55 protein-coding genes, 4 tRNA genes and 1 pseudogene (2 of these 60 cut by a window edge) are annotated in these 57,143 nt (G+C 55.1%); 13 read left to right on the forward strand and 47 right to left on the reverse strand.

The genetic code is table 11. The features are described 5' to 3' along the window. Together fre and ubiD are read right to left on the reverse strand one after the other, a co-directional pair. Nucleotides 1–216, reverse strand: partial view of an NAD(P)H-flavin reductase gene (fre, locus tag NL510_RS21885; RefSeq protein ID WP_253380330.1) — the 5' end (the start) only. Its footprint begins 486 nt before the window's first position; 216 of the gene's 702 nt are visible here — the first part of the coding sequence; the start codon lies at nt 214–216; its stop codon lies beyond the left edge, outside the window. Nucleotides 217–246: 30 nt separating this feature from the next. Beyond that, complete coding sequence (gene ubiD, locus NL510_RS21890) at nt 247–1,752, reverse strand: 4-hydroxy-3-polyprenylbenzoate decarboxylase (RefSeq protein ID WP_253380332.1); 1,506 nt, start codon at nt 1,750–1,752, stop codon at nt 247–249. A gap of 169 nt (nt 1,753–1,921) precedes the next feature. Here ubiD and rfaH point away from each other — a divergent pair, with 169 nt between their 5' ends. Continuing rightward, on the forward strand, nt 1,922–2,413 hold the full coding sequence (rfaH, locus tag NL510_RS21895; RefSeq protein ID WP_253385059.1) for a transcription/translation regulatory transformer protein RfaH: 492 nt from the start codon (nt 1,922–1,924) through the stop codon (nt 2,411–2,413). On the opposite strand, the gene tatD is transcribed toward rfaH, so the two are convergent. The 9 genes from tatD to udp all read right to left on the reverse strand — a co-directional run bounded on the left by tatD (nt 2,410) and on the right by udp (nt 10,313). After that, a complete protein-coding gene (tatD, locus tag NL510_RS21900; RefSeq protein WP_253380334.1) occupies nt 2,410–3,192 on the reverse strand; it encodes a 3'-5' ssDNA/RNA exonuclease TatD in 783 nt (260 codons plus the stop codon). The two genes, rfaH and tatD, sit on opposite strands and share 4 nt — an antisense overlap. A 41-nt stretch (nt 3,193–3,233) precedes the next feature. Continuing rightward, nucleotides 3,234–4,004: a Sec-independent protein translocase subunit TatC gene (gene tatC, locus NL510_RS21905; RefSeq protein WP_253380336.1), complete on the reverse strand. Its 771-nt coding sequence runs from the start codon at nt 4,002–4,004 to the stop codon at nt 3,234–3,236. A gap of 2 nt (nt 4,005–4,006) precedes the next feature. Next, nucleotides 4,007–4,549: a Sec-independent protein translocase protein TatB gene (gene tatB / locus NL510_RS21910; RefSeq protein ID WP_253380339.1), complete on the reverse strand. Its 543-nt coding sequence runs from the start codon at nt 4,547–4,549 to the stop codon at nt 4,007–4,009. Nucleotides 4,550–4,552: 3 nt separating this feature from the next. Further along, the gene (tatA, locus tag NL510_RS21915) at nt 4,553–4,807 is read right to left on the reverse strand and encodes a Sec-independent protein translocase subunit TatA (protein WP_253380341.1); all 255 of its coding nucleotides are present in this window, start codon (nt 4,805–4,807) and stop codon (nt 4,553–4,555) included. Nucleotides 4,808–4,882: 75 nt separating this feature from the next. Further along, nucleotides 4,883–6,523 (reverse strand): ubiquinone biosynthesis regulatory protein kinase UbiB, encoded by a 1,641-nt coding sequence (gene ubiB / locus NL510_RS21920; protein ID WP_253380343.1) that lies wholly within the window; start codon nt 6,521–6,523, stop codon nt 4,883–4,885. After that, nucleotides 6,520–7,125 (reverse strand): ubiquinone biosynthesis protein UbiJ, encoded by a 606-nt coding sequence (gene ubiJ / locus NL510_RS21925; RefSeq protein WP_253380346.1) that lies wholly within the window; start codon nt 7,123–7,125, stop codon nt 6,520–6,522. The genes ubiB and ubiJ overlap by 4 nt, the downstream gene beginning before the upstream one ends. Before the next feature lie 13 nt (nt 7,126–7,138). Continuing rightward, nucleotides 7,139–7,894, reverse strand: coding sequence for a bifunctional demethylmenaquinone methyltransferase/2-methoxy-6-polyprenyl-1,4-benzoquinol methylase UbiE (gene ubiE, locus NL510_RS21930; RefSeq protein WP_253380348.1), 756 nt, complete (start codon nt 7,892–7,894; stop codon nt 7,139–7,141). 66 nt (nt 7,895–7,960) lie between these two features. After that, complete coding sequence (gene rmuC, locus NL510_RS21935) at nt 7,961–9,418, reverse strand: DNA recombination protein RmuC (protein WP_253380350.1); 1,458 nt, start codon at nt 9,416–9,418, stop codon at nt 7,961–7,963. A 133-nt stretch (nt 9,419–9,551) separates the two neighbouring features. Further along, a complete protein-coding gene (udp, locus tag NL510_RS21940; protein WP_253380352.1) occupies nt 9,552–10,313 on the reverse strand; it encodes a uridine phosphorylase in 762 nt (253 codons plus the stop codon). A 260-nt stretch (nt 10,314–10,573) separates the two neighbouring features. Here udp and NL510_RS21945 point away from each other — a divergent pair, with 260 nt between their 5' ends. Continuing rightward, entirely contained in the window at nt 10,574–11,380 is an 807-nt protein-coding gene (locus NL510_RS21945) for a dienelactone hydrolase family protein (RefSeq protein WP_253380354.1), read from the forward strand. A gap of 51 nt (nt 11,381–11,431) precedes the next feature. On the opposite strand, the gene NL510_RS21950 is transcribed toward NL510_RS21945, so the two are convergent. The 3 genes from NL510_RS21950 to metE form a co-directional block, all read right to left on the reverse strand. Continuing rightward, a complete protein-coding gene (locus tag NL510_RS21950; protein WP_253380356.1) occupies nt 11,432–11,581 on the reverse strand; it encodes a hypothetical protein in 150 nt (49 codons plus the stop codon). Nucleotides 11,582–11,634: 53 nt separating this feature from the next. Further along, nucleotides 11,635–11,886, reverse strand: a complete 252-nt coding sequence (locus tag NL510_RS21955; protein ID WP_253380358.1) for a hypothetical protein — start codon at nt 11,884–11,886, stop codon at nt 11,635–11,637. A 372-nt stretch (nt 11,887–12,258) separates the two neighbouring features. Continuing rightward, complete coding sequence (gene metE, locus NL510_RS21960; protein ID WP_253380360.1) at nt 12,259–14,523, reverse strand: 5-methyltetrahydropteroyltriglutamate--homocysteine S-methyltransferase; 2,265 nt, start codon at nt 14,521–14,523, stop codon at nt 12,259–12,261. 115 nt (nt 14,524–14,638) lie between these two features. On the opposite strand from metE, the gene metR reads away from it, so the two are divergent. Further along, nucleotides 14,639–15,592 (forward strand): HTH-type transcriptional regulator MetR, encoded by a 954-nt coding sequence (gene metR, locus NL510_RS21965; protein ID WP_253380362.1) that lies wholly within the window; start codon nt 14,639–14,641, stop codon nt 15,590–15,592. Here metR and NL510_RS21970 read toward each other — a convergent pair. The 3 genes from NL510_RS21970 to pldB form a co-directional block, all read right to left on the reverse strand. Next, nucleotides 15,480–16,379, reverse strand: a complete 900-nt coding sequence (locus NL510_RS21970) for a carboxylate/amino acid/amine transporter (RefSeq protein ID WP_253380364.1) — start codon at nt 16,377–16,379, stop codon at nt 15,480–15,482. The genes metR and NL510_RS21970 overlap by 113 nt on opposite strands. An 82-nt stretch (nt 16,380–16,461) precedes the next feature. Continuing rightward, entirely contained in the window at nt 16,462–17,262 is an 801-nt protein-coding gene (yigL, locus tag NL510_RS21975) for a sugar/pyridoxal phosphate phosphatase YigL (protein WP_253380367.1), read from the reverse strand. A gap of 25 nt (nt 17,263–17,287) precedes the next feature. Then, nucleotides 17,288–18,280: a lysophospholipase L2 gene (gene pldB / locus NL510_RS21980; RefSeq protein WP_253380369.1), complete on the reverse strand. Its 993-nt coding sequence runs from the start codon at nt 18,278–18,280 to the stop codon at nt 17,288–17,290. Nucleotides 18,281–18,389: 109 nt separating this feature from the next. On the opposite strand from pldB, the gene rhtB reads away from it, so the two are divergent. Beyond that, entirely contained in the window at nt 18,390–19,010 is a 621-nt protein-coding gene (rhtB, locus tag NL510_RS21985; RefSeq protein ID WP_253380371.1) for a homoserine/homoserine lactone efflux protein, read from the forward strand. Here rhtB and rhtC read toward each other — a convergent pair. The 3 genes from rhtC to pldA form a co-directional block, all read right to left on the reverse strand. Continuing rightward, nucleotides 19,007–19,627, reverse strand: coding sequence for a threonine export protein RhtC (rhtC, locus tag NL510_RS21990; protein WP_006179256.1), 621 nt, complete (start codon nt 19,625–19,627; stop codon nt 19,007–19,009). The two genes, rhtB and rhtC, sit on opposite strands and share 4 nt — an antisense overlap. A gap of 61 nt (nt 19,628–19,688) precedes the next feature. Further along, the gene (gene recQ / locus NL510_RS21995) at nt 19,689–21,518 is read right to left on the reverse strand and encodes an ATP-dependent DNA helicase RecQ (RefSeq protein WP_253380373.1); all 1,830 of its coding nucleotides are present in this window, start codon (nt 21,516–21,518) and stop codon (nt 19,689–19,691) included. A gap of 90 nt (nt 21,519–21,608) precedes the next feature. After that, entirely contained in the window at nt 21,609–22,478 is an 870-nt protein-coding gene (gene pldA / locus NL510_RS22000) for a phospholipase A (protein WP_253380375.1), read from the reverse strand. A gap of 157 nt (nt 22,479–22,635) precedes the next feature. Here pldA and yigI point away from each other — a divergent pair, with 157 nt between their 5' ends. Continuing rightward, nucleotides 22,636–23,103, forward strand: coding sequence for an acyl-CoA thioesterase YigI (gene yigI / locus NL510_RS22005; RefSeq protein WP_253380377.1), 468 nt, complete (start codon nt 22,636–22,638; stop codon nt 23,101–23,103). Nucleotides 23,104–23,154: 51 nt separating this feature from the next. Beyond that, nucleotides 23,155–24,051: an EamA family transporter RarD gene (gene rarD / locus NL510_RS22010; RefSeq protein ID WP_253380379.1), complete on the forward strand. Its 897-nt coding sequence runs from the start codon at nt 23,155–23,157 to the stop codon at nt 24,049–24,051. Nucleotides 24,052–24,093: 42 nt separating this feature from the next. Here rarD and corA read toward each other — a convergent pair whose 3' ends face one another. From corA to lptM, 8 genes are all read right to left on the reverse strand, one after another. Then, nucleotides 24,094–25,044: a magnesium/cobalt transporter CorA gene (corA, locus tag NL510_RS22015; protein ID WP_253380380.1), complete on the reverse strand. Its 951-nt coding sequence runs from the start codon at nt 25,042–25,044 to the stop codon at nt 24,094–24,096. A 150-nt stretch (nt 25,045–25,194) separates the two neighbouring features. Continuing rightward, on the reverse strand, nt 25,195–25,251 hold the full coding sequence (gene ysgD / locus NL510_RS22020) for a YsgD/CorL family protein (RefSeq protein ID WP_212743980.1): 57 nt from the start codon (nt 25,249–25,251) through the stop codon (nt 25,195–25,197). Between the two features lie 149 nt (nt 25,252–25,400). Beyond that, a complete protein-coding gene (uvrD, locus tag NL510_RS22025) occupies nt 25,401–27,563 on the reverse strand; it encodes a DNA helicase II (RefSeq protein WP_253380382.1) in 2,163 nt (720 codons plus the stop codon). 79 nt (nt 27,564–27,642) lie between these two features. Further along, entirely contained in the window at nt 27,643–28,359 is a 717-nt protein-coding gene (yigB, locus tag NL510_RS22030; RefSeq protein WP_253380384.1) for a 5-amino-6-(5-phospho-D-ribitylamino)uracil phosphatase YigB, read from the reverse strand. Beyond that, nucleotides 28,359–29,261, reverse strand: coding sequence for a tyrosine recombinase XerC (gene xerC / locus NL510_RS22035; RefSeq protein ID WP_253380386.1), 903 nt, complete (start codon nt 29,259–29,261; stop codon nt 28,359–28,361). The genes yigB and xerC overlap by 1 nt, the downstream gene beginning before the upstream one ends. Continuing rightward, nucleotides 29,258–29,965 carry a DUF484 domain-containing protein gene (locus NL510_RS22040; protein WP_253380388.1) on the reverse strand — a complete coding sequence of 236 codons (708 nt, stop codon included), beginning with the start codon at nt 29,963–29,965 and terminating at the stop codon, nt 29,258–29,260. Before NL510_RS22040 ends, xerC begins: the two co-directional genes overlap by 4 nt. Continuing rightward, the gene (dapF, locus tag NL510_RS22045; RefSeq protein ID WP_253385061.1) at nt 29,962–30,786 is read right to left on the reverse strand and encodes a diaminopimelate epimerase; all 825 of its coding nucleotides are present in this window, start codon (nt 30,784–30,786) and stop codon (nt 29,962–29,964) included. The genes NL510_RS22040 and dapF overlap by 4 nt, the downstream gene beginning before the upstream one ends. A 35-nt stretch (nt 30,787–30,821) precedes the next feature. Beyond that, nucleotides 30,822–31,025, reverse strand: coding sequence for an LPS translocon maturation chaperone LptM (lptM, locus tag NL510_RS22050; RefSeq protein ID WP_253380390.1), 204 nt, complete (start codon nt 31,023–31,025; stop codon nt 30,822–30,824). Between the two features lie 135 nt (nt 31,026–31,160). On the opposite strand from lptM, the gene cyaY reads away from it, so the two are divergent. Beyond that, entirely contained in the window at nt 31,161–31,481 is a 321-nt protein-coding gene (gene cyaY / locus NL510_RS22055) for an iron donor protein CyaY (protein WP_253380393.1), read from the forward strand. A gap of 40 nt (nt 31,482–31,521) precedes the next feature. On the opposite strand, the gene cyaA is transcribed toward cyaY, so the two are convergent. Continuing rightward, nucleotides 31,522–34,065 carry a class I adenylate cyclase gene (cyaA, locus tag NL510_RS22060; RefSeq protein WP_253380396.1) on the reverse strand — a complete coding sequence of 848 codons (2,544 nt, stop codon included), beginning with the start codon at nt 34,063–34,065 and terminating at the stop codon, nt 31,522–31,524. A gap of 361 nt (nt 34,066–34,426) precedes the next feature. Between cyaA and hemC the strand changes: the two genes are divergently transcribed. The 4 genes from hemC to hemY are packed head-to-tail and all read left to right on the forward strand — an operon-like array spanning nt 34,427 to nt 38,506. Continuing rightward, complete coding sequence (gene hemC, locus NL510_RS22065) at nt 34,427–35,368, forward strand: hydroxymethylbilane synthase (protein ID WP_253380398.1); 942 nt, start codon at nt 34,427–34,429, stop codon at nt 35,366–35,368. Continuing rightward, nucleotides 35,365–36,105 carry a uroporphyrinogen-III synthase gene (hemD, locus tag NL510_RS22070; RefSeq protein ID WP_253380400.1) on the forward strand — a complete coding sequence of 247 codons (741 nt, stop codon included), beginning with the start codon at nt 35,365–35,367 and terminating at the stop codon, nt 36,103–36,105. Before hemC ends, hemD begins: the two co-directional genes overlap by 4 nt. Before the next feature lie 20 nt (nt 36,106–36,125). Then, nucleotides 36,126–37,307, forward strand: coding sequence for a uroporphyrinogen-III C-methyltransferase (hemX, locus tag NL510_RS22075; RefSeq protein WP_253380402.1), 1,182 nt, complete (start codon nt 36,126–36,128; stop codon nt 37,305–37,307). Nucleotides 37,308–37,309: 2 nt separating this feature from the next. After that, on the forward strand, nt 37,310–38,506 hold the full coding sequence (gene hemY / locus NL510_RS22080) for a protoheme IX biogenesis protein HemY (RefSeq protein ID WP_253385063.1): 1,197 nt from the start codon (nt 37,310–37,312) through the stop codon (nt 38,504–38,506). A gap of 571 nt (nt 38,507–39,077) precedes the next feature. On the opposite strand, the gene NL510_RS22085 is transcribed toward hemY, so the two are convergent. The 18 genes and pseudogenes from NL510_RS22085 to trxA form a co-directional block, all read right to left on the reverse strand. Further along, nucleotides 39,078–39,154, reverse strand: a tRNA-Pro gene (locus tag NL510_RS22085). A gap of 47 nt (nt 39,155–39,201) precedes the next feature. Continuing rightward, nucleotides 39,202–39,287, reverse strand: a tRNA-Leu gene (locus tag NL510_RS22090). Nucleotides 39,288–39,309: 22 nt separating this feature from the next. Next, a tRNA-His gene (locus NL510_RS22095) sits at nt 39,310–39,385 on the reverse strand. A 67-nt stretch (nt 39,386–39,452) separates the two neighbouring features. After that, nucleotides 39,453–39,529, reverse strand: a tRNA-Arg gene (locus NL510_RS22100). Nucleotides 39,530–39,634: 105 nt separating this feature from the next. Further along, on the reverse strand, nt 39,635–41,017 hold the full coding sequence (gene thrP, locus NL510_RS22105; protein ID WP_253380404.1) for a bifunctional threonine/serine APC transporter ThrP: 1,383 nt from the start codon (nt 41,015–41,017) through the stop codon (nt 39,635–39,637). 196 nt (nt 41,018–41,213) lie between these two features. Beyond that, complete coding sequence (gene wecG, locus NL510_RS22110) at nt 41,214–41,954, reverse strand: lipopolysaccharide N-acetylmannosaminouronosyltransferase (protein WP_253380406.1); 741 nt, start codon at nt 41,952–41,954, stop codon at nt 41,214–41,216. 12 nt (nt 41,955–41,966) lie between these two features. Then, nucleotides 41,967–43,316, reverse strand: a complete 1,350-nt coding sequence (gene wzyE, locus NL510_RS22115) for an ECA oligosaccharide polymerase (protein WP_253380408.1) — start codon at nt 43,314–43,316, stop codon at nt 41,967–41,969. Continuing rightward, on the reverse strand, nt 43,313–44,392 hold the full coding sequence (locus tag NL510_RS22120) for a TDP-N-acetylfucosamine:lipid II N-acetylfucosaminyltransferase (RefSeq protein WP_253380410.1): 1,080 nt from the start codon (nt 44,390–44,392) through the stop codon (nt 43,313–43,315). The genes wzyE and NL510_RS22120 overlap by 4 nt, the downstream gene beginning before the upstream one ends. After that, complete coding sequence (gene wzxE / locus NL510_RS22125) at nt 44,389–45,639, reverse strand: lipid III flippase WzxE (RefSeq protein WP_253380412.1); 1,251 nt, start codon at nt 45,637–45,639, stop codon at nt 44,389–44,391. Before wzxE ends, NL510_RS22120 begins: the two co-directional genes overlap by 4 nt. Nucleotide 45,640: 1 nt before the next feature. Continuing rightward, nucleotides 45,641–46,771 carry a dTDP-4-amino-4,6-dideoxygalactose transaminase gene (rffA, locus tag NL510_RS22130; protein WP_253380414.1) on the reverse strand — a complete coding sequence of 377 codons (1,131 nt, stop codon included), beginning with the start codon at nt 46,769–46,771 and terminating at the stop codon, nt 45,641–45,643. A 4-nt stretch (nt 46,772–46,775) separates the two neighbouring features. Beyond that, nucleotides 46,776–47,453 (reverse strand): dTDP-4-amino-4,6-dideoxy-D-galactose acyltransferase, encoded by a 678-nt coding sequence (gene rffC, locus NL510_RS22135; RefSeq protein ID WP_253380416.1) that lies wholly within the window; start codon nt 47,451–47,453, stop codon nt 46,776–46,778. Then, on the reverse strand, nt 47,450–48,712 hold the full coding sequence (gene wecC / locus NL510_RS22140) for a UDP-N-acetyl-D-mannosamine dehydrogenase (protein WP_253380418.1): 1,263 nt from the start codon (nt 48,710–48,712) through the stop codon (nt 47,450–47,452). Before wecC ends, rffC begins: the two co-directional genes overlap by 4 nt. Next, nucleotides 48,709–49,839, reverse strand: a complete 1,131-nt coding sequence (gene wecB / locus NL510_RS22145) for a non-hydrolyzing UDP-N-acetylglucosamine 2-epimerase (protein ID WP_253380420.1) — start codon at nt 49,837–49,839, stop codon at nt 48,709–48,711. Before wecB ends, wecC begins: the two co-directional genes overlap by 4 nt. A 57-nt stretch (nt 49,840–49,896) precedes the next feature. After that, the gene (gene wzzE / locus NL510_RS22150) at nt 49,897–50,943 is read right to left on the reverse strand and encodes an ECA polysaccharide chain length modulation protein (RefSeq protein ID WP_253380422.1); all 1,047 of its coding nucleotides are present in this window, start codon (nt 50,941–50,943) and stop codon (nt 49,897–49,899) included. Between the two features lie 12 nt (nt 50,944–50,955). Continuing rightward, nucleotides 50,956–52,059 (reverse strand): UDP-N-acetylglucosamine--undecaprenyl-phosphate N-acetylglucosaminephosphotransferase, encoded by a 1,104-nt coding sequence (gene wecA, locus NL510_RS22155; protein ID WP_253380424.1) that lies wholly within the window; start codon nt 52,057–52,059, stop codon nt 50,956–50,958. Between the two features lie 240 nt (nt 52,060–52,299). Then, complete coding sequence (gene rho / locus NL510_RS22160) at nt 52,300–53,559, reverse strand: transcription termination factor Rho (protein WP_001054528.1); 1,260 nt, start codon at nt 53,557–53,559, stop codon at nt 52,300–52,302. A gap of 88 nt (nt 53,560–53,647) precedes the next feature. After that, a pseudogene (locus NL510_RS22165) lies at nt 53,648–53,744 on the reverse strand (rho operon leader peptide). A 156-nt stretch (nt 53,745–53,900) separates the two neighbouring features. Further along, nucleotides 53,901–54,230: a thioredoxin TrxA gene (trxA, locus tag NL510_RS22170; RefSeq protein WP_095283908.1), complete on the reverse strand. Its 330-nt coding sequence runs from the start codon at nt 54,228–54,230 to the stop codon at nt 53,901–53,903. Between the two features lie 143 nt (nt 54,231–54,373). Here trxA and rhlB point away from each other — a divergent pair, with 143 nt between their 5' ends. Further along, entirely contained in the window at nt 54,374–55,642 is a 1,269-nt protein-coding gene (rhlB, locus tag NL510_RS22175; protein WP_253380427.1) for an ATP-dependent RNA helicase RhlB, read from the forward strand. Nucleotides 55,643–55,648: 6 nt separating this feature from the next. Beyond that, on the forward strand, nt 55,649–57,143 hold the 5' portion of the coding sequence (gene gppA, locus NL510_RS22180) for a guanosine-5'-triphosphate,3'-diphosphate diphosphatase (protein ID WP_253380429.1). The gene runs 8 nt beyond the window's last position; the window shows 1,495 of its 1,503 coding nt (coding positions 1–1,495); it begins with the start codon at nt 55,649–55,651; the stop codon falls past the right edge of the window.

Genomic DNA, 57,143 nt, shown 5'->3' on the forward strand with positions numbered 1-57,143 from the left:
CAGATTAAGCTCTGACGCACCGATATGAAGCTCAATAAATTCCTGCTCTGCGGGCGTAGAGGCCATAGAGAAAGGACGCTTATCACGCTCATCCATCACGACCATCAGATACTGACCCGCGCGGAAAGAGAATGCCGCTTCTGGCACTAAACGGACGCGATATACGGTGTCGGTAATGGCATCTACCGAGGTCACTTTACAGCTTAAGGTTGTCATTCGCTCTCTCTGTCGGGAAGTCTATAGGGCTTAACGGTCAGGTTCAGGGTTACCGTTATTCATTATGGCCAGCTCGTCCCAGATCGCGTCAATACGCGCGGTCACGGCAGGATCTTTTTTGATCGGTCGACCCCATTCACGGTCGGTTTCGCCAGGCCATTTATTGGTGGCATCCAGTCCCATTTTCGAGCCAAGCCCTGAAACCGGCGAGGCAAAATCAAGATAATCTATCGGCGTATTTTCCACTATCACGGTATCACGCGCAGGATCCATACGGGTGGTGATAGCCCAGATAACGTCATTCCAGTCGCGGGCATTGACGTCATCATCGCAGACAATAACAAATTTGGTATACATAAACTGGCGCAGGAAAGACCATACGCCCATCATCACGCGTTTCGCGTGACCGGCATACTGTTTCTTCATCGTGACCACCGCCAGGCGGTATGAACACCCTTCCGGCGGCAGATAGAAATCAACAATTTCCGGGAACTGCTTTTGCAAAATAGGGACGAACACTTCGTTCAGCGCCACCCCCAGCACCGCTGGCTCATCAGGCGGACGTCCAGTATAGGTGGAGTGATAAATCGCATCCTCACGCTGGGTAATGTGCGTAACGGTAAACACCGGGAAGTTATCGACTTCGTTGTAATAGCCCGTGTGATCGCCGTATGGCCCTTCCGGCGCCGTCTCGCCCTGTTCAATGTACCCTTCCAGCACAATCTCGGCGCTGGCAGGAACGTCCAGATCGTTGGAAATGCACTTAACAACTTCCGTTTTGGTCCCGCGCAGCAGTCCTGCAAATGCGTATTCGGACAGCGTATCTGGCACCGGCGTTACCGCGCCTAAAATGGTAGCAGGATCGGCGCCCAGCGCCACGGAAACCGGGAAACGTTCACCAGGATGTTCAGCACACCATTCCTGAAAATCAAGCGCGCCACCGCGATGGGATAGCCAGCGCATAATGAGTTTATTTTTACCAATGAGTTGCTGGCGGTAAATACCCAAATTTTGGCGCTCTTTGTGCGGGCCGCGTGTGACGGTAAGCCCCCAGGTAATAAGCGGTGCAGCATCTTCAGGCCAGCACTGCATAATGGGAATTTTTGTCAGATCCACGACATCACCTTCCAGCACTTTTTGCTGGCATGGCGCACCGCGCAGGCGTTTAGTTGGCATGTTCAATACCTGCTTAAACTGCGGCAGCTTGTCGAACAGGTCGCGGAAACCTTTTGGCGGCTCCGGCTCCTTTAAAAAGGCTAACAGTTTGCCCACCTCACGCAACGCTATAACGTCCTCCTGCCCCATCCCCATCGCCACGCGGCGCGGTGTGCCAAACAAATTGCACAGCACGGGCATGGAGTAGCCTTTAGGGTTTTCGAACAGCAGAGCCGGGCCACCGGCACGCAGGGTGCGGTCAGCGATCTCTGTCATTTCCAGATAAGGATCAACAGGGTGCGTAATACGTTTGAGCTCGCCCTGCTTTTCCAGCAGCGCAAGGAAGTCGCGTAGATCGTGGTATTTCATGCTGTTAGTCATGGCCTCTCTGTAAGCGCGTTATTATACGGCGTAAGCCTGCGTGATGCTGTAATTTTGTTAAATTAGCGTGAACTTCTACAACGTAGTCCCTTTTCGGCCAGTGTAATCACCTTAGCGATCCCGCCAGGGTTTTGATATGCTTGCGCCCAGAACAGAGGGAAGAATGATTATGCAGGCCTGGTATTTACTGTATTGCAAACGCGGGCAACTTCAGCGCGCGCAGGAACATCTTGAACGTCAGGCTGTTAACTGCCTGACGCCGGTTATCACGCTTGAAAAAATGCAGCGCGGGAAGCGCACAACCGTCAGTGAACCTCTGTTCCCAAACTACCTGTTCGTTGAATTCGATCCGGAAGTGATTCATACCACCACCATCAGCGCCACGCGGGGCGTCAGCCACTTCGTGCGCTTTGGTACCAGCCCGGCCACGGTGCCTTCCACAGTCATTCATCAGCTTTCGGTCTATCAGCAGCCTGAAGATATCACCGACCCGGAAACACCTTACTCAGGTGACAGCGTGGTGATCACTGAAGGCGCTTTCGAAGGCTTGCAGGCGATTTTCACCGAGCCAGACGGCGAAGCGCGTTCCATGTTACTGCTTACTTTATTGAACAAACAGGTGCTACAGAGCGTTAAGAACACCGACTTCCGCAAAGTTTAAAACTCTATGCCAAACAGGCTGCGCACGTTGTCATCGGTTTGCGCTGTTAGCCAGTGCGGATCCTCTGCGCGCCAGTGCGCCACACGCGCAACGATATGCCCCAGATAAGCCGGTTCATTGCGCCGCGAGGCTGGTTTCGGTTTCATATCTCTCGGCAACAGATACGGCGCATCGGTTTCGACGAGCAGACGATCGGCAGGGATCACCGGTAACAGCTCGCGAAGCGCCAGCCCGCGACGCTCATCGCAAACCCAGCCGGTGATACCCAGATAAAGCCCCCGGCCCAGGCAATCCAGCGCTTGCTGTCGCGACCCGGTAAAGCAGTGCAACACTGCACCAGGCAATTTCTCCAGCCAGGGTTCCAGAAGCGCGAGAAAACGCTCGTGGGCGTCGCGACAGTGCATAAACACCGGCATCCCGAGTTCCGCGGCAACAGCCAGCTGCGCGGTAAACGCCTTTTCCTGCTCTTCAGGCGTGGAGAAATTACGGTTGAAATCAAGGCCGCACTCACCGATGGCTACCACTTCAGGTGTTTTCGCCAGACGATGCAATACCTCAGCGCTCTCCTGCGTCCACTGACTACTGTCATGGGGATGCACGCCCGCGGTTGACCAGCAGCTACCGTAGCGGCTTGCTAATCGCTGCGCCTGTTCGCTTTCGTGGAGATTGGTCCCTGTCAGCAAAAGCCCCTTTACTCCGGCGCAAAAGGCACGTGCCACAACCTCATCGCGGTCTTTCGCGAACTGCGCGCTGGTCAGATTAAGCCCAATATCAAACATGCTATTCCCCATATGACAACCGCCCTGACGGGCGGTTGATTTCATTCTTCAGTGCGCTTTTCAGGTTCGTCTTCTTCGTCATCCTGCGAACGCCGTTTTCCGACATAGAAACGCGAGAAGAACACGCCGACTTCAAAGAGACAGTACATGGGTATTGCCAACAGCGTTTGTGAGAACACATCCGGCGGCGTCAACAGCATGCCGACCACAAAGGCCCCCACCAGGATATATGGACGCTTCTTACGCAGGTCGTCAGGAGTTGTTACGCCCATCCAGCACAGCAATACAATCGCTACCGGGACTTCAAACGCCACGCCAAAGGCCATAAACAGCGCCATTACGAAGCTGAGATAGCTGGCGATATCCGTAGATACCTGAACCCCTTCCGGCGCGGTATGCGTCAGGAACCCAAAGGCCAGCGGGAAGACAACGAAGTAGGCAAATGCCATGCCGATATAGAACAGCAGCGAACTGGACACCAGCAGAGGGATCACCAGCTTTCGTTCATGCTTATACAGCGCTGGCGCCACGAAAGCCCAGACCTGATAAAGGATGACTGGCGCAGAGGCAATCAACGAGACCCAAAAGGTCAGCTTGATAGGGGTAAAGAACGGCGAGGCAACGTCCGTTGCGATCATCGTTGCCCCCAGCGGCATCTGCTTAATCAGCGGCGCGGAGACCACCTGGTAGATATCGTTGGCGAAATAGACCAGACATATGAAAATGAGGAAAACTGCAATAATGCAGTTTAACAGGCGCTTACGCAGCTCAATAAGGTGCGCAATGAGCGGTTGAGTATCATCTACTGCCATGTTTACGCTTTATCACTCGACGAGGGGGATGATTCGGAAACGGGCGCGACGGGTTTTGCCTGAGCCGCGTTGATAACCGGCTCTTCCGGCTGCGCCTGTTTTTTCACTTCTGTTTCCTGCGGCGTCTGTTCTGGCGCAACCGCCTGGTGTTCGGCGCTGGCTGGCGTTATGCCCTCGCGCTGCGCCTCGCTGCCCTTCACCACCGGATTATGAATGGTATTAGCTTCATCGCTCGCCTTTTCAGGATCGTTGACGCTGTAAGAACGCTTCATGGATTCTGCCGCTTCACGCAGTTCGTCCATCGAGGCTTTCAGCTCCGGCGTCAGGTTATCCAGACTCGCCTTCTCAACCTTTTTCAGGCTGTCCTGAAACTCCTGCAGCTTAAGCTCTTGCGCCAGCTCGTTCTGTACGGTGGAAGCAAGCGACCGAAGCGCACGCACCCAACCCGCAACCGTTTTAACCGCAACGGGTAAACGCTGCGGCCCCAGTACGATCAGGCCAATCACAAAGACTACTACCAGCTCGCCAAACCCAATATCGAACACGAATTACACCTGCTCTTTGTCGTGGCGTTTAGCGTCTTCCTTTTTAGCATCATCTTGCTTGTCGGTGATGGATTTCGCAGTAAAGTCAGCATCCTGGCTGGTTTTATCTTGCTTATTTTCATCATCACCCATGGCTTTCTTAAAGCCTTTGATTGATGCGCCCAGGTCGGAACCGATAGAACCGAGTTTCTTCGTACCGAACAGCAGTACAACGATGACGGCAATGATCAACAATTGCCAGATACTGATACCACCCATACAAGCACCCCAGTGATAGATGATTAATTAGTCAGGCCGCATTATACGTATGCAACCTCGCGATAGCGACGCTAATCAGCGTGTTTTTCTCCAGCCGGCAAACCAGACCACAACGCCTGCCGCCATAAGCCAGGCGGGCATCAGCTCCCAGTCCGGACGATTAATCAGCAGCAGCGTGCCGCTCAGCAATAGCGTCGCGCCAATTCCGAAGAGATAACGCGACTGGCCCTGTCGCACACGGTTGGACTGAAGCTCGTAAGCGATTTTATCCATGCTGTGCTGAAGATTCTTGCTTTGACGCAAACTGTCATAAACCAGTTCAGGGATTTCCGGCATTTTTTCAACCCAAAACGGAGCTTTCTCTTTGAGAGAACGCACCAGCGCCGGAATACCGACCTGATCCTTGATCCAGGATTCAAGAAAAGGCTTCGCTGTTTTCCATAAGTCTAACTGAGGATAGAGCTGGCGGCCTACGCCTTCAACGTAAAGTAATGTTTTCTGCAGTAAAACTAACTGCGGCTGTACTTCCATATTAAAGCGACGTGCCGTGTTAAACAGATTCAGCAAAACATGGCCGAAGGAGATCTCCGACAGCGGTTTTTCAAAAATCGGCTCGCAGACGGTACGGATCGCAAACTCAAACTCTTCAACGTTGGTATCAGGCGGAACCCAACCGGAATCCACGTGCAGCTCCGCGACCTTACGATAGTCGCGGTTAAAGAAGGCAATGAAGTTCTCGGCCAGATAGCGCTTATCTTCTTTGTTTAGCGAGCCAACAATACCGCAGTCAATACCGATGTACTTCGGATCTTCAGGGTGCTCGTAGCTGACGAAGATGTTGCCCGGGTGCATATCCGCATGGAAAAAGCTGTCGCGGAAAACCTGGGTAAAGAAGACCTGTACGCCACGCTCAGCCAGCAGCTTCATATTGGTGCCCTGCTTTTCAAGCGCAACCACATCCGAAACAGGAATGCCGTAAATACGTTCCATCACCATCATATTCTGACTGCAGTAATCGGAATAGACTTCGGGAACATACAGCATGGGGCTGTCTTCAAAGTTACGCCGCAGTTGAATGGCATTGGCCGACTCACGCAGCAGGTTCAGCTCATCAATCAGCGTTTTTTCATATTCACGTACCACTTCCAGCGGACGCAGACGACGCCCGTCAGGCAGCAGACGCGGAACCCAGCGAGCCAGACGATAAATAAGCCGCATGTCCGCTTTGATTATCGGCAGGATATCCGGGCGAATCACCTTGATCACCACCTCTTTACCGTTTTCCTTCAGGCGTGCCGTGTGCACCTGAGCGATCGAGGCTGATGCCAGTGGCTGGATATCGAAATCGTCAAACCAGGTGTCGACGGGTATGTTGCCCATCGCTTCTTCAATTTGTTGCTTTGCCCTCGCCCCTTCAAAAGGGGCAACGCGATCCTGCAGCAGCGCCAGCTGATCGGCAATTTGCGGCGGGAACAGATCGCGGCGGGTAGAGAGCATCTGGCCAAATTTGATCCAGACCGGGCCAAGCTCCTGCAGCGCCAAACGCAAACGTTCGCCCAGCAGCCGATCCTGATGGCGATTTGGCATCCAGAACAACATCCGCCGCCCGATGCGAAGCGGCAGCGTGATGCGCATTTTGGGGATAAGCTCGTCGAGCCCGTAGCTCAAAAAGGTGCGAACGATAAAATAGAGGCGCCGAATTTCACCAGGCGTCATTTGCCCTCCAGTTTTTCAAGCCGTTTGGTCAAGGTTTCGACCGCCCGTTCTACGGCGGAAGTCTCTTCCGCAAACCATGCGACTTCCAGTGCCCCGGGGGCGATGCGCCACTCTTCAGTCAGCACTTCTGCCGCATAGCGCTGCTGGCGCTGCAGACTTTTGCGCAGAAAAGCCGTCCCGCCATGAATCGCTTTACCCATCCCTTCGGCGGCAATATCGCCAATGAAGGGCGCAAGCAATTCTGCCGGGTCAAACTCCGCCAGATCGCTAAGCGCAACGACGTTTTGCACGACCTGAATATCGCCTTCGACTTCCAGCTCACCGCTACGGATAAGCGCCGTAAGCTGCTGACGGTCACGCAGTTTTGGCAGCACGCTCATGCGCGTGATGACCGAACAGTCGGCCTCGCCTTCCCACTCCCCCAATACGTCAAGCTGACGTTCGCCGAAGACCAGCACAAGCGGCGTCGAAAACTCTTTTAAAACGATGCGCAAGACCTTTGCGTTCAACCGCTGACGTGCAGCTTTTAGCGCCGGAGCGCGATACAGAAAGGCATTTAATACTTTCTCAATGCCTGCGGTGACTAAGGGCTTAAAGGGCACGGTACACCTCCACTCAGAACTTGTAACCGCGGTGCAGCGCGACGACACCCGCCGTCATGTTGAAGTACTCAACGTTCTCCAGACCCGCGTCCTGCATCATCGCTTTTAACGTGTCTTGATCCGGGTGCATACGAATTGATTCCGCCAGGTAGCGATAACTTTCAGCATCATTGGCTACCAGCTCGCCAATGCGCGGCAGAATGTGGAATGAGTACGCATCGTAGGCTTTGCTCAGCGGCTCAATAATGGGTTTGGAGAATTCGAGCACCAGAAGACGTCCGCCCGGCTTCAGCACGCGATACATAGAGCGCAGCGCTTTGTCTTTATCGGTGACGTTGCGCAGGCCAAACGAAATGGTGATGCAGTCAAAGGTGTTGTCGGGAAACGGCAAGGCTTCAGCGTTGGCCTGCACATATTCCACATTGCCCACCACGCCGATGTTACGCAGCTTTTCGCGTCCCATTTTCAGCATTGAGTCGTTGATATCTCCCAGCACCACGCGACCGGTTTCACCCACCAGACGGGCGAATTTCGCTGTCAGATCGCCTGTCCCGCCCGCCAGGTCCAGCACCGTTTGTCCACGACGCACGCCGCTACAGTCGATGGTGAAGCGCTTCCACAAGCGATGAATACCGAACGACATCAGATCATTCATTACATCGTACTTCGCCGCCACAGAATGAAATACGTGAGCCACCATGTCAGCTTTCTGCGCTTTGGCGACAGTCTGAAAGCCAAAGTGCGTTGTATCTTGTGAATCGTCAGCCATCTCAGAGCCTGCTAATCAGTAAAATGTAGGTGAAGTGTAACAGATTGGGCGCGTTTGCCCTATGATTCAACCACCGCGAAAGCAACGCGCCGGCTGTTCATTTGAGGATAATCCAGCCGCTAACTCGTTGTCTTCACAGGGACTATTTTGTTCAGTATGGCCTGCCCGCAGGCGAAATTCTTCATCCTGCGCGGTAGCCTGCTCAACCAGTTCCGGATTAATCTCGCGTTTAACCTCCACGCCCAGACTGCGAAATGCTTCAGCCTGAGCCAACAGGTTGCCTCGCCCGGAGGAGAGTTTTTTCATTGCCTGACGGTAGTTATCCTGCGCCCGGTCCAGGCTTTGCCCGACCGAGGACATATCGTCAACAAACAGACGCATTTTGTCGTACAGCTTACTGGCGCGATCGGCAATCTGTTGGGCGTTGCGGCTCTGGTGTTCATAACGCCACAGGTTGGCAATAGTGCGTAAAGCTACCAGCAGCGTGGTGGGGCTGACCAGCATAATGTTATTTTTCAGGGCCTCGGTAATGAGTTCAGGCTGCCTGTCGAGCGCTAAAAGAAATGCCGGCTCTACCGGAATGAACATCAGTACGTAGTCCAGCGAACGCAGCCCCGGCAGTTGATGGTAGTCTTTTCTGCCCAGCAGGCGAATGTGATTACGCACGGAAGCAATGTGCTCCTGCAACGCCGACTCGCGGATGTACTCCTCTTCCGCATTGAAATAGCGCTCGTAGGCCACCAGCGTCATTTTGGCGTCTATCACCACATCTTTCCCCTGCGGCAGGCGCACGATCACATCCGGCTGCATGCGCGAGCGAGCGTCATTTTCGATACTGACCTGGGTTTCGTATTCATGCCCCTCGCGCAGACCAGAGGCCTCAAGCACGCGGGTCAGCACTACTTCGCCCCAGTTGCCCTGCGCTTTATTATCCCCTTTCAGCGCGCGCGTCAGGTTGACCGCCTCCTGCGCCATCTGCGCATTCAACTGCTGCAGATTACGAATTTCGTGCGCCAGGGTGTGTCGTTCACGGGCTTCCTGGCCAAAGCTGTCTTGTACCTGGCGGCGAAAGCCGTCCAGTTGCTCACGCAGGGGGGTCAGCAGGCCATTCAGGCTTTGACGGTTTTGTTCGTCAACCCGACGGTTGCTGTGCTCAAAAATACGGTTAGCGAGGTTTTCAAACTGCTCGCTGAGGCGCTGTTCACTGTTGATCATCTGGCGGATTTTGTCTTCCGCATGCAGTTGGGTGGATTCTAAACGGGTGGTAACTTCGCGGAGATCGGCCTCCAGCGAGGTGTTAATATCACGCAGGTTTCGCAGTTCGTTATTGAGCAGCTCGCACTCGTCTCGCCAGTGCGTACTTTGGGCAAGCTGTTGTTTAACCGCACTTAACTCCGCAACGATCTCTTCACGTTCTGCCAGCCGATCGGCTTTTTGATGCACGTGCTGGTAGCTGGATATCAACCAGCCTATCCCCACGCCCATCATCGCAATCACCGCATAAACCAGGATTGAGGTGTCCATAATGTCCCCTGCATCAACGAATTACCCGCAAGATAGAATTGTGCTGTATAAACGTCCAGTTTGAAAGGGTTTTCCTGCGAGGGGCTATGCAAAAAAAGGCCGAACGGGTCGGCCTTGTCATTTAATGGGGGGATTAGATCAGGCGGCGAGCCGCTTCGACCACGATTTTTACCGCATGACTTTCAGTTTGTTTCATGGTCTCGGCGTTCGGGATCTCCTGCTGGGTACGGTTAACGATAACACCCGCCACCATACCGGCACGCAGACCCTGGCTTGCGCACATGGTCAACAGCGTTGCAGATTCCATCTCATAGTTCATCACGCCCATTGACTGCCACTCTTCCATGGAGCCTTTAAAACGGCTTACCACACGGCCAGAGAAGGTGTCGTAACGCTCCTGGCCTGGGTAGAAGGTATCTGATGACGCAGTCACGCCCACGTGAGTGGTTGCGCCCACCGATTTTGCGGCGTCAACCAGCGCAGTGGTACAGTCAAAATCTGCCACTGCCGGGAATTCCATGGGTGCAAAGTGCAGGCTTGCGCCGTCCAGGCGTACGGACGCCGTCGTGACCAGCACGTCACCCACGTTGATATGCGGCTGGATAGCGCCAGTGGTGCCAATACGCAGGAAGGTACGAATGCCCAACTGCGCCAGCTCTTCTACAGCAATCGAGGTCGACGGGCCACCGATACCGGTTGAGCACACGATCACCGCTTTGCCATCCAGCTCTGCGCGCCAGGTGGTAAATTCACGATGGGCTGCCAGCTTAACCGGCTTATTCATCAGCGCGGCGATCTTTTCCACACGCTCAGGATCGCCAGGGACGATAGCGAGCGTAGCCCCTTGTAAATCGTTTTTGGTGAGGCCGAGATGAAAAACATCAGACTTAGACATAGGTGACTCCTCTGTGGGTCGGTTAGTCAGAAGAAGTAAAACGGTACTTTACAGAAGCGATGCGCATAATTTCGTGATGCACTTCACCGCGAATGAAAATGATTGCAGTTAATTTCTATAAAAACGTGATTAACATCACATTAACGGCGTCATATCAACCTGTACTGCCCAAAAGATAGACCGTCCAGGGCAATGTAGGTTGTTAACCTTGCGTCTATATTTACCTTTGCGCTAATTAATTCATTGGTACGGAGAATGCCATGACTGAAAAAATCGGTTTTGCACCTGCTGCAGCCCTGCATGCTTCAACCATCGTCTCAACCCCTGATGAGGCTATTACTGCGGGCGAGACCTCCATTCCCTCTCAGGGGGATAATATGCCTGCTTACCACGCGCGGCCAAAATCCGCCGACAGCCCGCTGCCGATCGTGATTGTGGTGCAGGAGATTTTCGGCGTTCATGAACATATTCGCGATCTCTGTCGCCGCCTGGCGCTGGAAGGTTATCTGGCCGTTGCGCCGGAGCTTTATTTCCGTCAGGGCGATCCAAATGACTTTAGCGATATTCCCACCCTGTTCAGCAACCTGGTCACGAAAGTTCCGGACGCCCAGGTGCTGGCCGATCTGGACCACGTTGCCAGCTGGGCTGGACGCAACGGCGGCGATCCGCACCGTTTGCTGATTACCGGCTTCTGCTGGGGCGGGCGCATTAGCTGGCTGTATGCCGCGCATAACCCACAGTTGAAAGCTGCAGTAGCCTGGTATGGCAAACTTGAGGGTGAAAAAACGCTGAATTCACCTAAGCAACCCGTTGATATCGCAACGGATTTAATGGCGCCTGTGTTAGGGCTGTATGGCGGCCAGGACAGCAGTATTCCGCTTGATACGGTCGAGACCATGCGCCATGCGCTGCGGGCTGCAAACGCGAAAGGCGAGATCGTCGTTTACCCTGATGCCGGACATGCGTTTAATGCGGATTATCGTCCGAGCTATCACGAGGAATCGGCCAAAGATGGCTGGCAGAGGATGCTGGCGTGGTTTAGTCAGTACGGCGGGAAAAAAGCGTAATTGCAAAAAGCCCGGTGCAGGCAATGCCTTACCGGGCTTATGACATGAGATTTATGTTCGTACAATGAACGGTGTTTTAAGCTGAACCGCCAGGAGATAAACCATATCATGCAATAGATCAGCAAGCTCCTGACTAATTTTTATCATCAAAGTATTACCGGACAGTGCCAGCGTTAATGCCTGTGCAAAATCCAGCAGCATGCTGGCGTCTTGCCAGCAATCCGGCACATTTGACAGAGGTACGGGCTCTGCAATCAGTTGATCATGAGATAATTGGGCAAATCTTCAGCACAGCGCTGGTGTAGCAATGGTAAAGCATGAGTTAAGCGACCATATAACGCAAGCCTGTAATGTTCTTCCTGATATTCGACTATGCCGCAAACGAACATCGCACAATGATCGAGCACGGTGAAAAGATCGGCTGAACCAGATAATGGTGAAGCGAGTACTTCTTCAACTTGCTGTGGATAATTCTCAAAATGAGAAAGGATTGGGATCGTAGCCATAAGGCAGCCTCCATACGTTTTAGCTGGAGTCATCGCCTGAGTTTCCACGCCCGGTTACGGGATTAACCGCAACAACACGACGATATGCTTTCATTTATCATTAGAAAAGCTATTTCAGGTGCTGGACTTGAGTTGTTATATTTTTTGCGTGCTTGCACGTAAAATAGAGCTGATACATCGTTAATGATAATGTTATTTCTACAGAGTAGTTTTGGATATTATCTCTGAATTTACTGAATTAATTTAGAATTCTTTTTTATCAAAAATAGAAGCGAACCGTATCTCGTAACAACCCTACCGAAAATCAAAATTAATAATGAGAAATAGTCTGTTCCCTCTCTCCCCATTTGAGGAGAGAGAGTGGTTTAGGCGTTAATTAGCCTGACGCAGATTGTGCGCCGCCTTCACCATATTCGCCAGCGCAGCGCGGGTTTCCGGCCAGCCGCGGGTTTTGAGGCCACAGTCCGGGTTTACCCACAGACGCTCAGCCGGAATGCGCTGGGCCGCTTTCTTCAGCAGGGCTTCAATCCACTCCACGTCCGGGACATTCGGGGAGTGAATGTCGTACACCCCTGGTCCAATTTCATTCGGGTAATCGAACTCCTCGAACGACTCCAGCAGCTCCATGTCTGAACGGGAGGTCTCGATGGTGATCACGTCGGCATCCAGCGCGGCGATGGAATCCATGATGTCGTTAAATTCGCAGTAACACATGTGCGTGTGGATCTGCGTGTCGTCCTTCGCCACTGCCGCGTTGATGCGGAAAGCCTCCACGCCCCACTGCAGATACGCCTCCCAGTCGCGGCGACGCAGCGGCAGTCCTTCCCGCAGTGCCGGTTCGTCAATCTGGATAATGCCAATACCCGCCGCTTCGAGATCCGCTACTTCATCACGCAGGGCCAGCGCAATTTGCTTCGCAATGGTTTCCCGGGTCACGTCTTCACGCGGGAAGGACCAGCAGAGAATGGTCACCGGGCCGGTGAGCATGCCTTTTACCGGTTTGTCGGTCAGGGACTGGGCGTATTTAGCCCACTCGACGGTGATGGCCTGCGGGCGGCTGACGTCGCCGATCACCACCGGCGGCTTCACGCAGCGGGAGCCGTAGCTCTGCACCCAGCCGTTTTGGGTAAATACGAACCCGTCCAGGTGCTCGCCAAAATATTCCACCATGTCATTACGCTCGGCTTCTCCGTGCACCAGCACGTCCAGACCTAAGCGCTCCTGCTCAACAATCGCCTGCTTGATATGTTCAGCAATGCCGGTACGGTAGTGGTTCGCATCCAGCTTTCCTTTTTTGAAATCCAGACGCAGGCCGCGAATTTCAGTGGTTTGCGGGAATGAACCAATCGTCGTGGTCGGCCATGCTGGCAGGTTGAAGCGGGCACGCTGCGCTTTGGCGCGGACGTGATAGCCATTCTGGCGCTGGCTGTCCCGCGCGGTGATGGCCGCCAGACGTTTTTCCACCGCCGGGTTGTGAACCCGGGTCGAGTGGCGACGCGCCTGGATCGGCGCGCTCCATTCGGCGATCGCTGCCGTATCGCCGCTGTTCAGCGCGTCGCGCAGCAGCGCCAGTTCTTCACATTTTTGCAGGGCAAAGGCAAACCAGCTTTTCACTTCTGCATCAAGACGGGTTTCAACGCGCAAATCAATTGGGCTGTGCAGCAGGGAGCATGACGATGCCACCCACAGTTCACGTTTGCCGACGATATCCTGAATTTGCGCATATTTTTCAGTAAGATCGGCCCGCCAGACGTTACGCCCGTTGACCACCCCGACTGAAAGCAGCCAATCGGCAGGCAGGCGTTTGTGCAGTTCCGCCACATCATCATTACCGTGAACCAGATCAACGTGCAGACCCTGTACCGGCAGCTTGCTGATGGTGTCGAGGTTCGGCGTAATACCTTCGAAATAGGTGGTCAGCAGCAGTTTCACCTGGCCGGTGAGCGCGTCGTAAGCCGGTTTGAAGGCATCAAGCCACGCTTGCGGCAACGCCAGCACCAGCGCCGGTTCGTCGATTTGCACCCACTGAATGCCGCGTTTGCCTAGCTCAATCAGCACTTGTTTGTACACCGGCAGGATCTCGTTGAGCAGGCTGAGTCGGTCAAACTGCTCGCCTTTCACTTTACCCAGCCACAGGTAGGTTACCGGCCCCAGCAGCACAGGTTTAACCGCGTGACCGAGCGCCAGCGCTTCGTCCACTTCATCCAGCAACTGGGTCCACGCCAGCGTGAACTGTTGGCCTTTTACGAACTCCGGCACCATATAGTGATAGTTGGTGTTAAACCACTTGGTCATTTCCGCCGCTGCCGCTGGTTCACCCGTTGGTGCACGGCCACGGCCAATGCGGAACAGGGTATCGATATCGACCGACCCATCTTTGTTCTGATGACGAGCCGGCACGTTGCCAAGCAGCAGGCTGGTGGTCAGAACATGGTCGTACCAGGCGAAATCGCCCACCGGCAGCAGGTCAATGCCCGCCTGTTTTTGCTGATCCCAGTGACGCGCCCGAAGCTCGCGGCCCACCGCCAACAGCTCTTCGCGGCTGGCGTTACCCGCCCAGTAGCTTTCTTGCGCTTTTTTCAGCTCGCGACGCAGGCCAACGCGAGGGAAACCGAGTGTGTGATTGCGAATGGTCATGCTATGCCCCTTATGAAATTCTTTATTTAGACGTCCAGATGTTTACACATCTATAATTGACAGGTACTGTGTATTCCTCAAGCGCAAAATGTTCATGGCGAAGTGAAGGACATTCATGATCGAGATTAAACACCTGAAAACGCTACAAGCGTTGCACAACAGCGGCTCTCTTGCAGCGGCAGCCGCCGCGCTGCACCAGACGCAATCCGCCCTTTCCCACCAGTTCAGCGATCTGGAGCAACGCCTTGGCTTTCGTCTTTTTGTCCGCAAGAGCCAGCCGCTGCGCTTTACCCCGCAGGGTGAAATTCTCCTGCAGTTAGCCAACCAGGTGTTGCCGCAAATTGCCAGCGCGCTGCAATCCTGCAACGAGCCGCAGCAGACTAAATTGCGTATCGCTATTGAGTGCCATAGTTGTATTCAGTGGCTGACCCCCGCGCTTGAGATCTTCAGAGAGAAATGGCCCCAGGTGGAGATGGACTTTAAATCCGGCGTGACGTTTGACCCACAGCCGTCACTTCAGCAGGGCGAGCTGGATTTGGTGATGACCTCGGACATACTGCCGCGCAGCGGCCTGCACTATTCCCCGATGTTTGATTTCGAAGTGCGCCTGGTGCTGGCCCCGGATCACCCGCTGGCCACCAAAACGCGCATTACGCCGGAAGACCTGGCCGCAGAAACGCTGCTGATTTATCCGGTGCAGCGCAGTCGTCTGGATATCTGGCGTCATTTTCTGCAGCCTGCGGGTATCAGCCCGCAGCTCAAGAGCGTCGATAATACTCTGCTGCTGATTCAGATGGTGGCGGCCAGAATGGGCATCGCGGCGCTGCCGCACTGGGTAGTGGAGAGTGTTGAACGCCAGGGTCTGGTGGTGAGCAAAACCCTGGGCGATGGGCTATGGAGCCGGCTGTACTCCGCCGTGCGCGACGGCGAGCAGCGTCAGCCGGTAACGGAAGCCTTTATTCGCTCAGCGCGGAACCACGCCTGCGACCACCTTCCGTTTGTGCGGAGCGCGGAGCGACCCAACGGCGATGTACCCACAGCGAAGCCAGGATCACCGTTCCCCCAATAAGGAAACTCGGCCAGTGCGGTTGTTCCTGCCAGATGGCGAGGTTCACCAACAATCCCGCCGGCACATGAACGTTATTCATAATCCCGAGCGTACCGGCGTCTACCTGCGTAGCGCCATAGTTCCACATAAAATATCCCAGCCCTGAGGCGACCACGCCAAGCCAAACCAGAACGCTCCACTGCACGGCGGTGGTCGGCAGTTTTTGCGGGTTCCCGAGCATACACCATGCCGCCACGGCAACAATCGCCGCCCCCATATAGAACCAGGCGAAGGCGTTGTGTTGCGGCATCGGGCGGGTTTCCATCAGGCGTTTGTATCCCACCATGCCGATGGCGAAGCTGATATTGGCAAGCTGAACAAACATCAGGCCAGTCCAGAAGTGATCGCTTACTTTGTCGTAGCGAATAATCGCCGCCCCTATCACCGCCAGCGCGGCGCTCAACAGATATCCCCAACGCAAACGCCGCTTGCTGAGCAGGTCGTAAATCAGGGTGATATAGAGCGGCGTTAATACGGTAAAGAGCAGGAATTCCGATACGGACAAGTAAACGTAAGCGCGGAAGCTGAACAGATACATGATGCCGAGCTGCATCGCGCCCACCAGCATGTACAGCAGAAGGGTTTTTAGCGTTTGCCCGCGAGAACGCAAGAACGGCAGGAACACCAGCGCCGCCAGTCCCACGCGCATCAACACCGAGAAGTAGCTGTCGACCGAACCGGCAAGGTATTCGCCAATCAGGCTAAAGGAGAAGGCCCACAGAATAGTGGTGATAATGAGTAGCGCCACAATGCTTGTCTCTCAGAAAGAAGGACGGGCATTGTAGCGAACTCTTGAGTTGACAACTGAGCGATAAATAACCGAATGAAGATTATTCTAGGAACAGCTTGCGCAGGTATTCAGGCACGGCGTTGTCGCCGTTGGTGCCAATCACCTCCAGCTTCGGGTGCAGGTCTTTCAGGCGCTGGTGCGCGTTCGCCATGATGCACCCTTTGCCTGCCATCGAGAGCATTTCCGCATCGTTCATGCCGTCGCCAAAGGCGATACAGTCTTTTAGTTCAAAGCCCAGGCGCTTCGCAACAGCCTCCAGAGCATGGCCTTTCGATACGCCACCGGCCATCACTTCCAGACAGGTCAGCGTAGAAAAGCTCACGTTCACACGGTCACCCCAGCGGGCGTTGATTGCCTGCTCCAGCGGCAGCAGCGCTTCGTGGCTGTCGCAGGTGAAGAACACTTTGCTGATGCCTTCTGGATCCAGCAGGCCCAGCTCGTACAGGGAGTAGTTAAATACCGCTTCCTTGAAGAAACGCATTTCGTCCGGGCGATGGCGGTTCATAAACCACTCATCGTCCCGGTAGATGTTAGTGATGATATCCGGGCTTTTGTGAACAACGCCGAACAGATCGCTGGCTATATCGCGATCCAGATTGTGGGTGAAGATCAGGTTGCCATCGGTGTCGTGTACGCGCGCACCGTTGGAGGTAATCATATAGGCTTTGATCTCCAGGTTATCGCGGATCTGCCCCACGTCCACGTGGTGGCGGCCAGTGGCGAACACAAAGTTCACACCACGGGCAGTCAGAAGCTTTAAGGTCTCTTTCGCGTAAGGCGAGAGAGTGTGGTCGGGAGAGAGCAGTGTGCCATCTAAGTCAGATGCGACAACCTGGTACATAGGGAAATTTAACCTCAATAGAAAATCAGTTATGCCTGTTGAAAAATTCAACAATGGCGTTAAGCGCGACTGAGCGCATGGCGTCCTTTTCAAAAAGGATCTCATGGTACGCGCCGCTGATGACCAGCGGTTTACCCCCTTCGCAGGGGTGCCCGGCGGCAGCGCGCAGTTCACAAAAACGGTCATGCATGCGGTTATCAACCACACGTTCTTCTTCCGCCTGAATCAGGAGGGTCGGCGTATCATCTTCACCGACCCCAGCCAGCACCTGCTCACCAGCGAGAATACCTTCCCGCACCCAATGCCAGGTGGGGCCACCAACGCGCAGACGCGGCTCATCGGCGTAAAAACGCAGGTTACGGCGGTAACGCTGCCGGCTGTGGGTTAACACGTTGAGCGCGAAAGGCAACGCACGCCAGCGCCCTGTGCCAATGGCGTACCCTTCACGAATGCGCTGATGGCCCTCAGCCCAGTCAAGAAGATGGCGCACCACCCAGTCAGGGAAACGTATCACAATCCCGTACATCGGCGCGGTCAGCGCAATGGCATCGCACTGGTGTTCGTGACGCTGCAAAAACAGCGTAGAAATCGCGCCGCCCATTGAGTGGGCAAGAATATAGCGCTTGCGCCACGGGCCAGGCTCAACTTCCTGCTGCCAGAACGCGGCCAGATCGTCGACGTAATCGCTGAAGTTATCCACGTGTCCGCGATGGGTATCCGATAACATCCGCCCCGAAAGCCCTTGCCCGCGATGGTCAATAATCAGAACATCAAAGCCCAGATGCACCAGGTCATAGGCCAGCTCGGCGTACTTGATATAGCTTTCAATCCGCCCGGGGCAGATAACGATAACGCGATCGTTTTTTTCATCGCGAAAACGCACGAAGCGTACCGGTATGTCACCGACGCCCGTAAACTCATCTTCCTCACGCTGCCGCCAGAAATCGGTCAGCGGCCCCATGGAGAAAGCAGCAAAAGCGTTTTCTCGTGTTTGCCAGTCCTTTTTCTGTTGAAACATCGGGTTTCCACCCCCGTAATCCAGGGAAAATCGTTTTTTTCGTTAACGGTCACAAAATGAAGCAACAATAGGGTATTGTGGCATAAAAACAGACGATTCGGGGATTCAAATGACCTTCGAGTGGTGGTTCGCTTATCTGCTCACGTCCATCATCCTCAGCCTTTCACCAGGCTCGGGTGCCATCAATACCATGACCACCTCCATTAACCATGGTTACCGCGGGGCCGTGGCGTCTATCGCCGGGTTGCAGACCGGGCTGGGCATGCACATTGTGCTGGTTGGGATCGGTCTTGGGACGTTGTTCTCCCGCTCGGTACTGGCCTTTGAGGTGCTAAAATGGGCCGGTGCGGCATACCTGATTTGGCTTGGCATTCAGCAGTGGCGCGCGGCGGGCTCCCTTAATCTGAATACCCTGGCCCGGACGCAAACGCGCGGTCATCTTTTTAAACGTGCGGTATTCGTTAATCTGACCAACCCCAAAAGCATTGTTTTTCTGGCAGCCCTGTTCCCGCAGTTTATCGTGCCGCATCAGCCCCAGGTGATGCAGTACGTGGTGCTGGGCGCGACCACCATTATTGTCGATATCATTGTGATGATTGGTTACGCGACGCTGGCGCAGCGAATTGCGGCGTGGATCAAAGGGCCTAAACAGATGAAGGCCCTGAACAAAGTCTTTGGTTCGCTGTTTATGCTGGTTGGCGCGCTGCTTGCGTCAGCGCGTCATGCCTAGCGAGAAATGATGAGATGAATGCCGAAGCCGGCGAACAGCGCGCCGGCAAAGCCGTCGATCCACTTCGCGATGCGCTGGTAGCCGCGACGCATCGCCGGTAAGGCAAACAGGCTTGCCACAACGGTAAACCAGGCGAACGTCTCAACAACGATCAGCAGGAAGATCCCCCAGCGCGCGCCCGCGCCGACGTTATCCCCTACAAACAGCGAGAACACGGAGCCGAAGTAGATAATCGCTTTCGGGTTCGCCAGGTTGGTCAGCAGCCCTTTCACAAAGCTACGGCCGCCCGTTGCCAGCTCAACCTTTGGCTCTTCCGGCTTTTTCTCTTCTTTCTTCAGCGCCCCGCGCAGCATCTGGTAGCCCATCCAGCACAGGTACAGACCGCCGCCGACCATGATGATGTTATGCAGCCACGCCATTTTCGCCAGGATCAGGTTCAGACCGAGCAGCGCAACCGCCGCCCAGACCATGACGCCCATGGTAATACCGAGCACACCCATCATTGCCTCTTTGCGGGAGCGGCTGACGGCCGTTTGTGACACGAAGAAAAAGTCAGGGCCGGGGCTCATCAGCGCAACGATGTGCACTAACGCCACGGTGAGAAATAGCATTAACATAATTAACTCGCGGGAAAATCGTTCAGTGTGTCACCATCCTGGCACTTTTTCGCCCGTCTGACTACTCCTCATCATCACCGTCGGCATGCGCACGAATAAGCGCCATAAACTCTTTGCCAAAACGCTCAAGCTTGCGCGTGCCAACGCCGTTGACGCTGAGCATCTCGCTGGCGCTGAGCGGCATTTGCTCGGCCATCTCGATAAGCGTCGCGTCGTTGAACACCACGTATGGCGGGATGTTCTCTTCATCCGCAATGGCTTTACGCAGCTTACGCAGCTTGGCGAACAGCTTGCGATCGTAGTTACCGCCGTAGGATTTCTGCATCACGCGCGGCTTCAGGGCGACGACGCGCGGAACGGCGAGCTTCAGTTCAACCTCGCCACGCAGGACCGGTCGCGCCGCCTCGGTAAGCTGAAGCGCAGAGTGCTGGGCAATATTTTGCGTGGCAAAGCCGAGATGGATCAGCTGGCGGATGATACTGACCCAGTGCTCGTGGCTCTGGTCTTTCCCGATGCCATAAACCGGCAGCTTGTCGTGACCCATATCGCGGATACGCTGGTTATTGGCGCCGCGCAGCACTTCTACCACGTAGCCCATCCCGAAGCGCTGGTTCACGCGTCCGATGGTCGAGAGCGCTTTACGCGCGTCCATCAGGCCATCGTACTGCTTCGGCGGATCAAGGCAGATATCGCAGTTGCCGCACGGTGCCTGACGCCCTTCACCAAAGTAGTTGAGCAGCACCAGACGGCGGCAGGTTTGCGCTTCGGCGAAGGCCCCCATCGCGTTGAGCTTATGGCGTTCAATATCCTGCAACTGCCCCTGCGGTTTCTCCTCGAGACAGCGGCGCAGCCACGCCATATCCGCCGGATCGTAAAACAGCATCGCTTCCGCAGGCAGGCCGTCACGCCCGGCGCGACCGGTTTCCTGATAGTAGGATTCAATATTGCGCGGGATGTCGAAATGCACCACGAAGCGCACGTTGGGTTTGTTGATCCCCATCCCGAACGCCACCGTTGCGACCACGATTTGCAGGTCGTCGCGCTGGAATTTCTCCTGCACGTCGGCGCGGATATGGTTCTCTAACCCGGCGTGATAGGCTGCGGCGCTAAAGCCACGGTTTTGCAGACGCGCGGCGGTGTCTTCTACCTTTGCGCGGCTGTTGCAGTAAATGATCCCGGACTTGCCTCGCTGCTCCTGCACGTAGCGTAAGAGCTGGTCCAGCGGCTTGAACTTTTCCATCAGCATGTAGCGGATGTTGGGGCGATCGAAGCTGCTGACCTGAATAAACGGATCGTTTAGCCCCAGCAGACGAACAATATCAAGACGCGTTGTATCATCCGCCGTGGCGGTAAGCGCCATAAACGGCAGCTCGGGGAAGCGCTGGCGCAGTTGGCCGAGTGCGGCATATTCCGGGCGAAAATCGTGTCCCCACTGGGAGATACAGTGCGCTTCATCTACTGCCAGTAGCACCGGTTTCCAGTGCGCGAGTTGCTCGAGAAAGTTATCCAGCATCAGACGTTCCGGGGCGATGTAAAGCAGCCTGACCTGCCCGGTTCGGCAACCGGCCATCACCTCTTGCTGCTGCTCGCGGGTCTGCGTGGAGTTGATACAGGCCGCCGCAACGCCATTGGCAAGCAGTTGGTCGACCTGGTCTTTCATCAGCGAAATAAGAGGCGATACGACGACCGTCAGGCCGTTAAGCACCAGCGCCGGAACCTGATAGCAGAGCGATTTCCCGCCGCCGGTCGGCATCACTACCAGGCAATCACGCCCTTCCAGCACCGTTTCAATGATGGTTTCCTGGCCAGGACGGAACTGCTGATAGCCAAAGGTTTCCTGCAAAACCTGTTTAGCCAGCGATTCCTGATTCAATACTTCCGCCTGCGCCACATTAACCCCATATGCCAGAAATAAAACAGGCGCTATTTTCAGCGCCTGAGAGAGAAACTTCAACGTTTAACGTAAAAACATTCGAGCTGCCTAAAAAATATCGTTCAGCATCACGCCCACACCGACGCGGGTCTGATTAAAGTTGTAGTCGATAAGCGACTCGCCGTAGCCGCTGTAGACCTGCGTATAGAGGCGCACGTGTTTCGTCACCGGGTAGCTTAAACCCAGCTCCGCACCGCCGTAGCCCGTGTTCCAGTTATACTGGCCTTTGGCGCTTAGCACCGCCTCACCCAGTTGATAACCAAGTTTGAGCTGATAGTAGCCCATATATTTGGTGATATCCGGGTTGTCATCGGTACTGCCCATCACGTACCACGGCTTCACTTCCACCATAAAATTGCCGTTTTGCGCCATTAAACGGGTATAGGCACGGTTCCAGCTGCGCGACGTTGGGTCGGAACGGCCGTTAGAATCATGGTTAACACCGACTTCAACGTCACGCAGCGTCCATCCGGCAAATTCATAATCGGTTGCGAAACCGAGGAACAGCTGCGGCTCATAATTGGTTTCACGGAAGGGGGACGATTCTCCGCTGTTGGAGAGCTGCCACCAGGATTTCTGCGTGTAAGAAGCGCCGAGCACTGAGTTTGGCCCCAGAATGCCGCGCCAGAACGGGAACGCCAGGCTGAGCTGGAACTTGACCTCATCTTTTCGGGCATTATCGGACCAGGTATAGGAGCTTATCGCCTCTTTGTTGAGATCGCTGGTCTGGGTGTAGATAACGTAGTTGGTATCATACGGATAAAGCGTGAACGGATTATCATGCTCCTGAAGCAGGTTTGCGATAATGCTGCCACGAACGGCAGGTTTATCATGCACCTCTTTAACCGTCGCTTCCTGCGCATATGCCGTGAGGGGCAGCGCAGCTACCGCCAGTAAGCAACCCAGATACGTCCGCATCAGTGGTATTCTCCTGAAATCGTCACATTTGATGAATAGTTTCGGGCATTCTACAGACTTCTAAGATAACTTCCCGCCTCCTCGTTTCTGAAAGTGGAATTCTCTGATGACGAGGCATAAAATCAACATTTTGTTAACAACAAGGATGCCATTTCTCATGTCTGCCACGCTTACTGCTGAAGATGCGTTGAAACTCGTGGGCGAGATTTTTGTTTATCACATGCCGTTTAACCGCGCACTGGGGCTGGAGCTGGAGCGCTACGAGAACGCCTTTGCTCAACTCAGCTTTACCCATCAACCGATGATGGTAGGTAATTGGGCGCAAAATATTTTGCACGGCGGCGTGATTGCCTCCGCGCTGGACGTGGCGGCCGGGCTGGTCTGCGTGGGGAGCACCCTGACGCGCCATGACGCTATTAATGAAGATGAGCTACGTCAGCGCCTGTCGCGGATGGGCACCATCGATTTACGCGTCGACTACCTGCGCCCGGGACGCGGTAATCGCTTTACCTGCACCAGCAGTCTGCTGCGCGCGGGCAATAAAGTCGCGGTGGCCCGCGTTGAATTACATAACGAAGAACAGATTTATATCGCCAGCGCAACTGCCACTTATATGGTGGGTTGATGCGGCAAAATCGGGTAAAGTTATTTCACTTTTTTGTAACGGATTATCCCGATGGATGCTAAACAGACGCGGCAGGGCGTTTTACTCGCCCTTGCCGCTTATTTCATTTGGGGGATCGCCCCCGCGTACTTCAAGCTCATCGCCTATGTGCCCGCTGACGAGATCCTGACTCACCGCGTTATCTGGTCCTTCTTCTTTATGATCGCCCTGATGAGCATCAGCCGTCAGTGGTCTGGCGTCAAAACTCTGCTGAGAACCCCAAAAAAGGTGTTCCTGCTGGCGCTCTCTGCGGTGCTGATTGGCGGTAACTGGCTGCTGTTTATCTGGGCGGTGAATAACCATCATATGCTTGAAGCCAGTCTCGGCTACTTTATTAACCCGCTGGTCAATATCGTGCTGGGGATGATTTTCCTCGGTGAACGCTTCCGCCGTATGCAGTGGGTGGCGGTGATCCTCGCCTTCTGCGGCGTGCTGGTGCAGCTGTGGACCTTCGGTTCACTGCCGGTCATCGCGCTGGGGCTGGCGTTCAGCTTTGCCTTCTACGGCCTGGTGCGTAAAAAAATCGCCGTCGAAGCGCAAACCGGGATGCTGTTCGAAACCCTGTGGCTGCTGCCAGTAGCCGCGATTTACCTTTTCGGCATTGCCGATAGCGCCACCAGCCATATGGGCAGCAACCCGTGGTCGCTGAATCTGATGCTGATGGCGGCGGGTGTCGTGACCACCATTCCGCTGCTGTGCTTCACCGGGGCGGCGACGCGCCTGCGTCTCTCCACGCTGGGCTTTTTCCAGTACATAGGCCCCACGCTGATGTTCCTGCTGGCAGTGGTGTTTTACGGCGAAGTGCCGGGTGCGGATAAAATGGTGACCTTTGCGTTTATTTGGGTAGCGCTGGCGATATTTGTCGCTGACGCGATTTATACCCAGCGCAGAGTGCGCAAAGGGGGATAGGAGAATAACGGGCGGGTAAGCACAGCGCTACCCGCCTGATTGTTACAGCCAGTTCTTACGCTTAAAGTACAGATATGGCGCCAGCCCGGCGAGGATCATAAAGATAATTGCTCCGGGGTAACCAAAGCTCCAGCGCAGTTCCGGCATAAACTCAAAGTTCATCCCGTAGCTTGATGCCACCAGCGTCGGGGGCAGGAACACCACGGAGACCACCGAGAAGATCTTGATGATGCGGTTTTGCTCGATATTGATAAAGCCCATCGCCGCCTGCATCAGGAAGTTGACCTTCTGGAACAGAGATTCGTTGTGCGGCAGCAGAGATTCGATATCGCGCAGGATCTCACGTGCCTGCTCCAGCTGGCCGCCCGGCAGACGGGCTTTACGCACCAGGAAGTTCAGCGCACGCTGGGTGTCCATCAGACACAAACGCACCTTCCAGCCGATATCTTCCAGCTCCGCCAGCGTGGAGAGCGCTTCATCGTATTCATCGCCCTGATGGCCTTCCATGATCACACGGCTCAGCTTTTCCAGATCGCTGTAGATGTTTTCAATTTCATCCGCCAGCTGTTCAATTTTGGTTTCGAACAGATCGAGCAGCAGTTCATAGGCGTTGCCGTCGACCATCGCCTGGCTGCGGGCGCGCATACGATAGAGGCGAAACGCTGGTAATTCGCGCTCGCGCAGGGTGAACAAGCGACCATCGCGAATGGTAAACGCCACGGTGGAGTTCCCCGCGTGATCTTCGGCATCTTCAAAGAAGAAGAAGGAGTGAATATGCAGGCCGTCTTCATCTTCAAAAAAACGTGCAGATGCTTCGATATCTTCCAGCTCTGGACGCGTTGCCAGGCTTTGCCCCAGTTCAGATTGCACGCGAAGACGTTCATCGTCGTCCGGCTCGACCAGATCCACCCATACGGCCTCAATGAGGGGCTGTGACTCTTCGGCTTCAAGCCGAGTCAGTCGGTTTTTTTCGAGTAGAAATGCGCTCAACATGACCGGGACTCCCAATGCAAAAAATATCGGACAGTTCGGTTGGCACACAGAAACAACTTGGGTTTCAGACCATTAAACAGCCTGACTCAGCGCGACGGGAAGAATACAGTCGCTGACAACCACTAAGGCCATCAGCACGAGGAGATAGCCTTAGGAGTTGTTCCTGGATGACAGGGAATTGAGCCAGTATCTACTGGGTGTGTCCAAGGCGAATGTCCTCTTAGCGTAATCGTGCGCGCATGTTACGCCAGCAGTAACAGTGGCGTCAACACGCAACGGAACGCTGAAGGGCATTAATTGACCTTCAGCATATAAGGCTAACAGATTATTGCAAAATAATGATATTTTTCTGAATGTTACACCGTTTCAAGCTTCGCATAGGCGGCCACCAGCCATTTGATCCCCTGTCCCTGGAACGCCACCTGGAGACGGCTGTGCTCGCCGCTGCCTTCCAGATTCACAATGGTGCCCTCGCCAAATTTCGAATGACGCACGCGCTGGCCCAGCTTGAACCCGGTGTCATTTTCCGCGACAGGCGTGCCCATGCGCTGGTGGCTAACCGGACGGCTAATACTTGCGCGCAGGCGTACCTCTTCCACACAGGCTTCCGGCAGTTCACCGATAAAGCGCGAAGGACGGTGATACACCTCTTTGCCGTACAGACGGCGGGTTTCCGCGTAGGTTAGCGTCAGTTTTTGCATCGCACGCGTCACCCCCACGTAGGCCAGGCGACGTTCCTCTTCCAGACGCCCGCCTTCATCCAGCGACATCTGGCTCGGGAACATGCCTTCTTCCATACCGACGATAAATACCTGTGGGAACTCCAGCCCCTTGGCGGAGTGCAGGGTCATTAGCTGAACCGCATCCTGCCAGGTATCCGCCTGCCCTTCACCCGCTTCCAGCGCGGCGTGAGAGAGAAATGCCTGCAGCGGCATCAGATCTTCGTCTTCTTCGTTATAGCTGAACTGGCGCGTGGCCGTCACCAGTTCCTCTAAGTTCTCAATTCGGGTCTGGCCTTTTTCGCCTTTTTCCTGTTCGTACATGTTCCGTAGGCCGGAGTCTTTGATCACCCGGTCGGTCTGTACGTGCAGCGGCATATCGGCCGTTTCCTGGGCCAGCGCATCAATCAGTTCGATGAAGCGCTGCAGCGCACTGGCGGCTCGTCCGGCGAGCGCTTTCTCCTGCAACAGTTCGCGGCAGGCCTGCCAGAGCGTGAGCTGGCGTTCGCGGGACGCCTGACGCACCACGTCCAGCGTACGGTCGCCGATGCCGCGAGTTGGCGTGTTGACCACGCGCTCAAACGCCGCGTCGTCATTACGGTTAGCAATCAGACGCAGATACGAAAGCGCATCTTTGATTTCCTGACGTTCGAAGAAGCGCATGCCGCCGTAAATACGGTAGGGCATACTTACCTGCAGTAACGCCTCTTCAAGCACGCGCGACTGGGCGTTGCTACGATAGAGAATGGCACACTGCTCCAGCGCGCCGCCGTTGTCCTGCCAGGTTTTGATGCGATTAACCACGAAGCGCGCTTCGTCCAGCTCGTTAAAGGCACAGTAAAGCGAGATCGGCTCACCGTCGACGCCGTCGGTCCACAGCTTTTTACCCAGGCGCCCGTTGTTGTTTTCAATCAGGGCATTGGCCGCGCTCAGAATGTTATTAGTTGAACGGTAGTTCTGCTCCAGACGGATGGTCTCTGCGCCCGGGAAGTCGGTGAGGAAACGCTGGATGTTTTCAACCTGCGCGCCACGCCAGCCGTAAATCGACTGATCGTCATCGCCTACGATCATCACCTTACCGGTATCACCGGCCAGCATGCGGATCCACGCGTACTGGATGTTGTTGGTATCCTGAAATTCGTCCACCAGAATATTGGTGAAGCGTTCACGGTAGTGCTGCAGGATGTGCGGCTTGTTGAGCCACAGCTCGTGAGCGCGCAATAGCAGCTCGGCGAAATCGACCAGCCCGGCGCGATCGCAGGCTTCCTGATAGGCTTTGTAGACATTCTGCCAGGTCTGTTCAACCGGGTTGCCGAAGCTTTGAATATGATGCGGACGCAGCCCTTCATCCTTCTGACCGTTGATGTACCACATCGCCTGACGTGGCGGCCACTGTTTCTCGTCGAGGTTCATGGCTTTGATCAGGCGCTTAAGCAGACGCAGCTGGTCTTCACTGTCCAGGATCTGGAAATCCTGCGGCAGGCTGGCGTCCATATGGTGCGCACGCAGCAAGCGGTGTGCCAGGCCGTGGAAGGTGCCGACCCACATGCCGCCCTGGCTGGTGCCCATCAGCTGTGCGATACGGTGGCGCATCTCTGCCGCTGCTTTATTGGTGAACGTCACCGCCATAATGGAGTAAGGCGAGCAATGTTCAACACACTGCAGCCAGGCGATACGGTGAACCAGCACGCGCGTCTTACCACTGCCCGCCCCAGCCAGCACCAGCATGTTGGTGCGCGAGGCGGCAACCGCGTCACGCTGTTTGTCATTAAGGCTGTCGAGCAGGTAAGAAACGTCCATTGGCACCATCACGTCATGTCGGGCAGGCGAATGTATTCCTTCGCCAAAGCCCTGTTAATTTATACAGAACAATTGGTGATTATATCAGCGTCGTGAGGGATGCCAACCGTGAAATTTCCACGTGCGGCAGGAGACGGCTGTCCTGCGTTGTCATCAGGTCAGCATTTTCCGGCTTGATCCAGCAGGCCTGCATGCCGCAGCGGATCGCGCCAGCCACGTCCGTGGTGAGGTCGTCACCCACGTGCAGAATTTTGCCGAGCGGCAGGCTCAGCTTTTCCGCCGCCAGGTGATACATATCGTTGAACGGCTTCGAGCGTCCGTGCGGGCCCGCACGCAATACAAACTCAAAGTAATCGCCCAGCCCGAACAGCTCGGGCTGGGCATTGCCGTTGGTGATCGCCACCAGCGGCCACTTTTTCGCAAGCTGTGCCAGCGTGTCGTGCGTCTCCTGCGGCACATCAATACGGCTACGCCATTTGGCGAAGTTTTCCATTGACGCTTGCGCGCCTCTGGCCGCATCACGCACATTCATGCCGGCATTTAACATTGCCAGCTCAACGGCGCGACGGCGCCATTCGGTCACGTCGTGATAAATTTCCGGTTCGGTCTCCCGCAGAGACTGTCGCAGCTGCTGGAAGTCCTTGTTTTGCATTTTTTGTAATGCCGGGTGGTAATTTTGCACAAACGCCAGCGACTCCTGCTCAGTACGCAGGATCACCTGACGGTTGTCATAAAGGGTGTCATCGAGGTCAAAAGTGAGTGCTGAGATCTCACCGAGTGGGCGGTAAAAACGCATTATTTCCCCCGTTTAGCGCGTGGATGCGCCGCGTCATACACCGAGGCCAGGTGCTGGAAGTCTAAGTGGGTGTAGATTTGCGTGGTCGACAGATTCGCGTGGCCGAGAAGTTCCTGCACGCCGCGCAGATCGCCGCTTGATTCAAGCATGTGGGTGGCAAAGGAGTGGCGCAGCTTATGCGGATGAACGTGGCTGTTCAGCCCCTGCTTAATGCCCCACTCCGCAAAGCGCTTCTGCACGTTACGCGCCGAGATCCGCTTGCCGAGTTTCGATAAAAACAGCGCATCTTCGTCAGCACCAAACAAGCCACGTAGATCCAGCCAGTGCTCAATCCAGGAGACCGCATTGCGGCCAACAGGCAGGCGGCGCTCTTTGCTACCTTTGCCCATCACCCATACTTCGCCGGATTCCAGATCGAGGTGTTTAAGATCGAGATTCACCAGCTCGGAAAGACGCAGGCCGGCACCGTACATCACCTCTAACATCGCGCGGTCGCGCACAGCCAGCGGATCGTTAAGATCGATATCCAGTAGACGGTTGACATCGTCGACATCGATATTTTTAGGCAGATGGCGCGGGGATTTTGGCGTCGCGACCCCTTTTGCCGGGTTCGCGTTTAAATCGCCCTGGCTGACCAGCCAGTCGAGGAAACTGCGTAACGCAGAGAGTCTTAGCGCCACGCTGGCAGGGCCTAACCCTTTCCTGCGGCTGCGCACAACGAACCCGCGAACCGTCGCAGCGTCGCACTGCTGCCAGCTTTTCAGGCCGATCTCCCCGGCAATCTGCAGGATGGCGTCAAGCTGACGCTGATAGTTGAGCAGCGTAATGGGGCTGAGCTGACGCTCCACGCCCAGATAACGCAGAAAACGCGTGACGTCAGTAGCGAGCAATACGTCCATCATACGCGCTCAATCCAGCGCTCCAGCAGCTCGGGCAGCATCAAGGCAATTTCCTGCAGCAGTTGCGTGCCTTGCCCCTGCTCGTAGTGATGCGCGTCGCGGCTGGTAAATAACATCACGCCCAGATCGCCATCGCGCCCCATCAGCGACATGGCTACCGAGCCAATAGCTTTGGCCTCCGGCAACACCACCAGCAGCTCAGGTCCGTTCAGCGGCCCCAGATAGTGATGTGCCTGCCCGAGACGCTGAATGCGTAGCGGTTCAAACGCCTGACGGTTCAGTGCCAGATGGGTAAAGCCGGACGGTGCGCCAATTCGCCAGCGCTCAGGGAAGAGACGCAGGGTAGCGCCGGCCAGCCCCAGTTCACGCGCCCAGCGGTGAAATCGGCTCAGGAACTCGTCAAGGCTATGCGCCGAGGCCAGACGCGCCTGCAAATGCAGCAGACGATAAAACAGGCTTTCGTTATTATTCGCCTGCTCCATCAGCAGCGTCATGTTCTCTTCGAGCTGATTAATGTGGTTGCGCGAACGTGCCATCTGCCATTCGACTAACGACACGGTTCCACGCACCGGATGCGGCACGCGCATCTGTTCGACGACGCATGCATTGCGAATAAAAAACGCAGGATTGCGCAGCAAATAATCAACAACAGCTCTGTCGTCCAGCTCCGTCAGCGTTTCCTGCAGTTCTTCCCCTGGCTGTTTCATAGATGGATAAACCCGTCATAGACATGTGCCGCCGGGCCAGTCATATACAGTGGATGACCCGGTCCTTTCCAGGCGATATCAAGGCGACCGCCTGGCAATTCCACGCGAACCTCTTCTGCCAGTAACCCCTGGGAGATGCCAACCGCGACGGCAGCACAGGCACCGCTTCCGCAAGCCTGGGTTTCGCCCGCGCCGCGCTCGAATACGCGTAAACGAATATGCTCACGTTTCACCACCTGCATAAAACCGATATTTGCCCGCTCCGGGAAGCGCTCATGGCTTTCCAGTACCGGGCCGAGGCTTTCTACCGCAGCGGTTTCAACATCATCAACCTGAATAACGCAGTGCGGATTGCCCATCGAAACGACGCCGCACAATACTGTCTGCTCGGCTGCACGCATAATATAAGTCTTTTCCGCTTTGTTTGCGCGAAACGGTACGACGGAGGGCTCGAAGTTCGGCTCGCCCATGTTAACACGCACCAGCTCGTCATCGGTGACGCTGAGCACCATGCGGCCATTGGCGGTGCTGACGCGGATATCACGCTTGCTGGTTAGCCCTTTCAGGCGGACAAAGCGGGCAAAACAGCGCGCGCCGTTGCCGCACTGGGAGACTTCACTGCCGTCCGCATTAAAAATACGATAGTGGAAATCAAGGTCAGGATCGTAGGGCGGTTCAACCACCAGCAGTTGATCAAACCCCACGCCCAGATGCCGGTCCGCCAGACGACGGATCAGTTCCGGGGAGAAAAAGACATTCTGCGTTACCGCGTCGACGACCATAAAATCGTTGCCAAGGCCATGCATTTTAGAGAACTGCATCATTTGCTCCATTGCGCGGGTACAGAACGTAATCGTCAGTTATTGATCTGAGTCGGGCCACCATTGTTGCCGCGATCGTTCCTGTCTGGCGTGGTGGACTCGATGCCGCTTTTTACAGGTCTCGTCGGTGGTGGTGCGGTTTTATCCGCAGGCGGGAAGTACAGCGGCCCTTTCAGCCCACAGCCGGTCAGGCTAAACAGCGTGACGAGAACGGCAAGCGTTCGGAAAACATTTTTCATTATAAAGTTGCCCGTAAGTTCAAATCTGTTTCTATCATCGCAGGAGAAGACACAAAAGCAAGAGTTTGCCGCTTTCCTGCAACGGGAATTATTTAGCGTTATACTGCGGCCATCACGAAAAACAGGAACAAAACCATGAACGACAGTGAATTTCATCGCCTTGCCGACACCCTGTGGATGACCATCGAAGAACGCCTCGACGACTGGGATGGCGACAGCGACATCGATTGTGAAATCAACGGCGGTATCCTGACCTTAAGCTTTGAAAACGGCAGCAAAGTTATTATTAACCGCCAGGAGCCGCTTCACCAGGTCTGGCTGGCAGCCAAACAGGGCGGATACCATTTCTCCTGGCAAGAGGGAGAGTGGGTGTGTGACCGTAGCGGCGTGCCGTTCTGGGATCTGCTGGAGCAGGCCGCGACCGCGCAGGCGGGTGAGACCGTCAGTTTCAGGTAATTTTTTGCCGGGTGGCGCAGCGCTTTCCCGGCAGGCGGGTTCATGAGAAGTACTGTTGCAGCAGCGGAGCAGTGTCCTGGTTGGCGGGCATCGCCGGCGCAACTGCCTGCGTGCGGAACGGGATCACCTGCGTACGGCCATCTACGGTCACAATCTGGTAGAACTGCGGCAGGTTGAAGTTGATAAAGCTTGAGCCATAGGTAAAGCGGTCGTGCGAAGAGGAGTAGAAGCGGCTAACGTCCCGCACCAGCTCCTCTTTACTGCCTTCACAGTGGTGATAGACCTCGGCGCGGTTGGTCTCATCCAGGATATAAATATTAAAACCAGCATCGTCGCCCGACTGTTCGAAGAAGAACTGAATAATCCCCTCACTGGCAAAGCCATCGACCACCTGCGGCAATTTGACGTGGTTGGTTTCCACCTGCACCGACAAGCCATGCAGCTTGTTGTGCGAGATAGCGCCGTAAAACTCTATCGCATTTTCCAGTTTCTGCACTGACACATTCAGGCGTTCAAAGAACAGCCCCCAGGTCTGGCCGGAAACGCGCAGCGCTTTAAAGCGCCCGGTTTCCTGGCGGGTGCTGGAGAGACGCAGTTCGATGCATTCAGAAACCAGCTGCTGCACGCGAGTACGAATCAAACCGCGCAGATGCTGGCTATAGCAGAACACCTCTACGCTGTCCGGCGGCGCGGCATCCTGATGCATCTTACCGAGAATGGTTTTCAGCGCTTCGATCATCGCCTGCTCGCCGTTAAAGTGCAGGGTACGCACTTCATTCCACGAGTTGCGGTACAGCAAGTCTACGCTGCCCACCAGGCAGTTTTGCTGCTCGCCGAAGCTGAAGACATCCAGTTTGCGGAAATCAAAGTGAACCACCTGATTGCGGAAGGCCGCCGTCGGGTCGTACTCCAGATTGACGATAATCGCCAGGTGGCGAATTTCACACGGGCTGTAAAGTGCTTTTGGCGTCGGCGCGGGCAGACGCAGCGGGAAGTGGTGCGACACATCCGCCACCATCTCCTGCAGTTTGGCTAAATCGACCACCTCGTTACCCTTGATAAACAACCGGGTGCGCGAGGTCAGCAGGCCGTTAAACCAGGCCCAGGCCACCAGCTTGTTCAAATAACGGTTATATTCCAGCGGCTGATGGCTGACGATGGAATCCATGCTTGGCGCACGGTTGTACAGATACCACCCGGTACGGTTTGCGCGGCCCGGCGGCACATAGATAAAGGTCAGGTTCGGTTCTGACAGGTCTGGTGAAATCTGCGGGTTCACCAGCGTGACTTTACCCGGCAGCGCTTCGAAAGCGGCGTACAGTTTACGGGTCAATACCCCGATGTCCTGCGGGCTGGCGGAAACGCTGAGGTTGTTGCGCCGCGCAAAGCGGATCAAATTACGATAGCTTTGCATCATCGCATCAAGCAGTTCATTGTGCGCTTCACGCACCTGATCGATTTTCCAGTTGGCGCGGTTGTCGAGCATGGACAGGCGTTCTTCTTCCCATCCCCACTCTTTCACTAATTGACTGACCACTTCACGACGCCAGCCAACGCATGCGCGCTCGCGGCTGAGCTTTTCACACACTTTGAGATAGAAACATCGACGCACAAGGTCAAGACGCGTGGTGTCATCAATGGCTTTCAGGTATTCGGTGACGCGTTCCAGCATCATGCAGTAGGCATCAAGCCCAAAGGAGACGATCTCCCCATCGTGCAGACGCTGCTTGATATCTTTTGCCAGTAGTCGCGGGGCGGGATATTCCCAGGAATAGGCTTCGAGCAGCAGGGTTTTCAGCACCGCTTTGTAAGGGGAATCAATACTTTTATAAAGCTGCCAGAGGCTCGCGCCAAAGTACTCTTCTGCCGACAGCGAGCTCAGGCCGCCGAGATCCAGCCATTCGTTTGGCGTCAGAACGCCCTGCGAATAGAGCGACATCACGTAATCATCGTAATGCTCTTCTTCGTCGCACGGCACCATATTCCATAGAATACGCTTCCCGGCCAGGCGCACGGCGCTACGGTAAAACTCATCCAGCAGTAAGATGTGCTGGGTCGAACCGCAGTCTTCGCCCCCCAGACTGCCGCTTTCATTATGGCGGAAACGGTTTTCATCAATCAGGAAGAAGCTCACTTCCACGCCGAGCGACGCCGCCCAGCTTTCGAGCAGGCTGCATTTACGCTGCAGAAGCTGGCGCTCGTCGTTATCAAGCCAGGATTGATGGCAGACCCAGATATCCAGGTCAGAAGAACAGCTTTGTCCTACCGATGACGTGCTTCCCATAGAGTAAACGCCGGTAATCGGCAGCTCGCCTTTTGGAGAGACCTGCGGCGGCATACCGCGGTAGAGTTCAAGCTCGTTGAGATAGTGCTGTTGGGTTTCATCAGGCGTGAAGAGGCAAATGCCCTGGGGAACGTTACCATCAAGGTAACCTGGCATCAGCGGATGGTGATAATGCAGTAATGTCGGCAGCAGACTGTAAACCTGTTGGAAAGCAGGTCCCATTGCAGCAAGCGCGCGATCCACACGCAATTGATTTATGGCATCCAGTCTCTGTTTCAGAGTCTCAATATAGAGGTACAAGACATATCGCCTGATGTTCCCGGGCGTCACACCTTATTCAAAAATCGAATAACCGTGGGCCCGCAGTATTCAAAAAGATAACCGTTACCCTTTTTCGCCCTTATCTGTATGGTCGTACAGACGAAAAAATGGTCTAAAACGTGATCAATTTAACACCTTGCCGATTGACCGTAAAGAAAGTTGCGCTACATACAAAGTGTAGCAGCAATCTGTACGCATAAATTCCTGAATACGGTAGTGGCTGACGAGTACGCCACCTCTCCCTCTTTATTTTATCATCTGTGCAACATCAACCGTAAAACTGCCATCCGGGAGTCAACAATGTTAGGATGGTTAGTGATTGATAATGACGGTAACAAGCATGTTAGACAATGTTTTGAGAATTGCCACACGCCAAAGCCCCCTCGCGCTCTGGCAGGCACATTATGTTAAGCAGTGCCTCGAAGCCTGCCACACAGGATTACGCGTCGAGCTGGTGCCAATGGTGACGCGCGGCGACGTGATTCTTGATACACCGCTGGCGAAAGTCGGCGGAAAAGGCCTGTTTGTTAAAGAGCTGGAATTGGCATTGCTTGAGAACCGCGCCGATATCGCCGTACATTCCATGAAAGACGTGCCCGTAGCGTTCCCACACGGGTTGGGGCTGGTGACCATCTGCGAGCGCGAAGACCCGCGTGATGCGTTCGTCTCCAATCAATATGACTCGCTGGAGGCCTTGCCGGCAGGTAGCGTGGTTGGCACGTCCAGTTTACGCCGTCAATGTCAGTTGGCTGAACGTCGTCCGGACCTGGTTATCCGCTCCTTGCGCGGTAACGTCGGCACGCGCCTCGGCAAGCTGGATAACGGTGATTACGATGCGATTATTCTCGCCGTGGCGGGGCTGAAGCGTCTGGGGTTGGCGTCGCGTATTCGCGTCGCGTTGCCGCCAGAACTCTCGCTCCCCGCCGTGGGTCAGGGTGCCGTTGGCATTGAGTGCCGTCTGGAAGATACGCGTACCCGACACCTTCTTGCGCCGCTGAATCATGACCTGACCGCCATCCGCGTTAAAGCCGAGCGGGCAATGAATACCCGCCTCGAAGGCGGCTGTCAGGTGCCAATTGGCAGCTATGCTGAATTAAGCAACGGTGAACTGTGGTTGCGTGCGCTGGTTGGCGCGCCGGACGGTTCACAGATGGTACGCGGCGAGCGTCGCGGCCATCCGCAAGACGCAGAAGCGCTTGGCGTATCGCTGGCAGAAGAGTTGCTCAATAACGGTGCCCGTGAAATCCTGGCCGACGTCTATAATGGAGAACCCCCTGCATGAGTATTCTTGTCACCCGCCCTTCTCCCGCAGGAGAGCATTTAGTGAGCCGTCTGCGCGCACTGGGGCAGGTGGCCTGGAGTTTTCCGCTGATTGAATTCTCCCCGGGTCGCGAGCTGCCTACGCTCGCCAACGCGTTGAATACTTTGCATGACGGCGATCTGCTGTTTGCGCTGTCGCAACATGCCGTGGAATTCGCCCATGCGCAGTTGCAACAGCAAGGGCATCGCTGGCCAACCACCCCCCGCTATTTTGCCATTGGCCGCACGACCGCGCTGGCCCTGCATACCAACAGTGGAATAGACGTTCGCTATCCGTTAGATCGGGAAATCAGCGAAGTCTTGCTACAATTACCTGAATTACAAAATGTTGCGGGAAAACACGCCCTGATTTTACGCGGGAATAGCGGACGCGAGCTGCTGGGGGAAACGCTGCGGGAACGCGGTGCTAGCGTCACGTTCTGCGAATGCTATCAGCGTTGCGCAAAAAAGTATGATGGCGCGCAAGAGGCGATGCGCTGGCATACGCGCGGCATCAACACGCTGGTGGTGACCAGCGGTGAAATGCTGCAGCAGCTTTGGACGCTCATTCCGCACTGGTATCGTGAAAACTGGTTACTCCGCTGCCGGCTTCTGGTCGTCAGCGAGCGTCTGGCGAACCATGCCCGGGAGCTGGGCTGGCAAGATATTCGGATCGCCGATAACGCCGACAACGATGCGCTGCTGCGCGCATTACAATAACTCTCAAATGGGAAGCCATAATGACGGAACACGAAAAACCCTCCGCCGTGGTTGAAGAGACCAGGGAGACTGTGGAGGTTACGCCACAGTCAGAAACGACTGAGAAAACTGTTGAGAAAAAAAACGGCAGCAGTAAAACCAGCCTTGCGCTGAGCGCGATTGCCATCGCCATTGCGCTGGCGGCAGGCGTGGGCCTGTACGGCTTAGTGAAGCAGCAAGGTGCGAACCAAACGACTGCCCGCGATGCGCTGGTTAACCAGTTGACCGCGCTACAAAAAGCGCAGGAGACGCAGAAAACCGAGCTGGAAGGCATTATTAAACAACAGGCTGCCGCACTTGCAGATGCGAACAGCAAGCAGGAAGAGCTGGCCAAACAGCTGGACGAAGTGCAGGAAAAGGTTGCCACCATTTCCGGTACCGATGCCAAAACCTGGCTGCTCTCACAGGCCGATTTCCTGGTCAAACTGGCCGGGCGTAAGCTGTGGACCGATCAGGATGTCACCACGGCCGCCGCGCTGCTGAAAAGCGCCGATGCAAGCCTGGCGGACATGAATGACCCAAGCCTTATCGCCGCACGCCGCGCGATCACGGAAGATATCGCCAGCCTCTCCGCCGTTTCACAGGTGGATTATGACGGCATTATCCTCAAGGTGAACCAGCTCTCCAACCAGATCGATAACCTGCAGCTAGCGGATAATAACGATGATGATTCCCCCATGGATTCCGACGGTACAGAGCTGTCCAGTTCACTGAGTGAATGGCGGGTAAACCTGCAAAAAAGCTGGCAGAACTTTATGGACAACTTCATCACTATTCGCCGCCGTGATGAGACCGCCGTACCGCTGTTAGCACCGAACCAGGATATCTATCTGCGCGAAAATATTCGCTCCCGCCTGCTGGTTGCGGCGCAGGCTATTCCGCGTCATCAGGAAGAGACCTATAAACAGGCGCTGGATAACGTCTCGACGTGGGTTCGCGCTTACTACAATACCGATGATGCCACCACCACGGCATTCCTCGAAGACATCGATAAGCTTAGCCAGCAAAACATTACCATGAACGTGCCGGATAAGCTGGAAAGCCAGCCGATTCTGGAGAAGTTGATGCAGACGCGCGTGCGTAACCTGTTGGCACAACCGGGCATGCCGGCAGAACCGGCAGCCGAAGCGCCAGCGCCTGAAAATGCGCCACAAGGAGAGTAATGATGCTGAAAGTCCTCTTACTCTTTATCCTGCTGATCGCCGGGATCGTCCTCGGACCAATGCTGGCGGGCCATCAGGGGTACGTTCTGATCCAGACCGATAACTACAACATCGAAACCAGCGTAACGGGGCTGGCGATCGTGCTGATCCTCAGTGTCGTGGTGTTGTTTGCTATCGAGTGGATCCTGCGCCGCATCTTCCGCACCGGAGCACATACCCGCGGCTGGTTTGTTGGCCGTAAGCGCCGTCGCGCCCGTAAGCAGACCGAGCAGGCGCTGCTTAAGCTCGCCGAGGGTGACTATCAGCAGGTTGAAAAGCTGCTGTCAAAGAATGCCGACCATGCCGAACAGCCAGTGGTGAACTACCTGTTGGCGGCTGAAGCCGCGCAGCAGCGTGGCGATGAAGCCCGCGCCAATCAGCATCTTGAACGTGCGTCTGAACTGGCTTCAAATGACCAGATCCCGGTAGAAATTACACGCGTTCGTCTGCAGCTGGCACGTAATGAGAACCACGCCGCGCGTCATGGAATAGACCGTCTACTGGAAATCACCCCGCGCCATCCTGAAGTGCTACGCCTTGCCGAGCAGGCCTATATTCGCACCGGTGCCTGGGGCTCGCTGCTGGATATCATTCCTTCCATGGCGAAAGCGGAAGTGGGTGATGATGAGCATCGTGATGAGCTTCAGCGTCTGGCGTGGATTGGGCTGATGGACCAGGCGCGCGCCGATCTGGGCAGCGATGGTCTGAAAACCTGGTGGAAGAATCAGAGCCGTAAAACGCGTCAGCAGGTTCCCCTGCAGGTGGCAATGGCGGAACATCTGATTGAATGTGACGATCATGACACCGCACAGGAGATCCTCCTCGACGGACTGAAACGCCAGTACGACGATCGTCTGGTAATGGTGATCCCGCGTCTGAAAACCAATAACCCGGAGCAAATTGAAAAAATGCTCCGCCAGCAGATCAAATCCGTCGGCGATCGGCCCCTGCTCTGGAGCACGCTGGGCCAGTCGCTGATGAAGCACGGCGAGTGGCAGGAGGCGGGTCTCGCCTTCCGTGTGGCGCTAAAACATCGCCCGGATGCGTTTGATTACGCGTGGCTTGCCGATACGCTGGATAAGCTGCACAAGCCGGAAGAGGCGGCAGCCATGCGCCGGGACGGCCTGTTATTGACGTTGCAAAATAATGCCCCTCAGTAGTGAACAAAATGCCTGATGGTGGTTCGCTATCAGGCATAAGCCCTTCTTTTGCCAGACTTTCCGCAAGCCAAAAAAAACGCCTGCTATAACAGCAGGCGTTAAAACAGGTCTGTAAGACAACATAATGGTGCTTCACTCAACGTTGTGTCCATGGTGTTTGATGAGGCCGAAGCGACATCTGTCGGTGGACGATAAGCACCCTAAATGGCTCTGCGTCATTCCTGAGTTTATGAGGCCCTAAGGCGAACATAAGAGGTGGAATGAGCATCTACAGATCTATTATTGCACATAACATGCCAAAGTGGCATACAGAACCTGTCGAGCGCGCAACATTTTAAGATTAAAGGAATTTATGCGGGTCGCCTCACTTCTGCACCACAAAAAAAGCGGGCTCCTGCAGACAATGTGTCGCCAGGAAGAGACAGCAACAGGCCTGCGGGATAATCGTCAGGCTTTTCAATAGATTGTATGTCGCTGAATCACGACAGAATGAAAGGGCGTTGTGCGAATATGACGACAAACGTGAAACGCGGCAGAAAATAAAAAACCCCGCCGAAGCGGGGTGGAAAATTGGTCGGCGAGAGAGGATTCGAACCTCCGACCCACTGGTCCCAAACCAGTTGCGCTACCAAGCTGCGCTACTCGCCGATGTACTGCTTTTTTTGAATTTTTAGTTCAATTCATTTAAAAAGTCGTGGTGCGAGGGGGGGGACTCGAACCCCCACATCCTAAGGACACTAACACCTGAAGCTAGCGCGTCTACCAATTCCGCCACCTTCGCAATTCACAACTCTTTCAAATAATGGGGTGGCTAATGGGATTCGAACCCACGACAACTGGAATCACAATCCAGGGCTCTACCAACTGAGCTATAGCCACCACTGTATTTTTAAATTACGCGGTACTGACTACTTCTCAGACCACCGCAGCTCCAGCACCGGGTTAATGGTGCGCCCGACAGGATTCGAACCTGAGACCTCTGCCTCCGGAGGGCAGCGCTCTATCCAGCTGAGCTACGGGCGCTTAGCGCCGTTGCGGGGCTGGATATTACGTACCTCCGCCCCCGCTGTCTAGTGCTTTTTTGAAAAATATGCGCGTTTGGTTATGCTTTGCACACTTTGTCGCTTATTACTCCACTTTCACGCGAGTAGTACGGCGGCCGAGGGCAAAAAGTTTATATGCCACCGTCACCGCAGCAAGGAAGATCATCCCGACAAACAGCGACATGCGGGTGTCTTCATTTAAGTACATCCCGATTAAGACGCAAATCAGGAACGCCATGGTCATATAGTTCGCGTACGGGAACATTATCGAGCGGAACGGATGGCTGGCAATTGCCTGCTTGTGCGCCTGGCGGAACCGCAGCTGGCTTATCAGGATAACAAACCACGGAATCATCCCCGGCAACACGCTGGCGCTATAGACGTATACAAACACCCGCTGCGGATTAGGGATGATGTAGTTCAGGCAAGAGCCGACCAGCAAAATCGCAATCGACACCGCCACGCCTGCAACCGGCACGCCCGCTCGGGAGACTTTCCCCATTGCCGCCGGCAGCTGGTTGTTTTTAGAAAGGGCATATAGCATACGCCCACAGCTGTACATGCCGCTGTTACAGCCAGACAGCGCTGCCGTCAGCACTACAAAGTTGATGATGCCAGCCGCCGCCGTGATGCCAATCTTCGCGAAGGTGAGTACAAATGGGCTGCCAGTGGTGCCGATTTCGTTCCACGGGAAGAGGGTGACGATAACGAAAATCGCCCCCACGTAGAAAATCAGGATCCGCCACAGCACCTTGCCAACGGCGCTACGCAGGGTAACCTGCGGATTTTTCGCTTCACCGGCGGTGATCCCAATAAGCTCTACCCCCTGGTAGGAGGCGACCACGATACAGAGCGCCGTCAGGAAGCCTTTCCAGCCGCCCGCGAAGAAGCCACCGTGTTCAGTGAGGTTACCAAAGCCAAGGGATTGTCCGCCGTTGCCAAAGCCAAAGAAGATCACCCCCAGCCCGACCACAATCATGACGATGATTGTGGTGACTTTGATCATCGCGAACCAGAATTCGATCTCGCCGTAGAGGCGCACGGCAGCAAGGTTTGCCAGCGCTACTAGCCCCACAGCAATGAGCGCGGGTATCCACTGCACCATGTCCGGGAACCAGAACTGCACGTAGACCCCTATCGCGGTGATTTCTGAGATGCCAACCGCCATCCACATAAACCAGTACGACCAGGCCGTGAGGTAGCCAAAAAACGGGCTCATGTAGCGATGCGCGTAAACTGCGAATGAACCGGCTACGGGTTCCAGGAAAAGCATCTCGCCCATAGAACGCATGATGAAGAAGACGAACAGCCCGGCGATAATATACGCCAGCAGAACGGAAGGCCCTGCCCATTGGAGCGTACTGGCGGAGCCCATAAACAGGCCCACACCAATAGTGCCGCCAAGCGCGATCAATTCAATATGTCGAGCTTCCAGCCCACGCTGAAGCTCCGGTTTTTTCTCTGCCATAAATCCTCTGTTGTGTTTACTGTTTCCCGGCTTTGTACCAGGTATAGTTTTTAGGGGTACTGAAATACGGAGCGAATGGTTTCTTAAAATCGGCCAAATGGCAAACGATGCATTAAAAAAATGAATGCATTGCACAGAATCGCAGCAGTTTTGCAGGAGAGTTGCAGCGCGAACAGCATGTCGCGCTACATTTTGATTACAGCTTGCCGGTGTAGTGCCAGGAGAGGTAACGCAGCAGTCGAATCTGCCGTTTGATGCGCGTCGGTTGCGATAACAGACGGTATAACCACTCCAGCCCCAGGTTTTGCCACACTTTAGGGGCACGTTTAACGTGGCCGGTAAAGACGTCGTAGGTGCCGCCAACGCCCATATACAGGGCACTCGGGCACACCAGACGACAATCTTGCATCAGGATCTCCTGACGCGGCGACCCCATCGCCACGGTGACGATTTTCGCCCCGCTGTCGCGCACGCGTTCAAAAAGCGCCTGCCGATCGTCCGCGTTGAAGTACCCATCCTGGCTGCCGACAATTTTAACATTCCATTGCCGCTGGAGTTTTTGCACCGTCTGCGCCAGCACTTCCGGCTTACCGCCGATCAGGAATACCGGCGTGCCTTCCTGGCCTGCACGCGCCATCAGCTGTTCCCAGAGATCGGCTCCCGCCACGCGCGAAACATTTGCGCCAGGATACTTTTTGCGCACAGAACGCACCACGCTGATACCGTCCGCGTATTTAAACTCGGCCGCGTCAATCAGGCTTTTTACTTCAGCGTTCTCTTCAATTGCCAGCATCTTCTCGGCGTTAATAGCCACCAGCGTACCGGATGTTATCTGACCGTCCGCAAAGAGAAAATCCAGCGCATGGTGCATATCACGCCAGCCAATAAGCTCGAGGCCACGCAGCGCATAGCGCGGTGCAGAAGTTATATCAGTCATTACGATCCTTACTCAGACTTGCGACAGCGTTGTGCGGTGAGACGCACGCTTGTGTACCAGCCCTGCGCTATCAAACAGCCAGTACAACAGCCTGGCGAGCAGCAGGCAGATGCCAAATACGACCATAAAAAACACCACCCGCGAGACGAACGAATCCAGCCCCTCGCGCGCCAGTACGATCATATTGAAAATGGCGCCAAAACAGAAACTGTGCAAAATCGCGGCCTTGTAGCGGTTCGTCTCTTCATTGCCACGCACGTAGAGCCAGTCAAACCATTTGATAATCAGCCCGACAGCCACCGCCCCGGGAAGGATAAACCAGGTGCCCCCCATGACCACCAGCGAGCCAATCAGCGTAGGAGATATCGCCAGGCCGGAATGGTTATTCAGGACTTCCCACGTAAAGTAGTTTGCCGTATTGAGTACAACCCCCGGGCGGTCTGGCCACAGCCACGTTGGGATAAAGACATAGAAGTCACGCGCAATCGGGGCCAGGCCCTGGAAATCGATTTTGTCGTAGTTTTGCAGCAGCAAGGCCAGGTTTTCCCACGGCGAGAAGGTATCGCGCGTGAGGTACAGAAAGGTGTAAAACGCTTCGTCGCCAGCCACGTTAAGCCCGTAGCGCTTCAGCGCCAGCCAGAACATGCCCACGATGCCAAACACCCCGGCAGCAGCCAACATCCACAGGGAGATCCACCCGCGGATGATACCAATGAACAAGAAGATGGCGAAGGCGATGATGATGTTAGCCCGCGTGCCGCCCACGATCATGTAGGTCAGAACACCGAAGGCGACGGTGCTGACCAGGAAAAACAGCCACGCCTTGCTATCCTGACGCAGGAAAAAGATCACCAGCATCGCCGGAATAAAGAAGTAGAAGAAGCGCTTGAGCGCCACGCCGGAGACCTCGGCAGAAAAGATCTGGCTGTAGGAGTGCAGCTTAAAGAGCAAAAAGCCATTGTGCATAAAGAAGATGCCCACACTCACCAGCGCGATGGTCATCAGCATCACCCACGTCAGGTGCGCCTCCACGCGATTGATGGTGAACATTGGCCGCCGTGGCGCACTGGCTTTCACTGCGCGCAGCCGCGTTTTATAGGTGATGTAGTACACCGCATAGAAGCAGGTTGCCGACAACAGGGCCTGAAGCAAAATTTCAGGAGGCGCAACCGCCACATCAAAGCGAAAGACCAGAATGCTGGTCAGCGGGAAGCCGAAGAAAAAGGTCAAAAGAAACAGTAACGAGAAGAAGACGTTAAAGTTGAAACGCACGCGGCGGAATTCAAACCAGGTGAGCGTGGCGATGAGTAATGTGCTCAGAAGCCAGACCACCAACAAGCCGCTGAATTGCAACTGGCTCATGCTTTGTCTCCTGAGGCGATGCGCAGCGCACGGCGCCACGACGTAAGGTAGTTTGGGCTGAAGAAGTCGATGGTGCTTTTGTCCACCAGCGCAAGCTGTCGCTGCGCTTCGCGTACCACATTGAGGCTTAGTGTATCCGAGGTAAACAATACCGGAACATGTTGTTCGGCCATATCCTGCCAGAACGGGTTGTCGCGGTTGAGCACGCACGGGATCCCCGCCTGAATAAGCAGGCACAGCGTACCAATCCCCTGCTGACGGGCAAAGATGAAATAGCCGAGATCGCAGGTGCGAAGCAGCGCCAGGTAGTCATCAAATTCCAGCTTATCGCGCAGAATATGCAAATTTTCCGCACTAAAGAGCGCAAGCCCCTGCCGCTGAACCTCATCGATATACGCATCATTGTTGGCCGGATAGCCCATCGGCACAACCACGTTCACCGTATCGCCAAACTGCTGATGCACTGCCCGCAGCGCCGCAACATGCTCGTTACTGCGATCGCCGGAATTACCGACCAGAATCGTCAGTTCGCCCTCACGCGGCGTATCGTCAGCCATGCTGTTGAGCGCGGGGTTCATCCGGGTGGGGAAGTAGAGTAGCTCACCGCGAACATCAGGGTGCAGCCTGGCAAAGTGATTGAGATCGCCGCGCGTGGCAAACACGCGGCCCACACGCCCTTGCGCCATGCGGCGAAGCGGGTAGAAGAGACGGAATTTCCAGTTGCAGGACACTTCATAGAGATCGGCCCCCCAGATATGCCAACTGCACTGGGAAGATTTGATGCCGCCGCACAGAAGCGACATCCACAGTCCAGTATTGAACTGCCCATGGAAGAAGAAGCGCTGTTCACGATCCGCTTTAGCTTTCGTGATAACCGCTTTCGCCAGTGCCGCTTTATCTGCCCAGAAGGTCATGTTAAGCGCCGGGTACGCCGCGCTCAGGCCATTGTCCTGGCCTGCAACCATAAACTCGCACGCATCAGGGTTGTCCGATGCCAGCGCATCATTGAAAAACCGCAAAACGGTCTGGTTATGGTGTGGGATATCCGACCCCAGGATGTGAATCAGTGCAGTCATGCGCGTTTACGCCAAAGTAAAAATACGCCGCAGCAGGCAGCGAAATAAACGATATAGGTTGCCATATAAGCCTGCGCCGCGCCCAGAGCGCCATGTGAAGGGATCAGCCAGTGTGAGAACGCCGTCAGCAGCGTAAACTGGCTGATTTCCGCGAGGATATACAAGCGCAGCGAGGCTTTCGCAATCACCAGATAGCCAAAAACGTAAGCGCCTACTTTCAGCACATCACCCACCAGTTGCCAGGCAAACAGATCGCGCATGGCGGTAAACTTTGCCGAGAAGAGCAACCAGATGGCGACATCGCGCAATAGCCAGACGGTAAAACTGGCGGCCGCGACGGCAGGAAGTACAAAACGCAGAGAGCGGAAGATCTCCCGGGTAATCTCTTTTTTAACGGTCAGGCGCGATAAGGTTGGCAGCAAATAAACGCTAAAGGAAGCCGTAATAAACTGAAGGTATGCGTCTGAAATACTGCTTACCCCCTGCCAGATCCCCACTTCATCCCAGCTGTAGTGCGCTGCCAGCAGGTTTCGCATCATCACATAGGCCACCGGGAGGGTCACTGACGTAATGAGCGCCATCAGGGTGAATTTCCCTAACTGGCTGGCCAGCACCTTGTCCAACAGGGGTTTCAGGTAGCTTAACGGGATAACGCCCCTGCGCATCAGCATAAACGCCGCAGGCACAACAACTAACGCTGGCACCAGCGCCAGCCCCAGCAGCGCGCCTTCGTAGCCGCCCAGACGGTAGCAAACATAATAGGCGATGACGCCAATGATGCTGCCGACGATCAGCGCAAGGGCGTTCCCGGCAGCATCACGAAAACCTTTCATCAGCGCCAGCAGGAGGTTAGCCCAGGCTATCCCCATCTGAACCAGCGCAACCAGACGCACCAGCCCCTGATAGTGCGAATGCCCAAACAGACCCTGGCTGATGGGCGCCGCCGCCAGCAAAAACACGACAGCCAGCAGCGTCGAGAAGCCCAACACCATCGCCGAAGAGGTGCCTACCACCCGGCGGAGTTGAGCGGCATCGTCATGGTGCTGAGCCACGTATTTGGTGACGCCATTGAAGATGCCAGCCCCGGCCAACACCCCGAGCACGGTGACCAACTGGCGGAAATTGCCCGCCAGCCCGACGCCCGACGGGCCGAAAGAGACCGCCAGCAGCTTGACGACCAGCAATCCGGCGCCAATTTTGACGAGCGTGGACGCGGCGGTCCACACCGATGCTTTTGCCAGAGACATATCAGCCGAAATAGCTCAGTAGCGTAGTAATCACCGTGCGCTGGTTAACCGGCGTGAGGTTGTAGAACAATGGCAAACGAAGCAAACGCTCACTTTCTTTGGTGGTGTAGCGGTCTTCACCCGCAAACACGCCAAACGCCTCGCCAGCCGGGCTTGAGTGCAGCGGAATGTAATGGAACACCGCCATGATCTCAGCTTCTTTCAGCCAGGCAATCAGCTTAGTGCGATCGTCGTTATCGCGCAGTTTGATGTAGAACATGTGGGCATTGTGGACACAATCTGCCGGCAGGGTTGGCAGCACAATGCGCCCGGCCTGTGCCAGCGGCTCCAGCGCGTCATAGTAAGTTTGCCACAGGGACAGACGCTGGAGATTGATACGCTCCGCCGCCTCCAGCTGCGCCCACAGGTACGCGGCCTGCAAATCCGCCATCAGATAGCTTGAGCCGATATCGCGCCAGGTGTATTTGTCTACCTGCCCGCGGAAAAACTGGCTGCGGTTGGTGCCTTTTTCGCGGATCACTTCCGCACGATCCACCAGCGCGCGATCGTTAATCAACGTCGCACCACCTTCACCGCCCGCAGTGTAGTTTTTGGTTTCATGGAAGCTAAAGCAGCCAATATGGCCGATGGTGCCCAGCGCCCGGCCTTTGTAGGTGGACATCACGCCCTGGGCGGCATCTTCCACCACAAACAGATCATGCTTTTTAGCGATCGCCATTATGGTGTCCATTTCACAGGCCACGCCCGCGTAGTGAACCGGAACAATCGCCCGCGTTTTCTCAGTGATCGCCGCTTCAATCAGCGTTTCATCGATATTCATGGTATCCGGACGGATATCCACAAAGACGATTTTCGCCCCGCGCAGGACAAACGCATTCGCCGTGGAGACGAAGGTGTAGCTAGGCATGATCACTTCATCGCCAGGCTGGATGTCCAGCAACAGCGCGGCCATTTCCAGCGACGCCGTACAGGATGGCGTCAACAGCACTTTGGCGCTGCAAAAACGCTGCTCCATCCACTGCTGGCAGCGACGGGTAAAACCGCCGTCACCGCAAAGTTTGCCGCTGCCCATAGCAGACTGCATATAGTCAAGTTCGGTGCCCACAACGGGGGGCGCGTTAAATGGAATCATCTTGTCACCTGTATAGCCAGTAGGCGGTGCTTTCAATGTTGGCACCACTCGCAATGTAACGTTTAAGCGCGGCGGTGTTGCCCATTTGGGTCCCCACCCGCAGAGTTGAAAGCTGTTGCTGCTGCGCCCAGTACAGCGCCGCCTGCATAAGTTTCTCGCCCATGCCGCGCCCGGCGAGCAGGCCGATGCGGGCCTCGCGACCGGTAAGCTGACGAAGCGAGACAAATCCCTGAATCTGGCCGTCTGGCGCGCGGAACACCAGGCAGACGTGGTCGAACGTCCCTTGAACCGCATTCTCTACCCACCGGGCATAGAAGCGTCCGCTATCTTCCGGCGCGTACCAGGGCGCACGAAAGCGGCTTTGCGCAAACGCCCGGGCAGCAAGCTGACGCAGAGCCGGGATATCCTGCTCCGTTGCGATCTCTGCGCCTGGCGCAACATGGCGGGTCAGCGTAATGGCGAGATCAATTTCCCCTTCAACCAGTTGAAACCCGCGCTGCTGAACCGCCTCAAGCAGGTCGGTGCGGCTCGCTGAAACCTTCGCCTGCACGCGCGACCAGGCCGAAAAGTCTGCCTCCGCAAGCGCTGGCGCGTCTTCATTCAGACGCACAATTGCTGAGGGACGCGCAAAGAAACGGCTTTCCCACGCCAGGGGCTCGAGCACCCCGTTAAGCTCATTCAACGCCATACGCCTTTGGTATCAATAAGATAACGTTGCTGAACGCTATCGCCCGGCGTCGCTTTGAACTCATTGTGATCCACCAGCAGTACCAGAACATCCGCCGTTGCCAGGGCATCATCCAGGGCGGTAAGCGTGCAGTGTCCCGCCAGCTTTGCCGGTAGCTCATGAATATTTGGCTCAACCACCAGCGTTTCGCCCTGGTGCCAGCCAGCGATTGTTGCGGCAATTTCCATCGCCGGACTTTCGCGGAGATCGTCAATATTCGGTTTAAAGGCCAGCCCGAAGCAGGCGATTTTCAGCTCGCTGGCGCGTTTACCGCTCTCGGCCAGGCAATCCGCAACCGTGGCTTTAACCTGGTTGAGCACCCAGCGCGGTTTGCTGTCGTTGACCTCCCGGGCGGTACGGATCAGCCGCGCCTGATCGGGGTTTTGCGCCACTATAAACCATGGGTCGACGGCGATACAGTGGCCACCTACGCCCGGGCCGGGCTGGAGAATGTTGACGCGCGGGTGACGATTGGCGAGGCTAATTAGCTCCCAGACGTTAATCTGCTGGTCGGCGCAGATAAGCGACAGCTCGTTCGCAAAAGCGATGTTGACGTCGCGGAAGCTGTTTTCGGTCAGTTTGCACATTTCTGCGGTGCGGGAGTTGGTCACCACACATTCGCCTTCAAGGAAAATCTTATAAAGCGCGCTGGCACGTTCGGAGCAGAGCGGGGTCATGCCGCCAATCACGCGGTCATTTTTGATTAGCTCGACCATAACCTGACCTGGCAGCACGCGCTCCGGGCAATAGGCGATATTGATATCAGCCTGCTCACCCGCCTGCTGTGGGAAGCTTAAGTCCGGACGGGCCTCGGCCAGCCACTGTGCCATCTGTTCGGTTGACCCTACCGGAGAAGTCGACTCGAGGATCACCAGCGCCCCTTTCTTAAGGACTGGCGCGATGGATTTCGCCGCCGCTTCGACGTAGACCATATCGGGCTCGTGCTCGCCCTTAAAGGGCGTCGGGACCGCGATCAGATACGCATCGGCCTCGACCGGCGTCGTGCTGGCGCGCAGGTACCCTCCCTCAACCGCCTCTTTCACCACGCGGTCCAGATCGGGCTCGACGATATGAATTTCACCACAGTTAATGGTGTCCACCGCGCATGCGTTGATGTCGACACCCACAACCTGCTGCTGACGAGAGGCAAAAGCCGCCGCAGTAGGCAACCCAATGTAGCCAAGACCAATGACAGAGATGGTAGTAAAACTCATAGCGAGACCCGATTGTGTTTAAGTGCATGCAAAATTCGACCGCAAGCCTGCCCATCACCGTACGGGTTATGGGCCAGGCTCATCGCCCGATACGCTTCATCGTCGTGCAAAAGGCGAGTCACTTCTTCAACAATACGCTGCGTGTCCGTTCCCACCAGGCGTACCGTGCCCGCCTTAACGGCTTCCGGGCGTTCCGTAGCGTCACGCATGACCAGCACCGGCTTGCCAAGGGAGGGGGCCTCCTCCTGAATACCGCCTGAATCGGTGAGGATCAGCCAGGCATGGTTCATCAGCCAGACAAACGGCATGTAGTCCTGCGGTTCAATCAGGAAGACGTTATCCACATGGCCCAGAATACGGTTAACCGGTTCGCTAACATTAGGATTGAGGTGTACCGGGTAGACAACCTGCACCTCTTCGTTCTGAGCGGCTATCTCAGCCAGCGCATGACAGATTTGCTCGAAACCGCGACCAAAGCTTTCGCGGCGGTGTCCCGTCACCAGGATGGTCTTTTTGCCGTTATTCAAAAACGGATAACGTGCGGTAAGCTGGCTTTGCAGAGTGTCATTCGATACCACACGATCGCGCACCCAAATCAGCGCATCAATGACCGTATTACCCGTGACAAAGATCTTCGCCTCGCTGATATTTTCACGCAGCAGGTTCTGGCGCGAGTTTTCCGTTGGCGCGAAGTGGTACATCGCCAGGTGCCCGGTGAGCGTTCGGTTCGCCTCTTCCGGCCACGGCGAGTACAGATTACCGGTACGCAGACCGGCCTCAACATGACCAACCGGGATACGCTGATAAAACGCCGCAAGGCTGGTCGCCACGGTGGTGGTGGTGTCGCCATGCACCAGCACCACGTCCGGCTTGAAGGACTCCAGAATCGGTTTTAATCCTTCCAGAATACGGCAGGTGATCTCCGTTAATCCCTGCCCCGGTTTCATAATATTAAGATCGTAATCCGGCACAATAGAAAAGAGAGATAAGACCTGATCGAGCATCTCCCGATGCTGAGCAGTGACGCACACTTTCGCTTCAAAATCAGGATCCCTGGCCAGCGCGTGGACCAGAGGTGCCATCTTAATGGCCTCTGGCCTGGTGCCAAATACGGTAAGTACTTTCACATCGATTCTCTTCGATTAACCGATGAAGGCGAACCGCCTCCATCGTAAATGGCATGCTTAACTTTCACGATGACGCGTTAACGCCACACCTGCGCCAATTAGCGCGCCGACGATCCCCCACATGATCATCAGGAATGCCCGACGTGGGCTGTCGCGTTTGACGGGCTCTTCAGGCGTTCGCAAGTAACGATAGGTCTGAAAACGCGGGTCCAGAGTCGGCCCCACATTTAGCGTATTGAGCATTGCGCGGTTTTGATCGTAGTCGAGGTCGAATTCAGGCCCAACGGCCTGCTGGTTTTCCAGGCGCGCCTGCAGCATCGGACGCCCAAGCAGGAACATCTCGGAATCCGGCAGTTCATCAGCGGGCACATCCGTCTCGGTGCGGGAGATATTCCGCTGTTCGGCAATTTTCAGCGCCTGCTCAAGGTTGTGTACGCGCCGGGCGAAAATGGCTTTCGCTACCTCTTCCTGACGCTTTACCTGCGCTTTCATCTGGATAGTACGCGCCGCCCATGCCCCTTTTAGCTCATCATTAAGATGGCTTGCGGCACGCTGGCTGGCAAAAGCGACGTACTGGCGCAACAGGTTGTTGGCATCCGGCGCAGTTTCCGCGATCAGCTTAACGCTGTCGTTAACATTTCGCAGCGCATCGCCCGGCATAAACTGGATGTTGTTTATCATGTCATCCAGCAGCGCGGCATCGGCTTTGCTGTTCCCGGCCATGCGTTGCTTGTAATAATCCGTCTGGCTCCAGAAATCGCGACGCGTATCCCAGGAGGCCAGTTGCATCACAAACTCCCGGTAAGACTCATCCATAACCGAAGCCTGGTCCGGGGAGGCAAGATTGGCTTTGATATCCAGGTTACGCAGGAACTGCTGCTGGGAATAGAACCCCCCCAGCATATTCACCGTGGGTTTATCCGTTATCGCCGTCGCACTCCACTCCTGCCTGGCAAAAAACGTATAGGCGAGCGCGATGAGCGCAAATCCCAATGCGACGCCAATAATCCACAGTTTGCCCGCCCACAAAACGCGAAACAAGCCACGAATATCCAGCTCATTCTCGTTCATTTCTGATTTTGCTCCCACCAACGGTTGAGTCATCACAATCCCAGTTTATTTAGTTAAAGTTGGATTATTACCACTATTTCGACGCATCCTGCGTTTTACGCGCTTTATGAAACGCGCCACTTTCCAGGCGCGTTTGATGCAATAGCCATATAGAGAAAACGCTAGCAAAAACAGTACCAACATGACCCACTCAGGAACAAAGTGGGCATATTCCGCCGCCACGCCAATGCCAGCCAGAACGGCCGCCGCCAGCGTGATCAGCACAAATGCCTGACGGGAAGTAAATCCTGCGCGCATGATCAAATGATGAATATGCTGGCGATCGGCGGAGAAGGGACTCATCCCTTTACGCAGGCGACGATACATAATGGCGACCATATCCATTAACGGAATGGCGATTATCCACAGCGCCGTGACCGGGCTAATCGGGTGGACTTTACCCTGGGTCGTTTCCAGCAAAATCCAGATAATAGTAAAGCCGATAAGCGTGCTGCCAGCGTCGCCCATAAAGACTTTATAGCGGCGCCCCAGGACGCCGAGGTTGAGCATGATATAGGGCAGAATGGCGGCAATCATGGCGAAGCACCACATGGCGAGGCTGTATTGCCCATCAAACCACAAGATGACACCTATAGCGGCAAACGAAACGCACGAAAGCCCTCCGAGCAGCCCGTCAATGCCATCCACCATATTGAATGCGTTTATTGCCACCCACACGGCGAACAGGGTCAGGAAATAGCCGAACGGACCGAGCTCCATCTCCCAGGAGCCAACGATATAGCCCAGGCTGCTCAAATGCAGTTTTGCAAAGACCATCATCGCAATGCCGACGGCGGCCTGCACGAAAGCGCGAATTTTGACGCTAATGTCGTAGCGATCGTCGAGCGCACCGACCACCACCAGCACGGTCGCACAGATTAGGTACAGTTTGACATGCGGAATATAGTAATCAGCAATCGCGAAGGCGAAACAGATACCCGCAAAAACGGAGATGCCCCCCACCAGAGGGATCATGCCTTGATGGCGTTTTCGGAAGTTGGGTTTATCCACTAACCCCAGATATTTCGCCACCTTACGTGCCAAAAACAGAAAGCAGGTGGTGAATAAGAAAATACTGGTAAGTTCAGTAAACGTATCAAGTAGGTTCACAATGGATGTTCTCAACAAAGTTAGTCAAGGAAGTATAACCATGAAGTCGCTAAGCCAGAAGGCATAAAGCAAACCCCTTACAATCCCATTTGTTTACTATTCAATCTATTAATGTTTTTACTGTACGAATAATCTCATTGTCGCATCGGATGCTCAAAATTGGCAGTCTGCGGTTATAGCCTATAAGCCATAAAAGAAAAACGCCACGTAAAAACGTGGCGTTTACTGGGATTATTTACGTTACGAGCGTTTCATCATGTCGAAGAAATCGTCGTTAGTTTTGGTCATCGCCAGTTTGTTAATGAGGAATTCCATTGCGTCGATTTCACCCATTGGGTGGATAATTTTGCGCAGTATCCACATTTTTTGCAGCTCTTCCTGGGTAGTGAGCAGCTCTTCTTTACGGGTACCGGAACGGTTGTAGTCGATGGCCGGGAAGACGCGCTTCTCAGCGATCTTACGAGAGAGGTGCAGTTCCATGTTGCCTGTACCTTTAAACTCTTCGTAGATAACTTCGTCCATTTTGGAACCGGTGTCGATCAGCGCCGTAGCGATAATGGTCAGGCTGCCGCCCTCTTCCACGTTACGCGCGGCGCCGAAGAAACGCTTCGGACGGTGCAGGGCGTTAGCATCAACACCACCGGTCAGGACTTTACCGGAAGCCGGGACAACGGTGTTGTACGCACGAGCCAGACGGGTAATGGAGTCGAGCAGGATGATCACATCTTTTTTGTGCTCAACCAGGCGTTTCGCCTTCTCGATAACCATTTCCGCGACCTGAACGTGACGGGATGCGGGTTCGTCAAAGGTAGACGCGACCACTTCGCCTTTCACCAGACGCTGCATCTCGGTCACTTCTTCCGGACGTTCGTCGATCAGCAGTACCATCAACACACAGTCTGGGTGGTTGTAGGCAATGCTCTGGGCGATGTTTTGCAGCAGCATGGTTTTACCCGCCTTTGGCGGTGCCACAATCAAACCACGTTGACCACGACCGATTGGCGAGGCCAGATCCAGTACGCGCGCCGTTAAGTCTTCGGTAGAACCGTTACCCCGCTCCATACGCAGACGAGAGTTTGCGTGCAGTGGTGTTAAGTTCTCAAACAGGATCTTATTGCGCGAGTTTTCAGGTTTGTCGTAGTTAACTTCGTTAACTTTCAACAGCGCAAAGTAGCGTTCACCCTCTTTAGGAGGACGAATCTTACCTGAAATGGTGTCACCAGTGCGGAGGTTGAAACGGCGGATTTGGCTTGGGGATACATAGATGTCGTCGGGGCCGGCGAGGTAGGAGCTGTCTGCAGAGCGGAGGAAACCAAATCCGTCTTGCAATATCTCCAGCACACCGTCGCCAAAGATATCTTCGCCACTCTTAGCGTGCTGCTTCAGGATGGCGAAGATGATGTCCTGCTTACGCATACGAGCCTGGTTTTCCAGCCCCATATTTTCGCCGAGAGTAATCAGCTCAGAAACCGGCGTATTCTTTAATTCGGTAAGATTCATAATGGTGTGGGTTCTTAAACTCGGGGTGATACTCGAACTTAATATTGTGAATGGTATGGCAGGGTCATCCATGCCTGTTTAGCGGCCATCAACTCATGTCTCTTCGCTGTCTGGTTACAGGGAAAGAACGCAGAACTGAAACGACAAGACGGATTGAGTGACAAGCCCGGAATCTGCAACTTCACGCACTGTTTATGTCAACAACTGGGAAGTATCGGGTAAAACAAGATTCAAACAACAAGATATGTTTAAAATGAAGTCATAGCTAACTTAGCACGACTAAGGCCGGGCGTCCAGAGATCCGTACAAATTAGGTGCTCTGGACGCTCAACCGAGAAACCTTACGCCAGGTTAGCGTCAAGGAACTCTTTCAGTTGACCTTTGGACAGTGCGCCCACTTTGGTCGCCGCCACTTCGCCATTTTTAAACAGCAGCAGGGTCGGAATGCCACGGATGCCGTATTTCGGCGCGGTGCCCGGGTTCTGGTCGATGTTCAGTTTGGCAATGGTCAATTTGCCCTGATATTCGTCAGCGATCTCATCCAGAATCGGGGCGATCATTTTGCAGGGACCACACCATTCAGCCCAGAAATCGACGAGGGTGAGCCCGTCAGCCTTAAGTACGTCCGTGTCAAAACTGTCGTCAGTCAGGTGAATAATTTTATCGCTCATATATAACTCCACAGGAATAAGCCTGGTACGTTGGTTTCGCCCCATCAACGACGTGTTGATGTCGCATTAACCAACTAAAGGTTGACTTTATTTCACCGGATACGCTTTCGTAAAGCAATAGTAAGCTGATATTCTACCACACTATGAGCAAAACACATTTAACAGAACAGAAGTTTTCCGACTTCGCCCTGCACCCAAAAGTGATTGAAGCCCTTGAAAGTAAAGGTTTTCATAACTGCACGCCCATTCAGGCCCTCGCGCTGCCGCTGACGCTGGCAGGACGCGATGTTGCAGGGCAGGCGCAAACCGGTACTGGCAAAACGATGGCGTTTTTAACGTCAACGTTTCATTATTTACTTTCTCACCCAGCGATTGCAGACCGCAAAGTTAACCAGCCGCGCGCGCTAATAATGGCCCCGACGCGAGAACTGGCGGTACAGATCCACGCAGACGCTGAACCCCTGGCGCAGTCTACCGGCCTGAAACTCGGCCTGGCCTATGGCGGCGACGGTTATGATAAACAACTGAAAGTGCTGGAAAGCGGTGTGGATATCCTGATCGGTACCACCGGCCGTCTTATCGACTACGCAAAACAGAATCACATTAATCTCGGCGCAATCCAGGTGGTAGTGTTGGATGAAGCTGACCGTATGTACGATCTGGGCTTCATCAAAGACATCCGCTGGCTGTTCCGCCGCATGCCTGCAGCGAATCAACGTTTGAACATGCTGTTCTCGGCGACCCTTTCTTACCGCGTTCGTGAACTGGCGTTCGAACAGATGAACAACGCCGAATATGTGGAAGTGGAGCCGGAGCAGAAAACGGGTCACCGCATTAAAGAAGAGCTTTTCTATCCTTCTAATGAAGAGAAAATGCGCCTGCTGCAAACGCTGATCGAAGAAGAGTGGCCAGACCGCGCCATTATCTTCGCGAACACCAAACACCGCTGTGAAGATATCTGGGGCCACCTGGCTGCAGACGGTCACCGTGTTGGCCTGTTGACTGGCGATGTCGCGCAGAAAAAACGCCTGCGGATCCTGGAAGAATTTACCCGTGGCGATCTGGACATTCTGGTGGCAACAGACGTGGCTGCGCGTGGCCTGCATATTCCAGCCGTGACGCACGTCTTTAACTACGACCTGCCAGACGATTGCGAAGATTACGTACACCGCATTGGTCGTACCGGCCGTGCCGGGGCTAGCGGACACTCAATTAGCCTTGCGTGTGAAGAGTATGCGCTGAATCTTCCGGCCATTGAGACCTATATCGGTCACTCCATTCCGCAAAGCAAATACAATCCCGAAGCGCTGTTAAGCGAACTGCCACCGCCTAAGCGCCTCACCCGCGCACGCCCTGGCAATGGCCCGCGCCGTTCCGGTGGCGCACCGCGTAATCGTCGTCGTTCAGGTTAAAAAGATATGCTCAGCTCCACCTCGCTCTATGCGGCAATTGATCTCGGTTCGAACAGTTTTCATATGCTGGTGGTGCGCGAGGTGGCCGGAAGCATACAAACGCTGACGCGCATCAAGCGCAAGGTCCGCCTCGCGGCGGGCCTGAGCAGCGACAATGTTCTCTCCCTTGACGCCATGGAACGTGGCTGGCAGTGTCTGCGCCTTTTTGCCGAACGTCTGCAGGACATCCCGCCGACGCAGATCCGCGTTGTGGCGACGGCGACGCTCCGCCTGGCGGTAAACGCTGCGGATTTTATTGCCCAGGCACAGGACATTCTCGGTTGTCCGGTTCAGGTCATCAGCGGTGAAGAAGAAGCGCGCCTGATTTATCAGGGCGTGGCGCACACCACGGGCGGTGACGATCGCCGTCTGGTGGTGGATATCGGCGGAGCCAGTACCGAACTGGTCACCGGTACAGGTGCTCAGGCAACATCACTGTTCAGCCTGTCAATGGGCTGCGTGACCTGGCTTGAGCGCTATTTCACCGATCGCAACCTCGCGAAAGAGAACTTCGATGAGGCGGAAAGAGCCGCTCGCGACGTGCTACGCCCGGTCATGGACGAACTGCGCTATCAAGGCTGGAAAGTGTGCGTGGGGGCGTCCGGAACCGTACAGGCGTTGCAGGAAATCATGATGGCTCAGGGTATGGATGAGCGGATCACGCTCGTTAAACTTCAGCAGCTAAAACAGCGCGCCATTCAGTGCGGCCGTCTTGAAGAGCTTGAAATTGAAGGCCTGACGCTCGAACGTGCGCTGGTTTTCCCAAGCGGGCTCGCGATCCTGATCGCCATTTTTAGCGGATTGAACATTCAGTGTATGACTCTGGCTGGCGGCGCGCTGCGCGAAGGGCTGGTCTACGGGATGCTACACCTGACGGTCGATCAGGACATCCGCCGCCGCACCCTGCGCAACGTACAGCGCCGTTTTCTCGTCGATACTGAGCAGGCAGGCCGCGTGGCGCAACTGGCATCGCACTTTGCCGATCAGGTGAAGAACATCTGGGAGATTGAACCCTTAAGCCGCGATCTCATGCTAAGCGCCTGTGCACTACATGAAATTGGTTTGAGCGTGGAATACAAGCAAGCGCCGCTGCATGCCGCCTGGCTGGTACGAAATCTCGATTTGCCCGGCTTCACCCCGGCACAAAAAAAGTTACTGGCAACCCTGCTGCTGAACCAGACTAACGCCGTTGATCTCTCTTCATTACACCAGCAAAATGCCGTTCCCCCACGCGTGGCCGAGCATCTTTGCCGTTTACTACGCCTGGCTATCCTGTTTGCCAGCCGCCGACGCGATGATTTGCTGCCCGCCATTACGCTGGTAGCCGAAGAGGAGCAACTGTCGCTGACGATGCCAGAGAAGTGGCTGGATAATCATCCGCTTGGTGCAGAACTGTTTGAACAGGAGTGCCAATGGCAGAGCTATGTGCACTGGGTGCTTAGGGTGAATAACGGTTCGACGG

Source organism: unidentified bacterial endosymbiont, from assembly GCF_918797525.1.
In the GTDB taxonomy this organism is placed as follows: Bacteria; Pseudomonadota; Gammaproteobacteria; order Enterobacterales; family Enterobacteriaceae; genus Enterobacter.

What these genes read in the sequence shown, in the direction of transcription:
- ubiD (WP_253380332.1), bottom strand. Translation starts at nt 1,752, where the DNA reads ATGACTAACAGCATGAAATACCACGATCTACGCGACTTCCTTGCGCTG.
- rfaH (WP_253385059.1), top strand. Translation starts at nt 1,922, where the DNA reads ATGCAGGCCTGGTATTTACTGTATTGCAAACGCGGGCAACTTCAGCGC.
- tatD (WP_253380334.1), bottom strand. Translation starts at nt 3,192, where the DNA reads ATGTTTGATATTGGGCTTAATCTGACCAGCGCGCAGTTCGCGAAAGAC.
- tatC (WP_253380336.1), bottom strand. Translation starts at nt 4,004, where the DNA reads ATGGCAGTAGATGATACTCAACCGCTCATTGCGCACCTTATTGAGCTG.
- tatA (WP_253380341.1), bottom strand. Translation starts at nt 4,807, where the DNA reads ATGGGTGGTATCAGTATCTGGCAATTGTTGATCATTGCCGTCATCGTT.
- ubiB (WP_253380343.1), bottom strand. Translation starts at nt 6,523, where the DNA reads ATGACGCCTGGTGAAATTCGGCGCCTCTATTTTATCGTTCGCACCTTT.
- ubiE (WP_253380348.1), bottom strand. Translation starts at nt 7,894, where the DNA reads ATGGCTGACGATTCACAAGATACAACGCACTTTGGCTTTCAGACTGTC.
- rmuC (WP_253380350.1), bottom strand. Translation starts at nt 9,418, where the DNA reads ATGGACACCTCAATCCTGGTTTATGCGGTGATTGCGATGATGGGCGTG.
- udp (WP_253380352.1), bottom strand. Translation starts at nt 10,313, where the DNA reads ATGTCTAAGTCTGATGTTTTTCATCTCGGCCTCACCAAAAACGATTTA.
- NL510_RS21945 (WP_253380354.1), top strand. Translation starts at nt 10,574, where the DNA reads ATGACTGAAAAAATCGGTTTTGCACCTGCTGCAGCCCTGCATGCTTCA.
- NL510_RS21950 (WP_253380356.1), bottom strand. Translation starts at nt 11,581, where the DNA reads ATGCTGCTGGATTTTGCACAGGCATTAACGCTGGCACTGTCCGGTAAT.
- NL510_RS21955 (WP_253380358.1), bottom strand. Translation starts at nt 11,886, where the DNA reads ATGGCTACGATCCCAATCCTTTCTCATTTTGAGAATTATCCACAGCAA.
- metE (WP_253380360.1), bottom strand. Translation starts at nt 14,523, where the DNA reads ATGACCATTCGCAATCACACACTCGGTTTCCCTCGCGTTGGCCTGCGT.
- metR (WP_253380362.1), top strand. Translation starts at nt 14,639, where the DNA reads ATGATCGAGATTAAACACCTGAAAACGCTACAAGCGTTGCACAACAGC.
- yigL (WP_253380367.1), bottom strand. Translation starts at nt 17,262, where the DNA reads ATGTACCAGGTTGTCGCATCTGACTTAGATGGCACACTGCTCTCTCCC.
- pldB (WP_253380369.1), bottom strand. Translation starts at nt 18,280, where the DNA reads ATGTTTCAACAGAAAAAGGACTGGCAAACACGAGAAAACGCTTTTGCT.
- rhtB (WP_253380371.1), top strand. Translation starts at nt 18,390, where the DNA reads ATGACCTTCGAGTGGTGGTTCGCTTATCTGCTCACGTCCATCATCCTC.
- rhtC (WP_006179256.1), bottom strand. Translation starts at nt 19,627, where the DNA reads ATGTTAATGCTATTTCTCACCGTGGCGTTAGTGCACATCGTTGCGCTG.
- pldA (WP_253380375.1), bottom strand. Translation starts at nt 22,478, where the DNA reads ATGCGGACGTATCTGGGTTGCTTACTGGCGGTAGCTGCGCTGCCCCTC.
- yigI (WP_253380377.1), top strand. Translation starts at nt 22,636, where the DNA reads ATGTCTGCCACGCTTACTGCTGAAGATGCGTTGAAACTCGTGGGCGAG.
- rarD (WP_253380379.1), top strand. Translation starts at nt 23,155, where the DNA reads ATGGATGCTAAACAGACGCGGCAGGGCGTTTTACTCGCCCTTGCCGCT.
- corA (WP_253380380.1), bottom strand. Translation starts at nt 25,044, where the DNA reads ATGTTGAGCGCATTTCTACTCGAAAAAAACCGACTGACTCGGCTTGAA.
- uvrD (WP_253380382.1), bottom strand. Translation starts at nt 27,563, where the DNA reads ATGGACGTTTCTTACCTGCTCGACAGCCTTAATGACAAACAGCGTGAC.
- yigB (WP_253380384.1), bottom strand. Translation starts at nt 28,359, where the DNA reads ATGCGTTTTTACCGCCCACTCGGTGAGATCTCAGCACTCACTTTTGAC.
- xerC (WP_253380386.1), bottom strand. Translation starts at nt 29,261, where the DNA reads ATGATGGACGTATTGCTCGCTACTGACGTCACGCGTTTTCTGCGTTAT.
- NL510_RS22040 (WP_253380388.1), bottom strand. Translation starts at nt 29,965, where the DNA reads ATGAAACAGCCAGGGGAAGAACTGCAGGAAACGCTGACGGAGCTGGAC.
- dapF (WP_253385061.1), bottom strand. Translation starts at nt 30,786, where the DNA reads ATGCAGTTCTCTAAAATGCATGGCCTTGGCAACGATTTTATGGTCGTC.
- lptM (WP_253380390.1), bottom strand. Translation starts at nt 31,025, where the DNA reads ATGAAAAATGTTTTCCGAACGCTTGCCGTTCTCGTCACGCTGTTTAGC.
- cyaY (WP_253380393.1), top strand. Translation starts at nt 31,161, where the DNA reads ATGAACGACAGTGAATTTCATCGCCTTGCCGACACCCTGTGGATGACC.
- hemC (WP_253380398.1), top strand. Translation starts at nt 34,427, where the DNA reads ATGTTAGACAATGTTTTGAGAATTGCCACACGCCAAAGCCCCCTCGCG.
- hemD (WP_253380400.1), top strand. Translation starts at nt 35,365, where the DNA reads ATGAGTATTCTTGTCACCCGCCCTTCTCCCGCAGGAGAGCATTTAGTG.
- hemX (WP_253380402.1), top strand. Translation starts at nt 36,126, where the DNA reads ATGACGGAACACGAAAAACCCTCCGCCGTGGTTGAAGAGACCAGGGAG.
- hemY (WP_253385063.1), top strand. Translation starts at nt 37,310, where the DNA reads ATGCTGAAAGTCCTCTTACTCTTTATCCTGCTGATCGCCGGGATCGTC.
- thrP (WP_253380404.1), bottom strand. Translation starts at nt 41,017, where the DNA reads ATGGCAGAGAAAAAACCGGAGCTTCAGCGTGGGCTGGAAGCTCGACAT.
- wecG (WP_253380406.1), bottom strand. Translation starts at nt 41,954, where the DNA reads ATGACTGATATAACTTCTGCACCGCGCTATGCGCTGCGTGGCCTCGAG.
- wzyE (WP_253380408.1), bottom strand. Translation starts at nt 43,316, where the DNA reads ATGAGCCAGTTGCAATTCAGCGGCTTGTTGGTGGTCTGGCTTCTGAGC.
- NL510_RS22120 (WP_253380410.1), bottom strand. Translation starts at nt 44,392, where the DNA reads ATGACTGCACTGATTCACATCCTGGGGTCGGATATCCCACACCATAAC.
- wzxE (WP_253380412.1), bottom strand. Translation starts at nt 45,639, where the DNA reads ATGTCTCTGGCAAAAGCATCGGTGTGGACCGCCGCGTCCACGCTCGTC.
- rffA (WP_253380414.1), bottom strand. Translation starts at nt 46,771, where the DNA reads ATGATTCCATTTAACGCGCCCCCCGTTGTGGGCACCGAACTTGACTAT.
- wecC (WP_253380418.1), bottom strand. Translation starts at nt 48,712, where the DNA reads ATGAGTTTTACTACCATCTCTGTCATTGGTCTTGGCTACATTGGGTTG.
- wzzE (WP_253380422.1), bottom strand. Translation starts at nt 50,943, where the DNA reads ATGACTCAACCGTTGGTGGGAGCAAAATCAGAAATGAACGAGAATGAG.
- rho (WP_001054528.1), bottom strand. Translation starts at nt 53,559, where the DNA reads ATGAATCTTACCGAATTAAAGAATACGCCGGTTTCTGAGCTGATTACT.
- trxA (WP_095283908.1), bottom strand. Translation starts at nt 54,230, where the DNA reads ATGAGCGATAAAATTATTCACCTGACTGACGACAGTTTTGACACGGAC.
- rhlB (WP_253380427.1), top strand. Translation starts at nt 54,374, where the DNA reads ATGAGCAAAACACATTTAACAGAACAGAAGTTTTCCGACTTCGCCCTG.